Origin of the sequence: Bradyrhizobium sp. IC4059, from assembly GCF_020193615.1 — a bacterium.
GTDB lineage: Bacteria > Pseudomonadota > Alphaproteobacteria > Rhizobiales > Xanthobacteraceae > Bradyrhizobium > Bradyrhizobium yuanmingense.
Genome location: NZ_JADYVH010000016.1, coordinates 57672 through 114696, shown reverse-complemented (window position 1 = coordinate 114696; position 57025 = coordinate 57672). Strand labels below are relative to the sequence as shown.

Annotated in this window: 53 protein-coding genes and 2 pseudogenes (1 of these 55 running past the window's edge); 26 read left to right on the top strand and 29 right to left on the bottom strand. The window is 63.0% G+C overall.

Annotation, left to right across the window (positions count from 1 at the left end; genetic code table 11):
* The 3 genes in view from I6F12_RS33920 to rfaD are tightly spaced (at most 13 nt apart) and all read right to left on the bottom strand, a layout consistent with a single transcriptional unit that may run on beyond the window.
* A protein-coding gene (locus tag I6F12_RS33920; protein ID WP_225158247.1) for an O-antigen ligase family protein crosses the window boundary here: on the bottom strand, positions 1-478 show its start. Its footprint begins 809 nt before the window's first position; only the first 478 of its 1287 coding nucleotides appear in the window; it begins with the start codon at positions 476-478; its stop codon lies beyond the left edge, outside the window.
* Positions 475-1959: a D-glycero-beta-D-manno-heptose-7-phosphate kinase gene (gene rfaE1 / locus I6F12_RS33915; protein WP_225158246.1), complete on the bottom strand. Its 1485-nt coding sequence runs from the start codon at positions 1957-1959 to the stop codon at positions 475-477. Before rfaE1 ends, I6F12_RS33920 begins: the two co-directional genes overlap by 4 nt.
* Positions 1960-1972: 13 nt before the next feature.
* On the bottom strand, positions 1973-2953 hold the full coding sequence (gene rfaD, locus I6F12_RS33910) for an ADP-glyceromanno-heptose 6-epimerase (protein ID WP_225158245.1): 981 nt from the start codon (positions 2951-2953) through the stop codon (positions 1973-1975).
* A gap of 158 nt (positions 2954-3111) precedes the next feature.
* On the opposite strand from rfaD, the gene waaF reads away from it, so the two are divergent.
* A complete protein-coding gene (gene waaF / locus I6F12_RS33905) occupies positions 3112-4173 on the top strand; it encodes a lipopolysaccharide heptosyltransferase II (RefSeq protein ID WP_036029947.1) in 1062 nt (353 codons plus the stop codon).
* A gap of 185 nt (positions 4174-4358) precedes the next feature.
* Here the strand turns inward: waaF and I6F12_RS33900 are convergent, their stop codons facing one another.
* Positions 4359-5396, bottom strand: a complete 1038-nt coding sequence (locus tag I6F12_RS33900; protein ID WP_225158244.1) for a glycosyltransferase family 4 protein — start codon at positions 5394-5396, stop codon at positions 4359-4361.
* Between the two features lie 126 nt (positions 5397-5522).
* Here I6F12_RS33900 and galE point away from each other — a divergent pair, with 126 nt between their 5' ends.
* The 3 genes from galE (at position 5523) to I6F12_RS33885 (ending at position 9193) form a co-directional block, all read left to right on the top strand.
* The gene (galE, locus tag I6F12_RS33895; protein ID WP_036015779.1) at positions 5523-6536 is read left to right on the top strand and encodes a UDP-glucose 4-epimerase GalE; all 1014 of its coding nucleotides are present in this window, start codon (positions 5523-5525) and stop codon (positions 6534-6536) included.
* A gap of 119 nt (positions 6537-6655) precedes the next feature.
* Positions 6656-8458: an ABC transporter ATP-binding protein gene (locus I6F12_RS33890; protein ID WP_225111890.1), complete on the top strand. Its 1803-nt coding sequence runs from the start codon at positions 6656-6658 to the stop codon at positions 8456-8458.
* A gap of 33 nt (positions 8459-8491) precedes the next feature.
* Positions 8492-9193 carry a fumarylacetoacetate hydrolase family protein gene (locus tag I6F12_RS33885; RefSeq protein ID WP_036029941.1) on the top strand — a complete coding sequence of 234 codons (702 nt, stop codon included), beginning with the start codon at positions 8492-8494 and terminating at the stop codon, positions 9191-9193.
* Between the two features lie 72 nt (positions 9194-9265).
* Here I6F12_RS33885 and I6F12_RS33880 read toward each other — a convergent pair whose 3' ends face one another.
* Positions 9266-9724 (bottom strand): nuclear transport factor 2 family protein, encoded by a 459-nt coding sequence (locus tag I6F12_RS33880; protein WP_225158250.1) that lies wholly within the window; start codon positions 9722-9724, stop codon positions 9266-9268.
* Positions 9725-9890: 166 nt separating this feature from the next.
* On the opposite strand from I6F12_RS33880, the gene I6F12_RS33875 reads away from it, so the two are divergent.
* A complete protein-coding gene (locus I6F12_RS33875) occupies positions 9891-10439 on the top strand; it encodes a periplasmic heavy metal sensor (RefSeq protein WP_225158243.1) in 549 nt (182 codons plus the stop codon).
* 93 nt (positions 10440-10532) lie between these two features.
* Here the strand turns inward: I6F12_RS33875 and I6F12_RS33870 are convergent, their stop codons facing one another.
* The 3 genes from I6F12_RS33870 to I6F12_RS33860 all read right to left on the bottom strand — a co-directional run bounded on the left by I6F12_RS33870 (position 10533) and on the right by I6F12_RS33860 (position 12830).
* Positions 10533-11462 carry an aspartyl/asparaginyl beta-hydroxylase domain-containing protein gene (locus I6F12_RS33870; protein ID WP_036029938.1) on the bottom strand — a complete coding sequence of 310 codons (930 nt, stop codon included), beginning with the start codon at positions 11460-11462 and terminating at the stop codon, positions 10533-10535.
* Positions 11463-11604: 142 nt separating this feature from the next.
* Positions 11605-11760 (bottom strand): hypothetical protein, encoded by a 156-nt coding sequence (locus I6F12_RS33865; RefSeq protein ID WP_007612486.1) that lies wholly within the window; start codon positions 11758-11760, stop codon positions 11605-11607.
* A gap of 146 nt (positions 11761-11906) precedes the next feature.
* Entirely contained in the window at positions 11907-12830 is a 924-nt protein-coding gene (locus I6F12_RS33860; RefSeq protein ID WP_109143126.1) for a LysR family transcriptional regulator, read from the bottom strand.
* A 212-nt stretch (positions 12831-13042) separates the two neighbouring features.
* Between I6F12_RS33860 and I6F12_RS33855 the strand changes: the two genes are divergently transcribed.
* Positions 13043-13753, top strand: coding sequence for an SDR family oxidoreductase (locus I6F12_RS33855; protein WP_225158242.1), 711 nt, complete (start codon positions 13043-13045; stop codon positions 13751-13753).
* 16 nt (positions 13754-13769) lie between these two features.
* Complete coding sequence (locus I6F12_RS33850) at positions 13770-14006, top strand: 4-oxalocrotonate tautomerase family protein (protein ID WP_193375002.1); 237 nt, start codon at positions 13770-13772, stop codon at positions 14004-14006.
* 121 nt (positions 14007-14127) lie between these two features.
* On the opposite strand, the gene I6F12_RS33845 is transcribed toward I6F12_RS33850, so the two are convergent.
* The 6 genes from I6F12_RS33845 to I6F12_RS33820 form a co-directional block, all read right to left on the bottom strand.
* Positions 14128-14751, bottom strand: coding sequence for a phasin family protein (locus I6F12_RS33845; RefSeq protein ID WP_225158241.1), 624 nt, complete (start codon positions 14749-14751; stop codon positions 14128-14130).
* The gene (locus tag I6F12_RS33840) at positions 14720-15382 is read right to left on the bottom strand and encodes a ParA family protein (RefSeq protein ID WP_225158240.1); all 663 of its coding nucleotides are present in this window, start codon (positions 15380-15382) and stop codon (positions 14720-14722) included. The genes I6F12_RS33845 and I6F12_RS33840 overlap by 32 nt, the downstream gene beginning before the upstream one ends.
* A gap of 145 nt (positions 15383-15527) precedes the next feature.
* Positions 15528-16988, bottom strand: a complete 1461-nt coding sequence (locus I6F12_RS33835) for an NAD(P)/FAD-dependent oxidoreductase (protein ID WP_225135823.1) — start codon at positions 16986-16988, stop codon at positions 15528-15530.
* 159 nt (positions 16989-17147) lie between these two features.
* Positions 17148-18569, bottom strand: coding sequence for an adenosylhomocysteinase (gene ahcY, locus I6F12_RS33830; protein ID WP_036015760.1), 1422 nt, complete (start codon positions 18567-18569; stop codon positions 17148-17150).
* A gap of 123 nt (positions 18570-18692) precedes the next feature.
* Positions 18693-19889 (bottom strand): methionine adenosyltransferase, encoded by a 1197-nt coding sequence (gene metK / locus I6F12_RS33825; protein WP_036015759.1) that lies wholly within the window; start codon positions 19887-19889, stop codon positions 18693-18695.
* Positions 19890-19949: 60 nt separating this feature from the next.
* Positions 19950-21305, bottom strand: a complete 1356-nt coding sequence (locus tag I6F12_RS33820; RefSeq protein ID WP_057028724.1) for a hypothetical protein — start codon at positions 21303-21305, stop codon at positions 19950-19952.
* Between the two features lie 319 nt (positions 21306-21624).
* Here I6F12_RS33820 and I6F12_RS33815 point away from each other — a divergent pair, with 319 nt between their 5' ends.
* A complete protein-coding gene (locus I6F12_RS33815; protein ID WP_225158239.1) occupies positions 21625-21771 on the top strand; it encodes a hypothetical protein in 147 nt (48 codons plus the stop codon).
* 161 nt (positions 21772-21932) lie between these two features.
* On the opposite strand, the gene I6F12_RS33810 is transcribed toward I6F12_RS33815, so the two are convergent.
* From I6F12_RS33810 to I6F12_RS33785, 6 genes are all read right to left on the bottom strand, one after another.
* Positions 21933-23051, bottom strand: a complete 1119-nt coding sequence (locus I6F12_RS33810; RefSeq protein ID WP_036015736.1) for a cobalamin-independent methionine synthase II family protein — start codon at positions 23049-23051, stop codon at positions 21933-21935.
* Between the two features lie 19 nt (positions 23052-23070).
* A complete protein-coding gene (locus tag I6F12_RS33805) occupies positions 23071-23787 on the bottom strand; it encodes an ABC transporter ATP-binding protein (protein WP_036029900.1) in 717 nt (238 codons plus the stop codon).
* A complete protein-coding gene (locus tag I6F12_RS33800) occupies positions 23780-24535 on the bottom strand; it encodes an ABC transporter ATP-binding protein (protein ID WP_036043305.1) in 756 nt (251 codons plus the stop codon). The genes I6F12_RS33805 and I6F12_RS33800 overlap by 8 nt, the downstream gene beginning before the upstream one ends.
* The gene (locus I6F12_RS33795) at positions 24532-25560 is read right to left on the bottom strand and encodes a branched-chain amino acid ABC transporter permease (protein ID WP_225158238.1); all 1029 of its coding nucleotides are present in this window, start codon (positions 25558-25560) and stop codon (positions 24532-24534) included. Before I6F12_RS33795 ends, I6F12_RS33800 begins: the two co-directional genes overlap by 4 nt.
* Positions 25561-25568: 8 nt before the next feature.
* Positions 25569-26438, bottom strand: a complete 870-nt coding sequence (locus I6F12_RS33790; protein ID WP_036015727.1) for a branched-chain amino acid ABC transporter permease — start codon at positions 26436-26438, stop codon at positions 25569-25571.
* Between the two features lie 204 nt (positions 26439-26642).
* The gene (locus I6F12_RS33785) at positions 26643-27821 is read right to left on the bottom strand and encodes an ABC transporter substrate-binding protein (RefSeq protein ID WP_036015725.1); all 1179 of its coding nucleotides are present in this window, start codon (positions 27819-27821) and stop codon (positions 26643-26645) included.
* A 575-nt stretch (positions 27822-28396) separates the two neighbouring features.
* Between I6F12_RS33785 and I6F12_RS33780 the strand changes: the two genes are divergently transcribed.
* Entirely contained in the window at positions 28397-28678 is a 282-nt protein-coding gene (locus tag I6F12_RS33780) for a hypothetical protein (protein ID WP_036015722.1), read from the top strand.
* Between the two features lie 72 nt (positions 28679-28750).
* Here I6F12_RS33780 and purU read toward each other — a convergent pair whose 3' ends face one another.
* Positions 28751-29614 (bottom strand): formyltetrahydrofolate deformylase, encoded by an 864-nt coding sequence (gene purU / locus I6F12_RS33775; RefSeq protein ID WP_109143120.1) that lies wholly within the window; start codon positions 29612-29614, stop codon positions 28751-28753.
* Positions 29615-29755: 141 nt separating this feature from the next.
* On the opposite strand from purU, the gene I6F12_RS33770 reads away from it, so the two are divergent.
* Together I6F12_RS33770 and I6F12_RS33765 are read left to right on the top strand one after the other, a co-directional pair.
* Positions 29756-30598 (top strand): uroporphyrinogen-III synthase, encoded by an 843-nt coding sequence (locus I6F12_RS33770; RefSeq protein ID WP_036029887.1) that lies wholly within the window; start codon positions 29756-29758, stop codon positions 30596-30598.
* A 124-nt stretch (positions 30599-30722) separates the two neighbouring features.
* The gene (locus I6F12_RS33765; protein WP_109143118.1) at positions 30723-31985 is read left to right on the top strand and encodes an MFS transporter; all 1263 of its coding nucleotides are present in this window, start codon (positions 30723-30725) and stop codon (positions 31983-31985) included.
* A 19-nt stretch (positions 31986-32004) separates the two neighbouring features.
* Here the strand turns inward: I6F12_RS33765 and I6F12_RS33760 are convergent, their stop codons facing one another.
* The 4 genes from I6F12_RS33760 to I6F12_RS33745 form a co-directional block, all read right to left on the bottom strand.
* Positions 32005-32412, bottom strand: a complete 408-nt coding sequence (locus tag I6F12_RS33760; RefSeq protein WP_036015712.1) for a DoxX family protein — start codon at positions 32410-32412, stop codon at positions 32005-32007.
* A 3-nt stretch (positions 32413-32415) separates the two neighbouring features.
* Positions 32416-32634, bottom strand: a complete 219-nt coding sequence (locus I6F12_RS33755) for a DUF4287 domain-containing protein (protein WP_036015710.1) — start codon at positions 32632-32634, stop codon at positions 32416-32418.
* A 61-nt stretch (positions 32635-32695) separates the two neighbouring features.
* The gene (locus tag I6F12_RS33750; RefSeq protein ID WP_158644890.1) at positions 32696-33310 is read right to left on the bottom strand and encodes a helix-turn-helix domain-containing protein; all 615 of its coding nucleotides are present in this window, start codon (positions 33308-33310) and stop codon (positions 32696-32698) included.
* A 115-nt stretch (positions 33311-33425) separates the two neighbouring features.
* Entirely contained in the window at positions 33426-34106 is a 681-nt protein-coding gene (locus I6F12_RS33745; protein ID WP_225135812.1) for a Crp/Fnr family transcriptional regulator, read from the bottom strand.
* 333 nt (positions 34107-34439) lie between these two features.
* On the opposite strand from I6F12_RS33745, the gene I6F12_RS33740 reads away from it, so the two are divergent.
* The 6 genes from I6F12_RS33740 to I6F12_RS33715 all read left to right on the top strand — a co-directional run bounded on the left by I6F12_RS33740 (position 34440) and on the right by I6F12_RS33715 (position 41564).
* A complete protein-coding gene (locus I6F12_RS33740; RefSeq protein ID WP_225142522.1) occupies positions 34440-35261 on the top strand; it encodes an ABC transporter ATP-binding protein in 822 nt (273 codons plus the stop codon).
* On the top strand, positions 35258-37189 hold the full coding sequence (locus I6F12_RS33735) for a long-chain fatty acid--CoA ligase (RefSeq protein WP_225111904.1): 1932 nt from the start codon (positions 35258-35260) through the stop codon (positions 37187-37189). Before I6F12_RS33740 ends, I6F12_RS33735 begins: the two co-directional genes overlap by 4 nt.
* Before the next feature lie 118 nt (positions 37190-37307).
* Positions 37308-38201 (top strand): branched-chain amino acid ABC transporter permease, encoded by an 894-nt coding sequence (locus I6F12_RS33730; protein WP_036029874.1) that lies wholly within the window; start codon positions 37308-37310, stop codon positions 38199-38201.
* Between the two features lie 3 nt (positions 38202-38204).
* A complete protein-coding gene (locus I6F12_RS33725; RefSeq protein ID WP_036015700.1) occupies positions 38205-39278 on the top strand; it encodes a branched-chain amino acid ABC transporter permease in 1074 nt (357 codons plus the stop codon).
* A gap of 42 nt (positions 39279-39320) precedes the next feature.
* The gene (locus I6F12_RS33720) at positions 39321-40604 is read left to right on the top strand and encodes an ABC transporter substrate-binding protein (RefSeq protein ID WP_225158237.1); all 1284 of its coding nucleotides are present in this window, start codon (positions 39321-39323) and stop codon (positions 40602-40604) included.
* A gap of 120 nt (positions 40605-40724) precedes the next feature.
* Positions 40725-41564, top strand: a complete 840-nt coding sequence (locus tag I6F12_RS33715; RefSeq protein WP_225144388.1) for an ABC transporter ATP-binding protein — start codon at positions 40725-40727, stop codon at positions 41562-41564.
* A gap of 12 nt (positions 41565-41576) precedes the next feature.
* Here the strand turns inward: I6F12_RS33715 and I6F12_RS33710 are convergent, their stop codons facing one another.
* Positions 41577-42728, bottom strand: a complete 1152-nt coding sequence (locus I6F12_RS33710; RefSeq protein ID WP_225158236.1) for an AGE family epimerase/isomerase — start codon at positions 42726-42728, stop codon at positions 41577-41579.
* Positions 42729-42814: 86 nt separating this feature from the next.
* Here I6F12_RS33710 and I6F12_RS33705 point away from each other — a divergent pair, with 86 nt between their 5' ends.
* From I6F12_RS33705 to I6F12_RS33675, 7 genes and pseudogenes are all read left to right on the top strand, one after another.
* Positions 42815-44038 (top strand): AMP-binding protein, encoded by a 1224-nt coding sequence (locus tag I6F12_RS33705; RefSeq protein ID WP_225158235.1) that lies wholly within the window; start codon positions 42815-42817, stop codon positions 44036-44038.
* 453 nt (positions 44039-44491) lie between these two features.
* Positions 44492-45322, top strand: a complete 831-nt coding sequence (locus I6F12_RS33700) for a site-specific DNA-methyltransferase (RefSeq protein ID WP_225158234.1) — start codon at positions 44492-44494, stop codon at positions 45320-45322.
* Complete coding sequence (locus tag I6F12_RS33695; protein ID WP_225158233.1) at positions 45315-45638, top strand: DUF5681 domain-containing protein; 324 nt, start codon at positions 45315-45317, stop codon at positions 45636-45638. Before I6F12_RS33700 ends, I6F12_RS33695 begins: the two co-directional genes overlap by 8 nt.
* Positions 45639-45693: 55 nt before the next feature.
* The gene (locus I6F12_RS33690) at positions 45694-45981 is read left to right on the top strand and encodes a hypothetical protein (protein WP_225158232.1); all 288 of its coding nucleotides are present in this window, start codon (positions 45694-45696) and stop codon (positions 45979-45981) included.
* 128 nt (positions 45982-46109) lie between these two features.
* A complete protein-coding gene (gene terL, locus I6F12_RS33685; RefSeq protein ID WP_225158231.1) occupies positions 46110-47159 on the top strand; it encodes a phage terminase large subunit in 1050 nt (349 codons plus the stop codon).
* Between the two features lie 595 nt (positions 47160-47754).
* Positions 47755-47989, top strand: a pseudogene (locus I6F12_RS33680) (hypothetical protein); the annotation flags it as partial.
* Positions 47979-48158: pseudogene (locus tag I6F12_RS33675) on the top strand (heme-binding protein); the annotation flags it as partial. The pseudogenes I6F12_RS33680 and I6F12_RS33675, both read left to right, overlap by 11 nt.
* Here I6F12_RS33675 and I6F12_RS33670 read toward each other — a convergent pair.
* Together I6F12_RS33670 and I6F12_RS33665 are read right to left on the bottom strand one after the other, a co-directional pair.
* Positions 48154-48477, bottom strand: a complete 324-nt coding sequence (locus I6F12_RS33670) for a hypothetical protein (protein ID WP_225158230.1) — start codon at positions 48475-48477, stop codon at positions 48154-48156. The pseudogene I6F12_RS33675 and the gene I6F12_RS33670 sit on opposite strands and share 5 nt — an antisense overlap.
* Before the next feature lie 111 nt (positions 48478-48588).
* Positions 48589-48768, bottom strand: coding sequence for a hypothetical protein (locus I6F12_RS33665; protein ID WP_225144394.1), 180 nt, complete (start codon positions 48766-48768; stop codon positions 48589-48591).
* Between the two features lie 1205 nt (positions 48769-49973).
* Here I6F12_RS33665 and I6F12_RS33660 point away from each other — a divergent pair.
* Both I6F12_RS33660 and I6F12_RS33650 read left to right on the top strand, forming a co-directional pair.
* On the top strand, positions 49974-50750 hold the full coding sequence (locus I6F12_RS33660) for an outer membrane beta-barrel protein (protein ID WP_109143108.1): 777 nt from the start codon (positions 49974-49976) through the stop codon (positions 50748-50750).
* A 2118-nt stretch (positions 50751-52868) separates the two neighbouring features.
* Positions 52869-53060 carry a hypothetical protein gene (locus I6F12_RS33650; RefSeq protein WP_225158229.1) on the top strand — a complete coding sequence of 64 codons (192 nt, stop codon included), beginning with the start codon at positions 52869-52871 and terminating at the stop codon, positions 53058-53060.
* 1023 nt (positions 53061-54083) lie between these two features.
* Here the strand turns inward: I6F12_RS33650 and I6F12_RS33645 are convergent.
* Positions 54084-54449, bottom strand: a complete 366-nt coding sequence (locus I6F12_RS33645) for a hypothetical protein (protein ID WP_225158228.1) — start codon at positions 54447-54449, stop codon at positions 54084-54086.
* Positions 54450-57025 lie beyond the last annotated feature (2576 nt).

Sequence of the window (57025 nt, the reverse complement as noted above, 5' to 3'; positions counted from 1 at the left end):
GCTCGGGCGGATCGGTCTTGAGCGCGAGGTTCGGGTAGAAGGCGACCAGCCAGGACATCACCGACAGCAAGGCGCAGGACACCAGGAAGGCGATGAATATCCAGTGGCCACGCGGCGAGCGCTCGAAATGATAGAGCAGGACCGGCAGCACAAGCAGCTTGACGGTCGGATTGACCGCATAGAAGCGCGCGCCCCACGGGGCATCCGACCACAGCGTCCCCAGCAGCGCGAGAACGACCAGCGCGACCGGCGCAATGCAGATCGGACGCTTCAAGGACTGCAGGAAGTCGCGTAGATCGAGGAACGGCACCATGCAGATCAGCATCAGCGCGTTGAATATCCCCGCAAGCGATGTCGACCAGGGCAGCGAGGCCGCGGTCAGGATCGCAAACAGATCGACGGTCTCGCGCCAGGCAGCGGGGCTGCGCAGACGGCGATGCAACATCTCGCTGGTCGTTTCGCGGGCGAGCGCCGTCACTTGCTCCCTCCCCTGGCGCGATGCACCAGCGCCGTCGTGCTGAAGCCCTGGAGGATGTCGACCAGCACGACCGCCCCGCCCGCGGCCTCGACCACCTCGTGCCCGACGACCTGTTCGCGTGTGTAGTCGCCGCCCTTCACCAGCACACCGGGCTTGATCCTGGTGATCAGGTCGATCGGCGTGTCCTCCGTGAAGATGACGACGAGATCGACGGCCTCCAGTGCGGCGAGCACCTCGGCACGCGCGCGCTCGTCCTGGACCGGACGATCGGCACCTTTCAGCCGCCGCACCGAGGCGTCGCTGTTGAGCCCCACGATCAGGCGGTCGCAGGCGGCGCGCGCCGCGGTCAGCACCTTGACGTGGCCGGGATGAAGGATGTCGAAACAGCCGTTGGTGAAGCCGACGCGCAGGCCCTGCCTTTTCCATTCGGCGAGCTGCGCGTCGAGTCCGGCCGGGTCGAGCACGATCTTCTCTTCGGCCGCGAGCGTGGCATGCGGCAGGATCTTGCGTCGCAGCTCGGCCGCGCTGACGCTGGCGGTGCCCTGCTTGCCGACCGCGACGGCGGCGGCGGCGTTGGCCATGCGCAGTGCCGTGTCCCAGTCCGCGCCGGCCGCGAGCGACACCGCAACCGCAGCGGCGACGGTGTCACCGGCGCCCGAGACGTCGCGCACCTTCACCGGGACGGCCGGCACGTGGACGGCGCCGCCATTCCGCGGCACCAAGGTCATGCCGTGCTCGCCCTGGGTGACCAGGATCGCCTCGCAATCGGCGAGCCGCATCACGTCCTCGCTGGCCTCGACGATGCTCTGCACCGTGTCGGCGCGGCTGCGGGTCGCTTCCGAGAATTCCTTGCGGTTGGGCGTGAGCAGCGTCGCGCCGCGATAGATCGCCCAGTTCAGGCTCTTGGGATCGACGATGACGGGCTTGCCGAGTTTGCGCGCGGCATCGATGGTGTGGCGGATCACGCGCGCCGTCAGCACGCCCTTGGCATAATCGGACAGCAGCACGATATCGGCGCGCGCGATCTGCGGCAGGATCGCGTCGATCAACTTCGTTTCGATCTCGTCGGACGCAGCCAGCGCCTGCTCCCAATCAGCGCGCAGCATGTGCGTGGAAAAATGTTCGGAGACGAAGCGGACCTTTCGCGTGGTCGGCCGCGAGGCGTCGCGCACCAGCACGCTCTCGATGCCGGCTTGATCATTGAGCGCGGCCTCGAGCCGCGCACCGGCGTCGTCCTCGCCGACGAGGCCGACGAAGATGCAGCGCGCGCCCAGCGAAGCGACGTTGCGCGCGACGTTGCCGGCGCCGCCGACGTGGATCTCGCTGCGCTGGGCGGCGATGACGGGCGCCGGCGCTTCCGGCGAGATCCGCGACACCTCGCCGTAGACGAACTCGTCCAGCATGATGTCGCCGATGCACAGCACCGTACGGCCTGAGATGGCTTGCGCGAGGGCATCGAAATCGAGAATGGGCGTCGGCATGGTCGAAAGGGCCTCAGCGAAAGCGGTCGGGCCGGTCGAGATAATCCCCGACATAGGCCTTCACCGCGTCCTCGAGCGTCGTGAAGCCGCCGTTATAGCCGGCGCGGAGCAGACGATCGACCTCGCTCTGGGTGAAATACTGGTAGCTGTCCCGGATCTGCTCGGGCATGTCGATGTATTCGATGTTGGCCCTGGTGCCGAGCGCGGCATAGGCAGCCAGCATGAGGTCCTTGAAGCTGCGCGCCTTGCCGGTGCCGACGTTGAACAGGCCGGACGCCGACGGCGTCGCGAGCAGCCAAAGGACCACGCGCACGACATCGTCGACATAGATGAAATCGCGACGCTGATCGCCGTCCTCGATGCCCTCGCGATGCGACTTGAACAGCTGCACGACGCGGCCTGCCCTGACGTCGTCGAAGCGCCGCGCCAGCACGCTCATCATCGAGCCTTTGTGATATTCGTTCGGCCCGAACACGTTGAAGAATTTCAGGCCGGCCCATTGCGGCGGGAGCCGATCGCCGCGCGCCACACGTTCGGCGACAGCGAGATCGAACAGGTGCTTGCTCCAGCCGTAGAGATTCATAGGCCGCAACTTCTTCAGCGCCGGCAGCGAGGAATCGTCGTCGAAGCCTTCCGTGCCGTCGCCATAGGTCGCCGCCGAGGACGCGTAGATGAACGGCACGGCATTCATCGTGCACCAGTCCAGCAGGCGCATCGACAGGCGGAAATTGGTCTCGACGACGAGATCACCGTCGGTCGCCGTGGTCGCGGAAATCGCCCCGAGATGGATCATGGCCTCCAGCTTGCGGCCCTTCAGCCAGTCCATCAGCTCGGTCGGGGGAACGATATCCACAAGCTGCCGCTTGGCGAGATTGCGCCATTTGCCTTCGGTTCCGAGGAGATCGCAGATCACGACGTCGCTGCGACCGGCCTCGTTCAGCGCGGCCACGACATTCGATCCGATAAAACCGGCCCCGCCGGTCACCAGCAACATTCCACCTACCTGCCCGATTTTAGGTGCCCGATCCTGCCCTAGCGCATGATCCGCCAAAGTGTAAGCTGTTTTGGGATTGCTCTTCTGCCGCCTTTACCTGCCGGCCCGGAGCGGCTAACCGAGCCGCCATATCGGCACGTGTTCGGCCCTCATAACGAATGAATATTGATTCGCAACTTGGTAGTGATGCAGATCGGAGCGACACACGCCCGATCCTGATCGTCCCCTACATGTGGATCGGCGATTTCGTGCGGAATCACACCGTCGTGCGGGTCCTGAAGGAGCGCTGGCCGAACCGGCCGGTCGATCTCCTCACCACCTCCCTGTGCGCCCCGCTGGTGGACTACATGCCCGGGGTGCGCGCCGGCATCGTCTGGGATATGCCGCGCAGCCGGCTGGCCGTCGCACGCCAGTTCGGCTTGGCAGGGCTGCTGCGGAAACAGAATTACGGCACTGCCCTGGTGCTGCCCCGGACCTGGAAAGCGGCCATCGCGCCGGCACTCGCCGGTATTCCTGAACGGATCGGCTTCGTCGGCGAGTTCCGGTTCGGCCTGCTCAACCGCTGGCGCTGGGGTGAGAAGAAGCTGCCCCGCTTCATCGACAAGAACGCCGCCCTCGCCCAGCCCGACGGCGCGCCCCTGCCCGCGGAATGGCCGGTACCGCAACTGCGCGTCCCGGCCGAGGAGATCGCCCGGTGGCGCGAGGCCAATGGCCTCGGTGCCGGCGCCGCGGTGGCACTCGCCCCGGGCTCGGTCGGCGTCTCCAAGCGCTGGACCTCTTATCCCGAAGCCGCCCGCCTGCTGGTCGAGCGCGGCCTCGAGGTCTGGGTGGTCGGCGGTCCCGCCGAAAAGGAGCTCGCCCAGGAGATCGTCGCCGCCGGCGGCCCGGGCGTCCGCGATCTCACCGGCTCGGACTTGCGCAACGGCATCCTCGCCATGGCCGCCGCCGGCGTTGCCATCTCCAACGATTCCGGCCTGATGCACATCGCAGCCGCCCTGGGCACGCCGACCATGGGCATCTTCGGTCCCACCAGCCCCTATCTCTGGGCCCCGCTGAACGGCCTCGCCGCGACACTGGTGCAGGACAAGGAAAAGCTGTCCTGCCAGCCCTGCCAGAGCACGGTCTGCAAGGTGAACGACCACCGCTGCATGCGGAATATTGCGGCAAGCGAGGTGGTGGGGATTGCGGAGAGGGTGCTGGGGGAAGCGGGAAGCGGGTGACGAACTGAGGCGATCGTGGCTCGGGCCGATGATGACATCCTGCCACTGTTTTGCCCGACGAGTCAAAATTCGTTCGAAAAATCCGCAATCTCTCGAACTCTCCGCCAACTCCTTGATTTTGCTGACCCCGGCTACTGTGCATGGGGTTGTTTTCGCGGCTTTGTTTGCGACAGGCGAAAACGGCCTCAGAGCAGCGGCCGATAGACCGCGCCGATCCGCGCCGCCTCGGCATCGAGGCTGAACTTCTCGAGCACCCGCGCCCGCCCGCGCTCGCCCATCGCGGTCGCCGCAGCGACATCACGCATCAGCGGCTCGAGCGCCGCAGCGAGCGCGTCGGCATCCCCCGTCGGGATCAGCACGCCGGTGACACCATCCTCGACGACGAGCTCCGCCGCGCCGGCGCGCGCGGCCACGAGCGCGCTGCCCGCCGCCATCGCCTCGATCAGCGTCAGCCCAAAGCCTTCGTTGCGCGAGGTGAAGGCGTAGATGGTCAGGCGCTGATACCAGCGCTGCACTGCTTCGATCGGCAGCTCGCCGGTGATGACGACGCGCGATTGCAGGTTTGCTGCTTCGATGCGCTTCTTCAGGTCGTTGGCAAAGGGCGTCTGCTCGGCCGTGACCTGCCCGACGATGACAGCAGTGAAATCCGGATAACGCGGCAGCAGACGGCACATCGCATCGACGAACAGATCGGTGCCCTTCTGCGCACGGACGCGACCGAAGCAGCCGATGGCGTAACGGCCGGGCAGCGCGGCTTCCGCGAAAGCCGCAGCGCGATCGGCGGGCGGCGCGTAGACGTCGGTGTCGACGCCGTGCGGGATCACCGTCGCCTTCACCTTCAGGAACGAGGCCGAGAGATCTGACGTTGCGATGATCGCGTCCATGCGCCGGATCAGCCAGCGCGTGATCCAGCTGTGATGCCGCTGCGCCGCTGAGGTGAACACGAGCTTGAGCGGCCAGCCGAGCGCGCGCAAGCCGACGCCCGCGATCATCTCGTTGTTGCGGCGCGCATGCCAGATCACAGGCCGCTTGCGGCGCCAGAGCTTGAGGAGATCTCCCATGCTCAGCCGCGCGATCCCCGCCGGCGCGTCGGAGCCGAACCAGGCCGCGCGATACAGTTTCGCCAGCCGCGGCGCCACCATCCGGTTGGTCGCGGTGACCCCGGAATAGCGCCTGTGCAGATTTGGCACGATCAATTCGAGATCGCCGGGGGAATTCGCCACGTCACACTCCGTTTCGCAAAGTCCCTATACGCAACATTAAGCATAGTGACCAGTTCAGCGCCGCCGATACCCCCTCTTCACCACGCAAGCGCTAGCCTTGCGCGTTGATCGAAGACGGGTGAGATCATGACTGTGCTAGTCACCGGCGGCGCCGGCTATATCGGAAGTCACACGGTTCTGGCGCTGGCGGAAGCCGGCGAGGACGTCGTCGTGATCGACGATCTCTCCACCGGTTTCTCGGCCTACCTGCCCGAAGGCGTGCCGCTGTTCATCGGCGATGCCGGCGACGAGAACCTGCTCGAAGGCGTGATCGCCCAGCACGACATCGAGAGCATCATCCATTTCGCAGGCTCGGTCGTCGTGCCGGATTCGATGCGCGATCCGCTCGGCTATTACCGCAACAACTTCACCACCGCGCGCAACCTGCTCAACGTGGCGGTCAAGCGCGGCATTGGCCGCTTCATCTTTTCCTCGACCGCTGCGGTCTACGGCAATCCGGATCAGGTGCCGGTGCCCGAGCACGCGCCGACGCGGCCGCTATCGCCCTACGGCTCCTCGAAGCTGATGACCGAGATCATGCTGCACGACGTCGCTGCCGCCTACGGCATGCAATACGTGACCTTGCGTTACTTCAACGTCGCCGGCGCCGATCCGCAGGCGCGCATTGGGCTAGCCACCGTCGGCGCCACGCACCTGCTCAAGATCGCGGTGGAAGCCGCCACCGGCCAGCGCGCCAAGATCGACGTGTTCGGCACCGACTATCCGACCCCGGACGGCAGCTGCATCCGCGACTTCATCCACGTCACGGACCTGTCGCAGGCCCATCGCTCGGCACTCGCTTATCTGCGCAATGGCGGCGCCTCGTCCACGCTCAATTGCGGCTATGGCCGCGGCTATTCGGTGCTGGAGACCATCGACGCGGTGCGCCGGGTTTCGGGCCGCAGCTTCGCCGTGCAATACGCCCCGCGCCGGCCCGGCGACATCATGACCATGGTCGCCGACACCAGCCGCATCCGCAGCCTGCTCGACTGGCGGCCGCAATACGACGACCTCGAGACCATCGCAGCCCATGCGCTGGCCTGGGAGGACAAGTTGTTCCGCGAGCGCCACGGCGAGCTCCGCCACGCCGCCTCCGCCTAGAATCATCCCAAGCGCAAGCCCTTAATTGGGCTTGAAAAACCCGGCTTGAGCGGGCACAGAGGCCCATCGATCCCTGACGCGCGGGCAGGCTTTTGTCCTGCGCCGTCAATGGACACCGGATGGCCCAGTTTCCAAAGAAAATCACCGACGATCCCTACGCGGCAGCGGTCCTGATTCGCCGCCTGATCACGGAACAGGGCATCGTCTATTGGCGGCGCTATCTCGTCGCCTTCGCGCTGATGGCGCTCGCCGCCGGCGCGACCGCAGGCGCGACCTACGTGCTCGGCCAGGTCATCAACCAGGCCTATGTCGACAAGAACATCCCGGGCATCGCGATGTTTTCGGGGATCACGGTCGTTCTGCTCTTCATCAAAGGCGTGGCGACCTACGGCCACATGGTGATCCTGACCAAGATCAGCAACGCCATCCTCGCCACCAACCAGCGCCAGCTGTTCGCCAAGCTGATGCGCGAGAGCGTCGGCTTCTTTTCCGAGCGGCACTCCTCCGAATTCCTGGCGCGGCTGACCGCCGGCGCCAAGTCGATCACCGACGTCCTCAACATGCTGGTCAACGCCGTCGGGCGCGACCTCCTGATGCTGCTCGCCATGATCGGCGTGATGGTGTGGCAGGATCCGCTGATGTCGTTCATCGGCCTCGTCGCAGTGCCCCCGGCGATGCTGGTGCTGCGCAAGCTGGTCAAGCGCATCAAGGGCCTCGCCTTCAACCAGTTCACCGGCACCGCCGACATCATGGAGACGATGCAGGAATCGCTTCAGGGCATCCGCACCGTCAAGGCGTTCACGCTCGAAGAGACCATGCAGAGGCGCATCGACGAGAACATCGCGGTCGTCGAACGCAACGCCAACAAGATGGCCCGCGTCGCCAACCGCTCCAACCCGCTGATGGAGATGCTGGGCGGCTTCGCCGTCGCGGGCTGCCTGATGTATGGCGGCTATGCCGTGGTCGCGCTCAACGCCACGCCCGGCGCGTTCTTCTCCTTCATGACCGCATTCCTGATGGCGACCGAGCCGGCCAAGCGGCTGGCCCGGCTCAACATCGATCTCAACAGCCAGCTCGTCGGCGCCCGTATGCTGCTCGAGGTCGTCGACAGCCCCGCGAGCGAGCAGTCCGACGATGACAAGCCGGCGCTGAAGCTGACAGATGCCCGTATCGAGCTGCGCGATGTCAGTTTCTCCTATCGCTCGGGCGAGACGGTGCTCAACCGGATGAGCTTCGTCGCGGAGCCCGGCAAGGTGACTGCGCTGGTCGGCCCCTCCGGCGGCGGCAAGTCGACCGTGCTGGGCCTGCTCCTGCGCTTCTACGAGGTGACGCAGGGCGACATCGTGATCGACGGCCAGCCGATCTCGTCGGTCTCGCGCAAATCGCTGCGCGCCCAGACCGCCTATGTCGGCCAGGACGTCTATCTGTTCCGCGACACCATCCGCAACAACATCGCCTTCGGCAAGCCGGACGCCAGCGAGGACGAGATCGTCGAGGCGGCGAAGGCGGCCTGCGCGCACGACTTCATCACGGGCTTTCCGCTCGGCTACGACACGCCCGTCGGCGAGCACGGCACCCAGCTCTCGGGCGGACAGCGCCAGCGCATTGCGGTCGCGCGCGCGTTGCTCAAGAACGCGCCGATCATCCTCCTGGACGAAGCCACTGCCGCGCTCGATTCCGAATCCGAGCGGCAGGTGCAGGAGGCGATCGAGCATCTCTGCCAGAACCGCACCACCATCGTGATCGCACACCGCCTGCACACCATCATGCACGCAGACAGCATCCTGGTGGTCGAAGGCGGCGAGATCGTCGAGCAGGGCCGCCATGACGAGCTGCTCCGTCGCGGCGGCCGCTATGCCTCGTTCTTCCGCCTGCAGCATCACGACGCCGGCGCTCTGGCGCCGATCAGCGCAACCGCATAGAGTTCGTTCCACCTCAAGAGCAGCGAGACCCGCATGAACGCCGCCTCCTACGTCATCCCGCTTCCGCCCCAGGCTTCGCTTCCCGTCGTCGGCGAGAGCGGCCGTTATCCGGTACGCCGCATCTGGTGCGTCGGCCGCAACTATCTCGAGCACATCCGCGAGATGGGCAATGACGAGCGCGCCCCGCCGTTCTTCTTCGCCAAGCATGCCGACATGCTGGTGCCCGACGGCGCCACCATTCCCTATCCGCCTCTGACCAAGGATCTGCATCACGAGGTCGAGCTGGTCGTCGCGATGAAGAGCGGTGGACTGAACATTCCCGCCGACAAGGCTCTGGACCACGTCTACGGCTACGCCGTCGGCATCGACCTCACCCGGCGCGATCTCCAGATCGCCTCGCGCAAGAAGGAGCGCCCGTGGGAGATCGGCAAGTCGTTCGACTATTCGGCGCCCTGCTCCGCGCTGCAGCCGGCCTCGAAGATCGGCCATCCCTCCAAGGGCAAGATCTGGCTGACGGTCAACGGCAAGGAAGCGCAGAAGGGCGACCTCACCGAGTTGATCTGGAACGTGCCCGAGATCATCTGGCAGCTCTCCCAGCAGGTGAAGCTCGCCGCCGGCGACATCATCATGACCGGCACGCCCGCCGGCGTGTCGCAGCTCCAGCCTGGCGACAAGCTCGAATGCGGCGTCGACGGCATCGGCACGCTGAAGGTCAGCATCGGCCAGCCGGAATAAGGCTCGCTGCAGCTCGAACTCAAAAGGCCCCGGAATGGGGCCTTTTGCATGTCGATCGTGCACGCGGTCGAGCTACCAGGCCTTTACCGGCCGATTGGCGTGGCTCGCCTGCGGCACACCGCGATTGAGCGACATGTGCGAATGCACGCACAGCCAGCCATCGCCGTTCCTCGAAAACACCATCGTCGCGCGGCCTGGGCGCGCGAACGGGCTGCCATCGGGATGATAGCCCGTGCTCGTCCACGGCGCGACGACGGTTGCCATCATACCGTCCGGTGATGCCAGAACGGAGGTCTGATCGAGGACGAAACGGAAGTCGGTCGTCTTCGGCCAGACATTGTCCCATTGGGTTTTGACCCATTGATCGAGGCCGGGGATGACGTCGCTATGGGTGCCGAAGGCGAGCACGTCCGGATCGAAGAGCGGCCGCGCCGAGGCGTAATCGACCTCTCGGACATAACCCGCGAAGGTGTCCAGCCATTCGCGGAAGAACTGCGTGATCTCAGCATTCGCGGTCGGCAAAGAGGCCATCACCTGCTCCACATTCGGCAACCCAATCACGGCGATCTTTGTTGCCATGGGCCGGACGATCCAGCAAGATTTGTGCTCCCGGATCACTCGATCGCGACAGGTGTCACGTCACAGCCGGGTTCGATGCTTCGACATCGGCCGGCTCCATTTGGTGGGAGCCAGATTCATGAACCGCGTCCTTCTGCTTGCAGCCTCCCTCCTCCTCGCCGGCAGCACAGCCGGCGCGCAGTCCAGTCAACCCTATGCCGGCCTTGAGAAGTGCCCCATCAAGGCGCTGTCACAGCAACAGATCGACGATCTCCGCGCCGGACGCGGTATGGGCCTGGCTCTCGCTGCGGAGCTCAATGGATATCCCGGTCCCAGCCACGTCCTCGAGCTCAGTGATCGTCTCGGCCTGACCGCCGATCAGCGCGCCGAGGTTCAACGGCTGTTCGATGCCATGAAACAGGAAGCCGTTCCGCTGGGTAACAAGCTCGTCGAGCAAGAGAGAGCGCTGGAAGACCTCTTCTCTTCCCGCAGGGTCACATCGGAAGCGCTCAAGACCAGCATTGGTGCCATTGCCGAAACTCAGGGGCAGCTCCGCGAGAGCCACCTCAAATACCACCTATCAACCGCTGCCGTGCTCGATAAGAGCCAGATGCAGCGATATGCAGAGTTACGAGGCTATCAGCGTCCCGACGGCTCCGCAGGGCACAAGCACAAGCACCATCACTAGACAATGCCGACCGAGATCAGACGATCGCGCTAGGGCGGATCGAGATGAGGCAACGGCCGACCAAGCTTCGCTGATCCGCCCCGCGCATTTGCCTCAGTTCAGTGCCGAATACACGATGAGGCCGAGGATCAGCGCCGCTAGCGCGTATTTCAGCGTGTAGTAGACGTTGCGGTTCCACTCCTTCACCTTGCGGCTGGCAAGGTGGATCTCGTAGAGCTTGCCGAACACCTTGTTGAGCACGCCGACGTGCTCACCGTCGACATTCTGGGTCGCCGACGCCTTGACGATGTGATGGCTGACCCAGCGGTTGATCGCGGTCATGAAGCCGTACTTCATCGGGCGCTCGACATCGCAGAACAGGATGATGCGGTTGACGTCGGTCGCATTCTCGGCGCTGTGGATGAAGGTCTCGTCGAACATGAAGGCCTCGCCATCACGCCAGACGCATTCGACGCCATCGACGAGGATCCGGCACTTGTTCGAGTTCGGCGTGACCAGGCCGAGGTGATAGCGCAGAGAGCCGGCGAAGGGATCACGGTGAGCGCCGAGCTTGCCGCCGGGCGGCAGCATCGCGAACATCGCGCCATGCACGCTCGGGATCGATTTGAGTAGCTCCACCGTCGTCGGGCACAGCGTGTTCGCCGACGGCAGGAAGTCGTCGTACCATTTCAGGTAGAACCGCTTCCAGCCGCTCTTGAAGAACGAGTAGAAGCCCCAATCGTTGTTCTTCGCCGCCGCGCGGATAAAACCTTCATCGAACAGGCGCACGGCTTCGTCGCGGATGGTCTCCCAGTTCTCGCGGAGGGGCTTCAGCTCCGGAAACTGATCGACCGAGATCACCGGCTTGTTCGGCACCGCCGAGCCCGCATACATCAGCACATTGTAAGGTGCGAGATAGGTCGAGTGATCGCCGAGCTGGCGCGCGAAGCGCAGCCGCTGCTTGCCGCGGAAGTGGACGTAAATCGTCGAAGCCGCAAGCACGTACAAAATGACGAGCTGCGGCGCAAAAAGCTGTTTCAACATTTCCCCAATCCCCAAGTGACCCAGCCGGGGTGTCGTGTAGCCCGACCCGGCCGGAGCGGCAAGATATTCACCGCTGGGTTGCAATCACGCCGGGGAGAGCAAGGGGATGGACTGAGGTCCAAACCGGCCGAAACGAGCCGAATCAAGCCCGCGACAGCGCCTGCAGGCCCTTGAATGTCAGGCGCTTGGGGTCGGTGACGCCGGCGAGATAGAGGCGGCGGATGAAGGCGATGACGGCGTCGCGGTCGCAATCGGTCAGCGCGACGACGGCGTCGACCGCTATTCTCTGGGCTTCCATTGGGCTCACCTCGGCCTTGCGAGTAACCCCGGCCGAGACAGGGTAGGACTCATCCGTTAAATCGGCGTTAACCGTTCAGGAACCATCGCCGATTCAGCCGCCCCGCCGTTTACGCGAAAACGCGCATTGCGGGGGCATGAAGCGGCTCAACGCGCCTTGGTGCTCTGCTTCAGCAGCGCAAACTGCTTCTTCAGCCGGGGCACGGCGAAGTCGGTGAAGGCGCGCACCTTGGGCACCGAAAGCCGGCCCTGCGGGCAGATCAGATGCGCCGGCATCTCCGGATCCTCGTCGTCCGCCAGCACGATCTCGAGCTCGCGGCGCGAGACCTGCTCGGCCACTTGGTACGAATACATCCGCGCCACGCCGCGCCCGGCCACAGTGGAGGCCACTGCCGCATAGGTGCTGTTGACGACGAGCCGCGGGGTGAACTGCACGGTGCGCGGCGCCGATGAGCCCGGCTGCGGCGCAAAGGTCCAGGAATTGGGCAGATGCGCCATCGCGACGATCTGGTGTTTGGCGAGATCGCCCGGCTCGGTGATGCGCGGATGTTGTTTCAGGTAGCGGGGAGCTGCCACCACGACGCGGCTGATCCCGCCGACCCGCATCGCCACCATCGCCGAATCCGCCAGCGGACCGATGCGAAGCGCGATATCGACGCCTTCCTCGATCAGATTGACCGCACGGTCGAACAGCAGGAGTTTTGCCGATACGGTCGGGTAGGCGTCGAGAAACGCGTCGAGGATCGGCCGCAGTACCATCTCGCCGGAGACCACCGGAGCGGTGATCGTGAGCAGACCACGCGGAGCCGTGCGCGGTCCGGCCGCGATGTCCTCGGCCTCCTCCAGATCGGTGAGCACGCGGCGGCAGATCGCGACATAACGCTCGCCTTCCTCGCTCAGCTTGATCGAGCGTGTCGTCCGGTGCAGCAGCTCGGCGCCGACCCGCTGCTCCAGAAAGGCGATGGCGCGGCTCACCGCAGCCGGCGATCGGCCGAGCTTGCGTCCTGCGGCAGCCAAGCTGCCCTCGTCCACCGCAAGGACAAACACCTTCATCGCGTCCAGACGATCCATGCGCTCGCCGCAGCCCCCTGAGATTTCGGCTGAAAGCTAGGCGTTTGCGCCGGCTGCGACAACCTCCGCAAGGATCGATCCGGCATTCGTTCGCGTCGCGAAAGAGTGTCTGCCGGGCAGCGGATATTCGCAAGCAAGCCGCCGCAGCGTACCTCAACGCCCAAGCCAGCCGCCGCTGGCGCAGGTTTTCAAGCCAACAACAGGAGCCCGTCATGGGTATCGAGCAGAAGGTCGCCATCATCACCGGTGCATCGCAGGGTATCGGCGCCGCCCTGGTCCAGGGTTTTCGCGATCGCAACTATCGCGTCGTCGCAACGGCGCGCTCCATCAAGCCGTCGGGTGACGACGACGTCCTCGCCGTTGCAGGCGACATCGCCGAGCGGTCCACCGCAGAGCGCGTGGTGTCGCAAGCGATCGCCCGCTTCGGCCGAGTCGACACGCTGGTCAACAACGCGGGCATCTTCGTCGCAAAACCGTTCACCCAGTACACGGCCGAGGACTATGCCGCAGTTATGGGCACCAATGTCGCGGGCTTCTTCAACATCACGCAGCTTGCCATCGCCGAAATGGAGAAGCAGGGGTCTGGCCACGTCGTCCAAATCACGACGACGCTGGTCGATCAGGCCAATTCGAATGTGCCCTCGGTGCTGGCCTCGCTGAGCAAGGGTGGGCTGAACGCCGCGACCAAGTCGCTCGCGATCGAATACGCCAGGCGCGGCATCCGCGTGAATGCGGTGTCGCCCGGCATCATCAAGTCGCCGATGCACCCGGTCGCGACGCATGCCCACCTCGACGCACTGCACCCGGTCGGCCATATGGGGGAGATGTCTGACATCGTCGATGCCGTGCTCTATCTCGAGGGCGCCTCCTTTGTCACCGGCGAAATTCTGCATGTCGACGGCGGCCAGAGCGCCGGCCACTGAGAGGAGGAGAACCACGATGCCCATCGTCACCATTAAAGTGACCCGCGAGGGAACGGCGCCGGGTGCGGCGTCGCTCACGGCGGAGGAGAAGGCCGCACTGATCAAGGGGTCGAGCGAGCTGCTGCGCGACGTGCTCGGCAAGCCGCTCGAGTCCACCTTCGTCGTGATCGAGGAAGTCGACACCGACAATTGGGGCTGGGGCGGCGTGCCCGTGCAGGAATTCCGCCGCCGCCGCGCCACGCAGACAGGATGATCTGCACGCCGTCGCGCGCAAGAGGATGACATGACCTCGGCACGATCGTCGGCCCGCTCGTCGCCGACCATCTCGGCGACCGCTCGGGTTTTGGTCCCGCCCTTCGCGCAGGCGAGCTGCATCACCTGGCACTGGGCTTTGTCATGCTTTGAGCAAGCGACCTCAGCAACTCGGTTTGCTTCAGGACCAACTCACATTGCTTTCGCGCATGCGTGCCCGACAGCTCAACCAACTCTGCCAGAGTCTTTGCACGCCCTAGCTCCCGCGCATACTCCAAGGTCGCGCCTGCATTGACCTTCATCAGTTCGAGCACGACGGTGCGACACTCGGCTGCCGTCCCAATCGCGTCGATGAGATCGCTTTCCACGACGACGGTTTCATTGGCCTCTGATGTCACACTGGCCAGCCGTGATTTTGCGAGGTCGTTGGCGAAGTTGAGCGTAGCGCTCATGCCGTCCAAAGCGCAGGCTTGATATCCCTTAGCCATGTCCACGATGAGATCAGTGCTGCTCGAAGGTTCAGGTCTTGCAACGATGACGCTGGCCGCTTCTTGTACCGGAACAGTCATCGGAGCAGGCGCTTCTTGCGCAATCTGCGGCGCATCTTGGGGGAAGACGGCGACTGAGCCCGGCGGCATGGCCAAGCCCTCGTCGACCGCACGGCTCACTTCCGCCGCCAGTTCCAGCAGCGAGCGACGCCCGGTGCGTGCAACGTCAGCAGGCAGCTTTGAGCGCGCCTTTCCCATAATCATCCGACTCCTCGGCCAAGTGCGCCGCGATCCAACCCCACAAACTTACAATTTCGTCCGAAGCTTTGCCCGCCAGTGCGAACTCCGTCACGCCCAACCCTGCTCCGAGTGCATCCTGGTGATCGTTACGCTGCGCAATAAACGGGAGTGCAAGCACGCCGAGCGAGCTTAGCGATGTGGCAGCTTCGCTCAGCCGGCACCCTCGCGTCGGTGTCTGATTGAGGATAAAGGCAAATCGGCGGTTGAGCCTGCGAGTAGCGATCAGTGTAGGAATTGCTGCTTCGATATCGGCCGGGCTCGGGCGCGCCGGGATGAGACAGAGATCGGCGCAGGCGATGACGCGCATCGCCAGGCTGTTGGTCGTGGCAGCTGTGTCGATGATGGCAAGCGAGACGCCTTCGGCCTTCAGGCGCGCGATCAACGGTTCGATCTCGGCTGGATCGGCAACGCGCTCGACGCGGGGATAGGGATGATCGCGGCGCTCTTTCCATTTCGAGATCGTACCTTGCGCGTCCGCCTCAATGAGAGCGACTCGCTCAGCGCGCTGCATTGCTGCCACCGCCAGTCCAACGGACAGCGTACTCTTGCCGCTTCCGCCTTTTTGCGTGACCAGGGCAAGGACGTGCATGTCCCGCGCTCCCCTTAGATGGCAACAACGCGGAACTCAGACGTTGCCGGAAATAAACTTCTTGCAGCGCAAAGAAAAATACTACCGCAAGTCGCGATTCGTCTCAAGCGAACGCGAGGCTATCCCGGCATCCTACGTAGCAAGATCAGGAATACTGCATCACGCCATCGTCGATCCGACCGAAGCGCAACGAGACGATGTCGAGCGCGTAGTTCTGGTGGAGCCGCCAGGGCCGCTTCGAGCCCTGCTTCGGCATCTTGGCAATCGAGCGCTGCACGTAGCCCGAGGTGAAATCGAGCGAAGGCTGCGCGGTGATGGTGGGATCATCGTTGTGCGGCATGCACTGGCGGAAATTGTGCCGGTCCATGTAATTGATGAGGCGGCAGACATATTCGCAGGTGAGGTCGCATTTCAGCGTCCAGGACGCGTTGGTGTAGCCGAAGGCCGAGGCCATGTTCGGCACGTCGGCATACATCATGCCCTTGTAGGTCAGCGTGTTGGCGAAATCGACGGAGCGGCCGTCGACGCTGACCTCGAGGCCACCGGCGACCTGGAGCACCAGCCCGGTCGCCGTCACGATGATGTCGGCCGCCAGCTCGCGGCCGTCCTTCAGGCGGATGCCGTCATGCGTGAAGGTGTCGATCTCGCTGGTGACGACGCTGGCGCGCTGCTCGCGGATCGCTTTGAAGAGGTCGCCGTCGGGCACGAGGCACAGCCGCTGGTCCCAGGGATTGTAGCGCGGCGTGAAGTGGGTCGCGACGTCGTAGTCCGGGCCGAGCGCGATCCTCACGCCCTTGAGGATGAGATCCTTCACCTTCGCCGGCCTGCGCCGGCTGAGCTGGAAGAAGAACATCCCCCACATCACGTTGCGCCAGCGGATCAGGTGATAGGCGAACTTCGCCGGCAGGTTGCGGCGCAGCTTGTTGGCGACGGGATCCTGCGCCGGCCGCGACACCACATAGGTCGGCGAGCGCTGCAGCATGGTGACCTGCTCCGCCTGCTTGGCGAGCTCCGGCACCAGCGTTACCGCTGTCGCACCCGAGCCGATCACGACGACACGCTTGCCCGCGTAGTCGATGTCCTCGGTCCATTTCTGCGGATGCACGATGCGGCCGGCGAAATCAGCGGCGCCCTTGAACTCCGGCGTATAGCCCGCTTCGTATTTGTAATAGCCTGAGCACATGAATAGAAAGTTGCAGGTGAAGCGCACCAGCTCGGTCGCGCCCTCGCCCGTGATGCGCTCGGCCTCGACGGTCCAGCGCGCATCCGGCGTCGACCACGCCGCGCGCTTGACGCGGTGGTGGAAGCGGATGTGCTTGTCGATGCCGTTCTCGCTAGCAGTCTCGCGCACGTAGTTCAGGATCTGCGGCCCGTCGGCGATCGCCTTCGGATCAGTCCACGGCTTGAACGAATAGCCGAGGGTGAACATGTCGCTGTCGGAGCGGATGCCGGGATAGCGGAAGAGGTCCCAGGTGCCGCCGATGCAATCGCGTCCCTCGAGGATGACGTAGCTCTTGGCCGGACACTTGGTCTGCAGATGATAGCCGGCGCCGATGCCTGATAGCCCGGCGCCGACGATCAGCACGTCGAAATGTTCTTGTTGCATGGTTTCCTCCGCCGGGGCGGATTGTCCGCCTGCCGCTGCTGGCCGTCAATCGGCAATCAACGTGCCGCAACTGCAAAGCGAGTTGAATTCCATGCCCCGAAACAACAAAGCCCCGGATCGCTCCGGGGCTTTGCGTCGATGGTTGGTCGAACCGGTGGCTCAGTAGCGGTAGTGGTCCGATTTGTACGGGCCTTCCTGCTTCACGCCGATATAGTCGGCCTGGTCCTTGCGGAGCTCGGTGAGCTTGACGCCGATCTTGGAGAGGTGCAGGCGGGCGACCTTCTCGTCGAGCGTCTTGGGCAGCACGTAGACCTTCTTCTCGTACTTGCCGTCCTTGTTGTTGGCGAACAGCTCGATCTGCGCCAGCGTCTGGTTGGTGAAGGACGCCGACATCACGAAGGACGGATGGCCCATCGCATTGCCGAGGTTCACGAGGCGGCCCTCCGACAGCAGGATGATGCGGTGCTTGTCGGGGAACTCGATCTCGTCGACCTGCGGCTTGATGTTGGTCCACTTCAGATTGCGCAGAGACGCGATCTGAATTTCGTTGTCGAAGTGGCCGATGTTGCAGACGATGGCGCGATCCTTCATCGCGCGCATGTGTTCGATGGTGATGATGTCCTTGTTGCCGGTGGCGGTGACGAAGATGTCGGCCCGCGGCGCGGCGTCTTCCATGGTCACGACCTCGTAGCCTTCCATCGCCGCCTGCAGCGCGCAGATCGGATCAACCTCGGAGACCATGACGCGGCAGCCGGCCTGGCGCAGCGAGGCGGCCGAGCCCTTGCCGACGTCGCCGAAGCCGGCGACCATCGCTACCTTGCCCGACAGCATCACGTCGGTGCCGCGGCGGATGCCGTCGACCAGCGATTCACGGCAGCCATAGAGGTTGTCGAACTTCGACTTGGTGACGCTGTCGTTGACGTTGATGGCCGGCCACAGCAGCGTGCCCGCTTTCTGCATGTCATAGAGACGATGCACGCCGGTGGTGGTCTCTTCGGAGACGCCCTTGATGCTGTTGGCGATCCCCGCGAAGTAGCCCTTCGGCTTTTCCTTGAGCTGCTTCTTCAGAAGCGCGAAGAATACTTCCTCTTCCTCGGAGCCGGGCTTGTCGAGGAAGGCGGTGTCGCCGTTCTCCGCGCGCAGACCGAGATGGACATACATGGTGGCGTCACCGCCGTCATCGAGGATCATGTTCGGGTGACCGCCGCCGTGCCAGTCGAACAGCTTGGCGGTGTAGTCCCAGTACTCGGTCAGCGTCTCGCCCTTGACGGCGAAGACGGGAATGCCGGCGGCGGCGATCGCAGCGGCAGCGTGATCCTGCGTCGAATAGATGTTGCAGGAGACCCAGCGGATGTCGGCGCCGAGCGCGGCGAGCGTCTCGATCAACACGCCGGTCTGGATCGTCATGTGCAGCGAGCCGGCGATGCGCGCGCCCTTCAGCGGCTGCTTCGGGCCGTACTCCTCGCGGGTGGCCATCAGGCCAGGCATCTCGGTCTCGGCCAGCGAGAGCTCCTTGCGGCCGAAATCGGCGAGCGAAATGTCCTTGACGATGTAATCGGTGAAGCCGGGCTTCGCGTTCATGGCGAGTGTCCTGTTGTTGAACTCGTCATTCCGGGGCACTTCCAAGAGGCGAACCCGGAATCTCGACGTGATAGATGAGGATCCCGGGTTCGCTCGCGTACGCGCCCCGGGATGTCGCGTTTATTAGAGCGCGCGCTTGAGCTGCTCGACGAGGTCGGTCTTCTCCCAGGAGAAGCCGCCCTCGTTGTCGGGCGTGCGGCCGAAATGGCCGTAGGCCGAGGTGCGCGCGTAGATCGGCCGGTTGAGGTCGAGATGAGTGCGGATGCCGCGCGGGGTGAGGTCCATCGCTTTGGCGGCGGCCTTCTCGAGCTGGTCTTCCGAAACCTTACCGGTGCCGTGGGTGTCAATGTAGATCGACAGCGGGCGCGCCACGCCGATGGCGTAGGCGAGCTGCAGCGTGCAGCGGTCGGCAAGACCGGCGGCGACGATGTTCTTGGCGACGTAGCGCGCAGCATAGGCCGCGGAGCGGTCGACCTTGGTCGGATCCTTGCCGGAGAACGCGCCGCCGCCGTGCGGGGCCGCACCGCCATAGGTGTCGACGATGATCTTGCGGCCGGTCAGGCCGGAATCGCCGTCGGGACCGCCGATGTAGAACTTGCCGGTGGGGTTGATGTGCCAGATCGTCTTCGCGGTGATCCAGTCCTTCGGCAGCGCCTCGCGCACATAGGGCTCGACGATCTCGCGAACCTGGTTCGAGCTGAGGTCGGGAACCAGATGCTGGTGCGACACGACGATCTCGCGCACGCCGACCGGCTTGCCGTTCTCGTACTGCACGGTGACCTGGCTCTTGGAGTCCGGACCCAGCACCTTCTCCTTGCCGGAGTGGCGGGCTTCCGAGATCAGGCGCAGGATCTTGTGGGCGTAGAAGATCGGCGCCGGCATCAGATCGGGCGTCTCGTTGGTGGCGTAGCCGAACATGATGCCCTGGTCGCCCGCGCCTTCTTCCTTGACCTCGCCCGGCTGCAGCGCATCGACGCCCTGGGCGATGTCGGCCGATTGCGGATGCAGGAGGATCTCGATGTCGCAGGTCTTCCAGTGGAAGCCTTCCTGCTCGTAGCCGATGTCCTTGATCGCGCCGCGGACGACGCCCTCGATCTGCTCGTTGGTCACCGACTTAGGGCCGCGGGTCTCGCCGGCGATCACCACCTTGTTGGTGGTCGCGAGCGTCTCGCAAGCGGCGCGGATTTGCCAGGGGTCGATGCCCGCCTTAGGCCCTTCACGGTAGAACAGGTCGACGATCTCATCGGAGATCCGGTCACAGACCTTGTCCGGATGGCCCTCGGACACGGACTCGCTGGTGAAGAGATAGGACGCGCGCATCAGTAACCCCTTGTTCCGCCGCTAGCCGGCGGGCGTTTGCGATGTTTACTTTTGATGATGTCAATCACGCCGGCGCGAGATGACGTAGGATTCGTCGAGAAACCAGAGCCCGTTGTACTTCCGCAGCACATCCCTGGCGGCATCCAGAGTGCGGCCGTTTTGAGTCATTTCTGTCAATCGGTCGTCCTCAATCTGAGCCACATACACCGCCGCATTCCACGCTGCAAAGGCCGTCGAGGTTCCGATGGTGCCGGTGACCTCGTTGGGCAGAGCTTCCATATCATACCTGAAGATCGAACGATTGTCCGCGTATGCATTAAAATTTAAGTCGCGGCCCACCGATCCAAGTTCATACTTAACGGCACGCAGTAGCTCATGACGGCTGACTGAGAAAGGATTTTCTCCCGGCCAGATCGCCTGGATCATTTCCATGCCCGGATCCTGCCCATGGGAGTGGATACCGATCAGCCTGCCGCCCGGCCGCAGCGCCCGCGCCAGAGGTGCAATGATCCGCTTGGCCCGGAAATTGACCGATGACAGGGCCCGGTAGGGCTGGGATGCGATGACGAGGTCGAAATTGGCCTCAGTCTGGCCCGGCCGCGGAATGGTCGAATCCAGCAGGAACCTGTGGTCCTCGCGATAGAGCACGAGGACGACCGGCCGCTCGTAGAGCGGCATGGCCGTGCGTGGGCTGATCGCAGCGCGCCAGTTCTGCTCCAGAAAGGGCCTCAGCTCCGCGATCTGCTGCTCGAACTCGCCCGACGAAGCGCCGCGGAGCGGCACCTCGTGCCAGACGGTGGCGGCCGCCGCGGCGGGCGACGCTGGCGTCAGCCAGGGCGCCTCCGCGTAGAACATGTTGGTGAACACGAACACCGATGCCGGGTGCTCGAAAATGCGGTCCGGCACCTTCTCCAGCGTCAGGCGCAAATCCTCCAGGCTGAGCTCCTTGCCCGCGACGTAGAACGGCATGTGCGGAAAGCGCTGGTGCGTGGCGCGCAGCACCCGCGCCAGCACCGTTCCGTCGCCGACGCCGGCGTCGAACAGGCGCAGCGCCGGCGGGCGCGGATGGATGGAGGCAAGCTCCAGCGCGACGCGGTCGGCGATCACCCGCTTTTCGCTGCAGGTGTGGACGAACAGCAGGTATTTCTGGCGGTTCTCGAAGAAGCGGAAATTGCCGCGCGGATCGCGCTTCTCGGGGGGCACCTGAAGTCCCCGCGGCGGCGGCACGCCGCCGGCCATCGACGCCGCCATATAGGCCTGGATCCGCTCCAGCGTGTCGATGGTGATGCGCTTTCCCTCGCGCAGGCGGTGCACCAGCTTCCCATCGTTCACCGCGCGCCGGCCGAACGTCGATTCCGCCATGTCCGCCTTGCGGCAGAAGTCGGTGATCTGGCTCAGGATTTCGTCGTTCTTCATGAGTGGGAAATCGGTGGGCAGACGGATTGGGACCAATCTCCTAGCAAAATCTGCCCACTGAGGGAATAGCGGATCCAAGCGCCTCCTTCACAGTTTGCTCCGGCCGCGAGCCGCGCCCCACTCTGGCCCCGCCGAGCAACAACTGGCGCTTCTCCTCTGATCGCCTCCTTACCGTGCGCGCCTGCCCAGTCGCCCTGCTCGCCGCGATCCTGTGGTCCGCCCGCGGTCGCGCAGGCACGCGCAATCAGCTCGAGCCGAGCTGCACGGCGGACACGACGCCGGCAGACAAGATGATCAATGCCTGCGAAGGAATCATCGCGTGGGAGGTGCAGGGGCACGGCCCGCCGAGCGGCACGAGCTCAATCGCGGCAAAGCCAGGCGCGGCAAGGTGATCTCGATCCCGAAGAACAAGCACGTGCCCATGGTCGAACTCCTCTCTGTGGGGGTCTATCTGGCGGAGAAGTGACTCGTGCCCGGACGCAGCGCAGCGCTTCTCAGCGGTGCGCTGCAGAGCTGAGGCCTATAGCTCCGCGCAGCAAAGTCGAGCAGCATGGGCCCCGGCTCTGCGCAGCAACACTGGAGCGTTGCTGCGCGTCCGGGACACGGGTGAGCCTTAACGGCGGAGCCTTACTGCCCCCACACTTCCTTCGCGATCTCGACCGCGAGGCTGAGCTTGGCCCACTGCTCCTCCTCGGAGAGGATGTTGCCCTCTTCCGTCGAGGCAAAGCCACATTGCGGCGACAGCGCGAGCTGCTCCAAGGGCGCGAACTTGGCGGCTTCTTCCAGGCGTCGCTTGATGTCGTCCTTCTTCTCGAGCTCGCCGAACTTCGAGGTGATGACGCCGACCACGACGACCTTGTTGCCCTTGGGCAGGAAGCGCAGCGGCTCGAAGCCGCCGGCGCGGTCGCTGTCGTACTCCAGGAAATAGCCGTCGTAATTGGTGCCGGCGAGCATGGTCTCGGCCACCGGCTCGTAGCCACCCGAAGAAATCCAGGTCGAGCGGAAATTACCGCGGCAGACGTGGGTCGTCACCACCATGTCGGCCGGCTTCTCCGCCAGCGCGTAGTTGATGATGCGCGCATAGATCTGTTGCAGCCCATCCGGATTATCGCCGCGCTCGCGTGCCTTCTGCAATTCGTCCTGCGAGCAGAGATAGGCCCAGACGGTGTCGTCGAACTGGAGATAGCGGCAGCCGGCGTCGTAGAACGCCTTCACGGCCTTGCGGTAGGTCTTGCCGAGATCTTCGTAGAAGGCGTCGAGATCGGGATAGACGTCCTTGGAGATCGACTTGCGTCCGCCGCGGAAGTGGAGCACTGCCGGCGAAGGGATCGTCATCTTGGCGGTGACGTGAGCCTGGTCGGCGACCTTCTTCAGGAAGCGGAAGTGGTCCAGCATCGGGTGGCTGTCTGGAAAGTCGAGCTTGCCGATGACGCGGACCGCATCGTGACGGGTCTGCACGCCCGTGAACTGGATGCCGGTGTCGGGGTGAAACAGCTCGCAGCCGGTGAGCTTGGCCAGGAAGTCGAAATGCCACCAGGAGCGGCGGAATTCGCCGTCGGTCGCGAGCTTCAGCCCGATCGAGGCCTGCTTGTGCACGACCTTCTCGATCTCCATGTCCTCGATCTTGCGCAGATCGTCGGCCGAGATCTCGCCCTTCTCCAGCCGGCTACGGGCTTCCTTGATCTTGAGCGGACGCAGGAGGCTGCCGACCTCGTCGGCGCGGAAGGGGGCTGTGGTTCGCTGCATGTGTTACTCCCTGGACATCTTAGTGGGCCGCCGCCCCGGCGACGCCGAGATGGCGCTCCAGGACAGAGGGGTCGGTCTTCAGCGCGGCGCTCGGAGCGTCGTGGACGATCGTTCCGCGCTCCAATATCACAACGCGATCGGCGAGCCCCAGAATCTTTTGGGCATTCTGCTCTACGATGATCGAGCAGATACCTCCGGACCGGGTGATGGTCCCGATCGCCTTCAAGAGTTCCTCGACGATGATGGGCGCAAGGCCCTCCATCGGCTCGTCCAGCAGCAGGACTTTCGGATTGAGGGTAAGTGCGCGACCGATCGCCAGCATCTGCTGCTCGCCGCCGGAGAGCTGGTTGCCGAAATTGCTCCGCCGCTCCTTCAGCCGCGGGAACATCTCGTACACCTTCTCGACCGTCCAGGGACCGGGCTGCGCTACGGCGGTCATGTTCTCTTCCACCGTCAGCGAGCGGAAGATGTTGCGCTCCTGCGGCACCCAGCCGATGCCGGCGCGCGCCCGCTGGTCGGGCCGCATCGCCGTCACATCGGTGCCGGCCAGCGCAATGGAGCCTGCGAAGCGGCGCGTGACGCCGACGATGGAGTTGATCAGCGTGGTCTTGCCGGTGCCGTTGCGCCCGAGCAGCGCCAGCACCTGTCCTTCGGCGAGGCGGAGCGTCATCTTCGGCAGCACCACCGCCTCGCCGTAGCCGGCGCGAAGCGAATCGATCGCGAGCAGGTCAGACATCGACCGCCTCCTCGCCGAGATAGACCGCCTTCACCTGCGGATCGCGCGCGACCTCTTCGGGCGGGCCTTCGGTCAGCAGCGCGCCCGAGACCAGCACCGAGATGCGATCAGCAAAGGAGAACACGAGGTCCATGTCGTGCTCGATCAGGAGCACGGTGACGTCCCGCGGCAGGCTGCCCACGACGGCGAGAATGTCGTGGCGCTCGCTCTCGGGCACGCCGGCGGCGGGCTCGTCGAGCAGCAGCACGCGCGGCTTGGCCGCAATGGCCACCGCGATCTCGAGCAGGCGCTGCTTACCGTAGGGCAGCGTCACGGTCTCTTCGTTCATGACGTCGAGCAGATGGAAGCGGGAGAGCAGATCGGCGGTCTCGCCATTGACGTCACTGCGCGTGCCCATCCGTCGCCACCAGTCGCCGCCATGGCCGAGGCGCTCGGAGACCGCGAGCCCGATGGTCTCCAGGGGAGTCAGGTCCGGGTAGAGCTGGTTGATCTGGAACGTGCGCGACAACCCGCGCAGCACGCGCTTGTGCACCGGCAGATCGGTGATGTCCTGACCTTCGAGCAGGATGCGGCCTGCGTTCGGCTTCAGCACGCCGGTGAGCTGGTTGATGACCGTGGTCTTGCCGGCACCGTTCGGACCGATCAGCGCGTGGCGGGCGCCCTGCTCGACCTTCAGGGACAGATCGCGGGTGACGCGCAGGCCGCCGAACTGCTTTTCGAGATTTTGGGTTTCGAGCGCGATGGTCATGAATCGCTCTCCGGCACGGCGACGACCGCCTTGCGGCCCGCAATCTGCCTGATGATCAGGTTCGGCACATACAGCACCCAGCGATGCAGGCGCTGGCGGCCGACCAGCACGATCACGACCAGCACGAGGCCGATCCAGAACTGCCAGTATTGCGGCGTGATGGTCGAGAACAATTCCTGGAGCAGGCGGAAGATCACCGCGCCGACCAGCCCGCCGTAGAGATAGCCGGTACCGCCGATCACCAGCACCAGCATCAGGTCCGCGGAGCGCTCGAAGGCGAACACGTCGAGCGAGGCGATCGCGGTCGTCTGGGTGAACAGCGCGCCCGCAATGCCGGAATAGAACGCAGCCAGCGTATAGATCGCGATCAGGCGGCGGTTGACCGGAATGCCAATGGCGGCGGCGCGGAGGGGATTGTTCTTGATGGCGCGCAGCGACAGGCCGAACGGGGAATGCACGACGCGGCGGGCGAACAGGAACAGCAGGAACAACACGGCCAGCGAATAGAAGAAGCCGGCCTTGCCGAACATGTCGAACGGGATCTCGCCGAAGATCGGCTGCATCTCGATGCCCTGCAGGCCGTCGGTCCCACCGGTGATATTGGAGAAGCGCTCGGCGAGCGCTTCCAGCAGCAACGCAATGCCGAGCGTCACCATCAGGCGCGTCAGGTCGACGCCGCGGATCACCAGAAAGCTGGTGGCAAAGCCGAGCACCATGGCGGCAAGGCCGGCGACGATCAGCGCCAGCACGGGCTCCTTGACGATGCCGTGCAGCGCCAGCAGCCCCGCGGCATAGGCGCCGACGCCGAAGAAGGCGGCATGGCCCAGCGAAACGATGCCGGCATAGCCGAGGATGAGATCGAGCGACATCGCGAACAGCGCGAGGCGCAGGATGTCGGTCATGATCAGATAGCGCGACGGAAATGCGAAGCCGCAGGCCAGCACGATCAGCCAGAAGGCGATTTCGCCGTAGTGCCAGCGCGCCTGGCGCTGGGCATGGTAGCCGACGTCGGAAGCAGCGCTCATCGGTGAACTCAACGCGCGGCCGTGCGGCCGAACAGGCCGTTCGGACGCCAGATCAGGATCACGATCATGATGGTGTAGATCACGAAGGGGCCCATCTTCGGCACGTAATATTTGCCGGCGACGTCGCCGATGCCGAGCAGCAGCGAGGCGAGGAACGGGCCCGTTATCGAGGAGGAGCCGCCGACGGTGACCACGATCAGGAAGTAGATCATGAACTTCAGCGGGAAATACGGATCGAGGCCGAGGATCTCGGCGCTGAGCGCGCCGCCGAGGCCGGCGAGCCCGCAACCGAAGGCAAAAGTGAAGGCGAATACCTGCGGCACGTTGATGCCGAGACCGCTCGCGGCGCGGGGGTCATCGACCGCCGCCCGCAGGCGGCTGCCGAAACGCGTCTTCGCCAGCACCATTTGAAGCGCGATGGTCAGCAGGCCGCAGATCACGATGATCATCAGCCGGTAGCGGCCGATGCCGACGCCGAACAGATCGAACTGGCCTTGGAGCGCGGCGGGCAAATTGATGAAGACCCGCGAGGATCCCTGGATGTAATCGACGGCTGCCACCGACATGAAGGTCAGGCCGATCGTGAACAGCACCTGGTCGAGATGGCTGCGGGCGTAGAGATGACGGTACAGCGTCCGTTCGAGCGCGATGCCGATTGCAGCCGAGGAGACGAAAGCGAGCGGCAAAGCGGCGAAGAACGGCCAACCCATCCGGTTGACCAGCACCATGCAGATATAGCCCCCCGCCATCGCGAAGGCGCCGTGGGCGAGATTGACGAAGTTCATCAGGCCCAGCGTGACCGCGAGCCCGCAGGCGAGCACGAACAGCAGCATGCCGTAAGCGACGCCATCGAACAGGTTGGTGAGGATTGCGGTCATCAGCAGTCGAGGGTCATCTCAAGTGTGGCCAAGGGCCGTGCTGCACTCCCTCTCCCGCTTGCGGGAGAGGGTTGGGGAGAGGGTCTTTCCACTTGGAGGATTCCCGACGACGAGAGAACCCTCACCCGGCCGCTCCGCGTCGACCTCTCCCGCAGGGCAGGCGGGAGAGGTGAGGAGAGCCCCGGGATGACGCGCTTTCGCGCGTCACTTCTTGGTCTTGCCGAGATCTTTGACAGCCTCGAAGGTCGCGAACTCGACATTGTAGAGTTCGCCATCCACTTTCTCGACCTTGCGGATGTAGATGTTCTGCACGATGTCGCGGGTCTCGGGGTCGATCGAGATCGGACCGCGCGGGCTCTCCCACTTCTGGCCCTTCATGGCCTCGATCAGCTTGTCGCCGTTGGTGTCGCCACCTGTCTTCTTCAGCGCCTCGTAGATCAGGTGGATGCCGTCATAGCCGCCCACGGCCATGAAGCCCGGACGGTTGCCGAAGGCCTTCTTGTAGGCCGCGACGAAATCCTTGTTCATCTGCGAGGGGTGCGCCGCGGAATAGAGATGCGCGGTGACCGTGCCGAGCACGGCGTCGCCCATGTTGTTGAGCAGATCGTCGTCGGTGACGTCGCCCGGCCCGATCACCTTGATGCCGGCCTTGTCGAGGCCACGCTCGGCATATTGCTTCATGAAGTTGCCGCCCTGGCCCGCCGGCACGAACACGAAGATCGCGTCCGGCTTTGCGTCCTTCATGCGCTGCAGGAACGGAGCGAAGTCGGGGTTCTGCAGCGGCACCTTGACTTCTTCGACCACCTCACCGCCGCCGGCCGTGAAATGCTGCTTGAAGAAGTTGAGGGCGTCATTGCCCGGCGCGTAGTCCGAGGTCAGCGTCGCGACCTTCTTGATGCCGTTCTTCACCGCCCAATCGCCGATGATGGTCGAGGACTGCGCCAGCGTGAAGCTGGTGCGCACGATATAAGGCGAACGTTCGGTGATAATGGAGGTGCCGGCCGCCATCACGACTTCAGGAATCTTGGCCTGGGTAGCCAGCGGCGCGGCGGCGAGCGCGGCCGGCGTCACGCCGAAGCCGGCGATGAAGTTGACCTTGTCGTTGACGATCAGCTCCTGCGCGGCAGTCTTGGTCTTATCTGGGATCGCCGCGTCGTCCTTGACGATGATTTCGATCTTCTTGCCGGCGACGGTGTCGCCCTTCTGCTGCATGTAGAGCTTGATCGCGTTCTCGATCTGCTTGCCGGTCGAGGCCTGGCCGCCGGTCATCGGCAGGATCAGCCCGATCTTGACCGTGTCTTGCGCCTTGGCAGGCGCGACGGCCGCGAGGCCCGCGATCGCAACGACCGCTGCGGTGCGTAAAAAAATCCTGCGTTCGAACATCAGATGTCCCTCCCCTTCATTCCTCACCTCTTGTGCGGCGGACCGAGTACCCGGTCCTTGCCGCGCTTCACTCACGGACAAGCCATGCCGTGCGGCCACATGGCGTCCTCTGTAACCCCGTTGTCAATCGAACGTTGGGCGACCATTCGGCGCAAGCCGCGCAATCTGCCTCAACAACGGCGGAGAGCTATTTGTACGATTGTACAAATGAAATGGTCCTGTCAACGAAAAAGCCCTGTGACACTGGGCCGGAGGGCGATGGCTTTGCCACCCTACGAGGGCCGCACCACACCGGGATGGAGGATTCAGTCTCTCATTTGCAGAATCCGGACATCTTAAGTGCGTCCGTGGCATGCCCCGTCCTACGATCCGTCCAATGACAAATACCCGGTGTATACCGTACCAACAGCGGTGACCTCATCAAGTACAAAATATGCCTATTGTAATACCTTCTCTGTATACAGCTTTGCCCTCCCTCGAATAGGCCAATTTTACCTATTGAGAGATATGGTTGCCGCCAACGCCTATGGCGCTCCACCATCCGCGCCCCGTCGGGGGCACGACCAGAGATATTCATGCGTTCTCGCTCGCTTTCGATCGCCGCCGCACTCGCCCTGCTCAATCTCGCAGGCTGCGGGACGGTCAACGAGAAGCTCTCCGCCGGGATGGGCGACTACGTCCCGCAATGGGCCGGCGGCCTGCCCGCTGATGCGCCGCCGCGGCCCGGCACGCCGCAATACGATGCCTACATGAAGGAGCGCGAGCGCAAGCGGCTGATGCCGGCGACCGATCGCGAGAAGGAAGAACAGGCCCAGAAGGGCGCGACGGGGACGACGTCGGCCGGCGCGGGGCGCTGAGGAAGCGAATGGCGAACAGGGAGTAGCGTATAGGGCGCGCTCCCCCTCCACTCACCATTCGTCCCCCATTCGCTAATCCACGAACACAACGGTCTTGCGGCCGTTGAGGATGACGCGGTCGTCGAGATGGTAGCGGATGGCCCGGGCCAACACGCGGCGCTCGATGTCACGGCCTTTGCGGACCAGATCTTCCGGCGTGTCGCGATGGCTGATGCGCTCGACGTCCTGGTCGATGATCGGGCCCTCGTCGAGGTCGCGCGTGACGTAATGCGCGGTGGCGCCGATCAGTTTGACGCCGCGCTCATGGGCCTGGTGATAGGGCTTGGCACCCTTGAAGCCCGGCAGGAACGAGTGGTGGATGTTGATGCAGCGCCCCGACAGCTTTGCCGAGAGATCGTCGGACAGGATCTGCATGTAACGGGCGAGCACCACCAGATCGGTCTTCGTCTTGCCGACGAGGTGCATAATCTGTGTCTCCTGCTCGCGCTTGGTCTCCTTGGTGACGGGCAAATGGTGGAACGGGATGCCGCCGAAATCGAGCCCGGCATAGACCTCGCGCGGGTGATTGGAGACGATCGCGGTCGGAATCATCGGCAATTCGCCGGTTCGCCAGCGATAGAGGATGTCGACCAGGCAGTGATCGGACTTCGAGACCAGCAGCATCACCTTGCGATGCGCAGCGCGGTCGCGCATCTGCCATTCCATGCCGAAACGCTCGGCGATCGCGGCGAAGCCGGTCTGCAGTGCCGCGAGTTCCACGGCAAGATCGGCCGCTGTGAACACCACCCGCATGAAGAACTTCTTGGTCTCGACGTCGTCGAACTGCTGGGCGTCGAGGATGTTCTGTCCGTTATGAGCGAGAAACGTCGAGACCGCCGAGACGATGCCTGGGCGATCCGGACAGGACAGGGTCAGGACGTATTGATGGTCGGGCAAGGCTCGGCTCTTGATGAAGGTTTGTGCAGCGGAACGATCCAGCGGATTGCGCCCTGCTCTAGCACCGACCCGCCCTTGCGCCAATCCCAACCGCGGAGTCAGGATGAACGGACAATTGCGAATTCTCAACGGAGCATACCCATGGCCGACCGCTTGAACGGCTACCGCATCCTGATCCTGGAAACGCGCGAGGAGGCGCAGTTTTCCAAGCTTCTGGCCGAGCAAGGCGCCGAGGTCGTGCAATGCCCGATGTTCACCATCCATGATGCGCCGGATCCGGCTCCAGTCGAGGCCTGGATTCGCCGTGCCATCGACAAGCCCTTTGACGATCTCGTGCTGATGACCGGCGAAGGCCTGCGCCGCATCATGAAGCTCGCCCGCGCCCGCGGGCTCGACGCTGCCCTTGTCGCGGCGCTCGCCCAGGCGCGCAAGTTCACCCGAGGCCCGAAGCCGGGCAAGGCGTTGCGCGAGATCGGCCTCGAGACGCAGCAGACCACGGAGAAGCCGACCACCGAAGGCGTGATCGAGATGCTGGCCAGACTCGACCTGAAGGGGCGGCGCCTCGGTCTGCAGCTCTATCCCGACAAGGATCATAGCGCGCTGACCGGCGCGCTGGCCGCGCAAGGCGCCGACGTCGATACGGTGCTGCCCTACGTCTACGATTCCAAGGCTGCCGATGCCAACATCGTCGCCGCCATTGACGACATGGCAGAGGGACGCATCGACTCGATCGCCCTGACCAATCTCGGCCAGGTCCGCCGGCTGATCGAGGTTGCCAAGGCGCGCGGCAGCGAGACGAAGCTGCGCGCAGGTCTCGAACGCACGCTGATCGCATCGGTCGGCCCGGCCGTTTCCGGCGAGCTCGCAGCGCATGGCTTGCGCACGGACGTCTCGCCCGCCGACGAAGCCTATTTCATGCGTCCTCTGATCTCGGCCATGGCAAGTGCGTTAGCCGACAGGAAAGCGGCCAGCGCCGCGAGGTAAGAGCCGAGCGCGGGGGCGGCCTGCGGCGACTGCGATTGACACCGGCATCGCCAGCGTTAGGTTGCGCCACAGCAAGAAGAAACAACAAGGTTAAGGAAATCGCCGTGACACGCGTCATCGCGTCGTGAGCGCCACTGCACGACCTTCGGCGCTCGCGCCATTCCGCATCCGCAACTACCGCTTCCAGTGGCCGTCCGATCTGCTCACCTCCTGGGCCTTCGAGGTCGAGACGCTGGTGCTCGGCTGGTACGTCATCGTCGAGACCGGCTCGGTGCTGCTGCTCACGCTGCTGGCTTCACTCCAGTTCGTCGGAACATTGGTCGCGCCCGTGTTCGGCATGATCGGCGACCGGATCGGCCATCGCGATCTCCTGGTTGTCATGCGCCTTGCCTATGCGGCGCTGTCGTCGACCATCATGGTCCTCGCGCTGAGCGGTCATCTGTCGCCGCTGAGCGTCATGATCATCGTCACGATCATGGGCTTGATCCGCCCCTCCGATCTCGGCGTTCGCGGCGCGCTGCTCGCCGATATCATGCCGGCCGAGCAGCTGGTGGGCGCCATCAGTGTTGCGCGCACGACCCAGGACAGCGCGCGCATTGCCGGAGCGTTGACGGGGGCCGGGCTGTTCGCCGTGCTCGGTATCGGCCTCGTTTATGTGGCGATCGCCTGCCTTTACTTCACGGCAGCGCTTCTCATGCTCTGCCTGACCCAGCCGAAAAGGACCGTCACCACGAGCGATCTTCCCGCAAGCAGCCACACCGTTTCGCGGCTGCTTGGCGACCTCAAAGAGGGGATCGTCTATGCCTGGAACGGGCCGGCAATGCGCGCGGCGCTGTGCGTCGCTTTTCTGGCGAATCTCACCGCATTTCCTTTCACGGGCGGATTGTTGCCCTACATCGCGCGGGAGATCTTTCACACTGATCAGACCGGCCTCGGATATCTTTCGGCGAGCTTCGCCGTCGGCTCGCTAATCGGCTCCATCACGCTCAGCCTGGTCAGTGGCGTACGCATTGCCCGGCTCCTGATCGGCGCAACGCTGGCCTGGTACGCAATGCTGCTGGTGTTCGTCGAGGTCAGGACGATGCCGGTGGCGATGGCCTGCCTCGTCCTCGCCGGTATCGCCCAGAGCATGTCGATGATCTCGGCTGCCGTCATCCTGATGCGCACCGCGAGCGCACATCTGCGCGGCCGTGTCATGGGCGTGCGCATGATGGTGATCTATGGCTTGCCGATCGGACTGCTCGCGGCCGGCAGCCTGATCGACGTCATCGGCTATTCCGCGACGGGCTCGCTTTATGCCGGCGCAGGATTCGTCGCGATGGTGGCAATCGCGATCCGCTGGCGCGCCGATCTGTGGCCGGCGCACGCGCCGGCCAATGCGCGATGACGGCGTCCCCGTAACGACGTCAGACCTCCACCGGCGGCGATCTCAGAGGAAGCAACGCCGCCACCCGCGAATCGCGCAAATAGAGACCGCCCCAGGCAAGACCAGCAAGATAGACGCCGAACAGCATATGGCTGAAGAGCGGGTTGCCGACCCGCAAGTGAACAGCCACCGTGCCGCCCATATAGGCGGTCAGCAGGATCGCACCGAGCACGGCCGTTCGCGGGAGGCCGTAGAGCGCGGTGCAGGCCAGCGCCACCACGCCCAGCGCGCGGGCCAGATCGGCCGACGGGGGATAGCCGAGCTCGGCGGTCGCGTTGATCACGACGTCCAGCGGGACGAGCTTCATCCCGGCATCAAACAGCATGAAGGCAATCACGAGCCCGCTCATGACGGAGCCGGCCACATGTCTCGACTTGGACATCGTCATCACCTACGACGCCTTCCCCTTGAGAAGCGCGACGATGGCCATCGCATGGCCATGGCCAAGGCCGAACTCGTCCTTGAGCGCGGCCACGATGGCACCCGCTTTCACGCCGGCGGCCAATCCCGCCCCGGTCGAAAAACCCCGGTCCTTGCCCCATTTGCGAAACTGGTCCGGGCTCTTGCCGGTCTTGGCCTGGATATTGTCGAGATAGGCCTTAAAACTCACCGCAGCGCTCCTCCGATGTTTGCTCCACCAGCGCGGCCGGAGCGATCCAGGCATATTGCGATCAGGACGTAGTCGTCTTGTATGAAAACGACAATTGCGGCCGCTCGCGCGAGAGGCGCGCAGGCGTCATGCCGATCAGTTGCCTGACCGAGCGGGTAAGATGGGCCTGATCGAAATAGCCAGCGCCCGATGTCGCGTCCAGAACGGAGCTGCCGCTCACCAGCAAGGCCGCGGCGCGACGCGCCCGCTCGATCTGCTGATGGCTGCTGAACGTCATGCCCGTAACGCGGCGAAAGTGGCGCTGAACCGAACGCCGGCTCATCCAGTCGACGTCGCCGTCGATCGCCGCATCGGTCGCGTGGCTGCGTGCGATGACACCCGCGCGCGCCATGCGAGCGACGAGACTTTCCGCATCGTCATAGCCTGGAATGTCCCAGCTCAGACCCGAAAACAGAAAACGGCCGTTGGGCAGCACCGGCAACTGCATGTTTTGATGGTCGATCAGTGCGCTCGTCGGTATCTCCGGCAGGTAGGTTCCCAGCCGAAACCGGATCGCCAGCCATTCGCCGCTCGCGGGACATTCGACGAGTGTCCCGCGGGTGACCGGCCCTCGGAGCGTCACCGCCAGAAGCTCCGGGAGCCTGGTGACCACAAGCTCGATATTTCCCTCGGCCATCGACAGGAACGAGCCGCCACGCCGGCTCCGGCTGCGCCATACCCGCTCGACGTAAGGCGAGTCCGACGCGCGATGGTCGAACTCTATGAGCACTGAAGCACCGGGAATGCGCAGATCATCGTTCCTCCCCGTAGCTCCCGAGCCGCGCGATATCGAGGATCGTGACCCCGCCATATTCCAGCCGCAGCAGCCCCTCCTTCTCCAGCCGGTTCAGCGCGCGGTTGGCGTTCTGGCGGGACATGCCGGAGAGCGCGCCGATCTCCTCCTGGGTGATCTCCAGATGCGCAGTCGATTCCGGATAGAGGATCGGGTTGAACAGCGAGGCGATGCTGCGGGCGAGGCGCGCGGTGGCATCGAGCGTGCGGTTGACCTCGAGCATGCCGATGAACTGGCCCAGCCGCTCGTTGAGTTGGCGCACCAGGAAGCGGTTGAAGCCGACGCTGTTCTCGAACAGCCACATGAAGGCGCTGCGTTCCATCAGCGCGATGCGGCTGTCGCGCAGCGCGACCACGTCGTAGCGGCGCGGCTCGTTCTTGAGCACGCTGCCCTCGCCGAACCAGGCCCCTGCCGTCAGCCCGGCAAGGCTGGTCTCCTTGCCGTCGCGCGAGACCCCACCCATGCGGGCAAGGCCGCGCACCATGCCGGCCCAATAGGCAAAGATATCACCGCGCATGAACACGCTCTCGCCGGTGCCGTAGGACCGTTCCGTAATTCCGGCGCGCGCGACCTCGATCTCGGCTGGTGTGAGCTCACGCGACCAGGCGGCAATGCGCTTCAGATGATCCTCTGAAATCATGATCTCGAAGCCAGCCGCACCGTTCAGTCACCCCATGCTCCTGTTGCACTGCAACAGAATCGCTTCGGCCATCCATCCGACGAAAGATGAAGACCCGCTCGGCCCGACAACTTTGTCGCAGAATTGTCAGGCCGGAGACATTTCAAAATAGCGCTTTCCCCTATTGAGGACCACCTCGGGCGATGCGGCTTTTGATCCCTCACGGGAACGAAGGTGGCGCCGGTCCGGTCGAGACCAATAGCTGCATGGTCTGGCCGGCACGACCGTACTAGGATCGCCTGACAGGAACGGAAGAGCGCCAATCAAGCGCCATCACCGGGAGGGATTCGTTTGGTGGCTACCAGTCTCGAAGTGCGCGGCGTGTCCTTACGATTCGGCGGCGTCCGCGCGCTGACCGACGTCAGCTTCGCCATCAGGGAAGGCGAGCTGTTCTCGATCATCGGCCCCAACGGCGCCGGCAAGACCTCGATCGTGAACTGTATTTCCGGTCGCTATAAGCCGACCGAAGGCCAGCTGTTCTATCAGGACCGCGACATCACCGGCTTGACGCCGAATGCCCGCGCCTCACTCGGCGTCGGCCGCACCTTCCAGAATCTCGCGCTATTCCACCACATGAGCGTGCTCGACAACATCATGGTCGGCCGCCATCACCTCTTGAAGAACAATTTCCTCACGGGCTCGCTGTACTGGCTCACCGGCGCGCGCAAGGAGGAGCTCGAGCACCGTCGCAAGGTGGAAGAGATCATCGACTTCCTCGATCTGCAGCCGGTGCGCAAGGCCACCGCCGGCACCCTCCCCTACGGCCTGCGCAAGCGCGTGGAGCTCGCCCGCGCTATGGCGCTGGAGCCGCGCCTGATCCTCCTCGACGAACCGATGGCCGGCATGAATTTCGAGGAGAAGGAAGACATGGCCCGCTACATCGTCGATCTCAACGAGGAGTTCGGGATGACGGTGGTGATGATCGAGCACGACATGGGCGTGGTGATGGATATCTCGCATCGCGTCATGGTGCTGGATTTCGGCAAGAAGATCGCCGAGGGCGATCCGGCGACAGTGCTCGCCGATCCGCACGTCAGGCGTGCCTATCTCGGCGAAGAGGACGAGGTGCTTGTCGATCCCGATGATGCCTCTCCGGCGCAGGAGAGCGCGGCATGATGGATTATGCGGGCCGCGTCGCGCAGGCCGACACCTATCCGAAGATGCTCCGGCTCAATGCCAGGGAGCACGGCAACGAGATCGCAATGCGCGAGAAGGATCTCGGGCTCTGGCGCATCTTCACCTGGAACGACTATCAGGCCCGCGTGCGCGATTTCGCGCTCGGCCTCATCGAGCTCGGCCTGGGCCGCGGTGATGTCATCGCCATCATCGGCGACAACCGGCCCGACTGGGTCGCGGCAGAAGTTGCGACGCATGCCATTGGCGGCCTCAGCCTCGGGCTCTATCGCGACGTCCTGGACGAGGAAGCTTCCTATCTCCTCAACTACGGCGAGGCGCAGCTGGTCTTTGCCGAGGACGAGGAGCAGGTCGACAAGCTGCTCATCCTTGCAGAGCGCGTGCCGAAGCTGAAGCACATCATCTATTCCGATCCGCGTGGGATGCGGAAATACGACGACCCGCGCCTGATGCCGGCGGAGAAGTTCGCCGAGCTCGGCCGCGCGCGGGCAGCACGCGAGCCGGAACTCTACGACAGATTGGTCGATGCCACCGAGGGCGAGGACGTCGCGATTCTCTGCACGACGTCGGGCACCACCTCGCATCCGAAGCTCGCGATGCTCGCCGCCGGACGCGTGCTCGGCCATTGCGCCACCTATCTCGCCTTCGACCCCAAGGGTCCCGATGACGAATACGTGTCGGTGCTGCCGCTGCCCTGGATCATGGAACAGGTCTACGTGCTCGGCAAAGGTCTGCTCTGCCGGATGAAGATCAACTTCGTCGAAGAGCCGGACACGATGATGAACGATCTGCGCGAGATCGCACCGACCTTCGTTCTGTTCGCGCCCCGCGTCTGGGAATCGATTGCCGCCGACGTCCGTGCCAAGGTGATGGACGCAACGCCCTTCAAGCAGCGCCTGTTCGACATCGGCATGAAGTCGGGCCTTGCCGCGCTCGAACAGGGCAAGCGCTCGGGCTTTGCCGACACGATCCTGTTCCGCGCACTGCGCGATCGCCTCGGCTTCACCCGGTTGCGCTCGGCCGCGACCGGCGGTGCGGCGCTCGGGCCTGACACCTTCAAGTTCTTCCAGGCCATGGGCGTGCCGCTGCGCACGCTCTACGGTCAGACCGAGCTGCTCGGGGCCTACACGCTGCATCCCGAGGGCAAGGTCGATCCTGATACCACCGGCGTACCGATGGCCGACAATGTCGAGATCCGTATCGACAATGCCGACGTCCACGGCGTCGGCGAGATCGTCGTGCGGCACCCCAACATGTTCCTCGGCTACTACAAGAACCCCGAGGCCAGCGTCGCCGACATCAAGGACGGCTGGATGTGCTCGGGCGACGCCGGCTATTTCAACGCCAACCACCAGCTCGTCGTGATCGACCGCATCAAGGATCTCGCCGAGACCTCCCGCGGCGAGCGCTTCTCGCCGCAATTCATCGAGAATAAGCTGAAATTCTCGCCCTATATCGCCGAAGCTGTGGTGCTTGGGGCCGGCCGCGACGCGCTCGCGGCAATGATCTGCATTCGCTACTCCATCATCTCGAAATGGGCGGAAAAGAACCGCCTCTCCTTCACGACCTACAGCGACCTCGCCTCACGGCCGGAGGTCTACGCGCTGCTGCAGAAGGAGGTCGAGACCGTCAACGCCACGCTGCCGCCGGCCCAGCGCATCTCGCGCTTCCTGCTGCTCTACAAGGAGCTCGACGCCGACGACGGCGAGCTCACCCGGACGCGAAAGGTGCGCCGCGGCGTCATCAACGAGAAATACGCCGGCATCATCGACGCCATCTACCGCGGCGATTCCGACATCCCCGTCGACACCGTGATCCGCTTCCAGGACGGCACCACGCAGCGGGTGCGAACGACGCTGCGGGTGGTGGACCTCGGCGGGCACGGGCACATGGCGGAGGCTGCGGAGTGATACAGATCCTCGTCATGCGCGGGCTTGACCCGCACATCCATCCTCTTCCGAACAGTCTTCCTTCCTCATCGATGGATTGCCGGGTCAAGCCCGGCAATGACGGGCTGAGTCACTCAACATGAACACCGCCTTCCTCATCCAGCTCCTGGTCAACGGCCTCGTGGTCGGTACGCTCTATGGCGTAGTCGCGATGTCGTTCGTGCTGATCTACAAGGCGACGCAGGTCGTCAACTTCGCGCAAGGTGAATTGCTGCTGGTCGGCGCCTGGGTGTGCTGGGCCTTGCTGGCGAAATACCAGGTGCCGTTCTGGATCGGCATGCCGATCACGCTGGTGTTCATGTTCGTGTTCGGCATCGCGGTGCAGGTGCTGATCCTGCGGCCGATGATCGGCGAGCCCATCATCTCGGTGATCATGGTGACGATCGGCCTCTCCACCGTGCTGCAGGCGACGCTGAAATGGATGTTCGGCGTCAATCCGCAGCCGTTCCCGCGCGTGTTCGAGAGCCAGTCGGTCGACCTGTTCGGACTGCAGATCCAGACCGTGTACGTCATGAGCCTCGTGGTGTCGGTCGCGATGATGATCGGCATGGCCTGGTTCTTCCGCGCGTCGAAGTACGGCCTTGCGATGCGCGCCACCGCGTTCAACCAGCAGGTGGCGCAGTCGCTCGGCATTTCCGTCAAGAGCGTGTTCGCGATGGCCTGGGCGATCTCGGCGACCGTCTCGGCGGTCGCCGGCGTCGTCGTCGCCGTCGTCAATGGCGTGTCCTCGGGCCTTGCTGCCTACGGCATCAAGGTGTTTCCGGCGGCGATCCTCGGCGGGCTCGATTCCGTCGGCGGCGCGGTGCTCGGCGGCATCATCATCGGGCTTTTGGAGAACGTCGCCCAATATGTCGACAGCGAGTATCTGCACTGGGGCAATCTCTACGAGATCGCGCCGTTCTACGTTCTCATCATCGTGCTGATGATCAAGCCCTACGGCCTGTTCGGCACCCACGACATCGAGCGGATCTGATCCATGGCCGGCCCTGCCCTCATTCCCGCTGGTGATTTCCGCACCACTTACGCCGCGGACACCACGATCTTCCCGACCACCACCAGCCGCAACTTCGCGATTCTGGGCGTCGCGCTGCTCTGCCTCGCGCCGCAACTCTTCAGCGGCTACTGGCTCAGCATTTTGATCCAGATCGGCATCTTCTCGATCGCGGCGCTCGGCCTCAATATCCTGGTCGGCTTCACCGGCCAGATCTCGATCGGACACGCGGCCTTCTTCCTGCTCGGCGCCTTCACCTCGGCCTACATCTCCAATAATGCGCCGATCCCGGTGTTCTTCGCGATCCCGCTCGCGGGACTCGTGACGGCGCTGGTGGGGTTGATCTTCGGCATCCCCGCGGCGCGGCTGAAGGGACTCTACCTCGTCATTGCAACGCTGGCCGCGCAATACATCCTGCTCGACTTCTTCTCGCGCGCCGAGTGGTTCTCCGGCGGCTCGGTGCCGGCGAGCGCCGAGCCGTTCTCGATCTTCGGCTACACGCTGCGGGGCGACCGGCAATATTTCTACGTCGTGCTGGCCTATGTGCTCTTGAGCTACATCCTCGTCACCAACCTGATGCGCACGCGCGATGGCCGCGCGCTGGTGGCGATCCGCGACCATTATCTCTCCGCCGAGATCATGGGCATCAACCTCACCAGGTACCGCACGCTGTCGTTCGGTCTCGCCGCCTTCTTCGCCGGCATCGCGGGCGCGCTCTACGCGCACTATCAGCTCGTGGTCTCCCAGGAAGGCTTCGGCATCGAGCGCTCAATACTGTTCCTGGCCATGATCATCATCGGCGGCACCGGCTCGATCATGGGCACGCTGATGGGCACCGCCTTCGTGGTGCTGCTGCCCGAGGCGATGGAGTTCATCAGCCATCATTTGAAGGGCGGCGCGATCGACAAGGCGCTCTCGCTTAACACCAACATCACCTTTCTGCGCGAGATCGCGATCGGGGTGATCATCATCGCATTCCTGATGTTCGAGCCCGATGGGCTCGCGCATCGCTGGCGACAGATCAAGGCGTATTGGAAACTCTACCCGTTCTCGCATTGAGCACGGCTACTTCACTTAAACGATAACAGGAGGAACCAACCCATGAAGACCAAATCGCTTTTAAGCACCGCGTCGCTCGCGTTTGCGATCGCTGGTTTTGCGGCCAGTGCGCAGGCCCAGATCGCCGTCGGCCATCTCGCCGACTACTCCGGTGCGACGTCGGACGTTGGCACGCCCTACGGCCAGGCCGTCGCCGACACCTTTGCCTGGATCAACAAGAACGGCGGTATCGGCGGCAAGCAGGTCAACCTCGATACCAACGACTACGGCTATCAGGTGCCGCGCGCGATCGCGCTCTACAAGAAGTGGTCGGCGCCGGATGGCAAGGTTGCAACGATCATGGGCTGGGGTACCGCAGATACCGAAGCGCTGACCGGCTTTGTTGCGCAGGACAAGATTCCCTATATCTCCGCCTCCTACGCGGCGGCGCTGACCGATCCGGAAGGCGTGAGCGGCAAGGCCAAACCCGCGCCCTACAACTTCTTCTACGGCCCGAGCTATTCGGACGCGATGCGGGCATTGGTGACCTGGGCGGCGGAAGACTGGAAGGCCAAGGGCAAGAGCGGTAAGCCGAAATTCGTCCATATGGGCGGCAATCATCCGTACCCGAACGCGCCGAAGGCCGCCGGCGAGGCGATCGCCAATGAGCTCGGCTTCGAAGTGCTGCCGCCGATCGTGTTCGCGCTGACGCCCGGCGATTACTCCGCGCAATGCCTCAGCCTGAAGAGCTCCGGCGCCAACTACGCCTATCTCGGCAACACCGCAGCCTCGAACATCTCCGTGCTCAAGGCCTGCAAGACCGCCGGCGTGGACGTGCAGTTCCTCGGCAATGTCTGGGGCATGGACGAGAACGCCGCCAAGACCGCGGCTGACGCCGCCGACGGCGTCGTCTTCCCGCTACGCACGGCCGTAACCTGGGGCGGCAACGCGCCAGGCATGAAGACGGTGATGGAAATCTCGAAAATATCGGATGCAAGCGGCAAGGCCTATCGTCCGGTGCACTATATCGCAGGCGTCTGCAGCGCGCTCTACGCCAGGGAAGCGCTCGACTGGGCCGCCAAGAACGGAGGTGCCACCGGTGAGAACGTCGCCAAGGGCTTCTACCAGAAAAAGGACTGGGTGCCATCAGGCATGGACGGCGTCTGCAATCCCTCGACCTGGACCAACAAGGATCATCGCGGCACCCTCAAGGTCGATCTCTATCGCACCAAGGTGTCCGGTTCGACCAATGGCGACCTGAACGACCTGATGGCCAACGGCACGATCAAGCTCGAGAAGGTCAAGACCGTCGAGCTGCCGCGCAAGCCGGAATGGCTCGGGTGGTGATTGAAATCTCCGACGTTATGGCCGGGCTTCTCCCGGCCATCCACGTCTGACCACGCGGTACGAAGAACGTGGATGCCGGGAAAAGCCCGGGCATGACGACAGTTACGGATTGGCGGCATAATGACCGAAATCAGCGAAGCAACCCGTTCCTCCCCAAGCATCGTCCCCGCACCACCCCTCCTCGCCGTGCGCAACATCGAGGTCGTCTATGACGACGTGATCCTGGTGCTGCGCGGCCTCAGCCTCGACGTGCCCAAGGGCGCGATCGTGGCGCTGCTCGGGGCCAACGGCGCCGGCAAGTCGACGACGCTCAAAGCGATCTCGGGGCTGCTCAAGACCGAGGACGGCGAGGTGACGCGGGGCGAGATCCTGTTCGAGGGCGAGCGGATCAACGGCATCGATCCCGACAAGATCGTCCGCCGCGGCATCTTCCAGGTGATGGAGGGCCGGCGCATCGTCGCCGACATGACCTCGCTCGAGAATCTCAAGCTCGGCGCCTTCACGCGCCGGGACCGCGAGGTCGACGCCGACCTCGACATGGTCTTCAGCTACTTCCCGCGCCTGAAAGAGCGCACCGGTCTCGCCGGTTATCTCTCCGGCGGAGAGCAGCAGATGCTCGCGATCGGCCGCGCGCTGATGGCGCGCCCGAAAATGATCCTGATGGACGAGCCTTCGATGGGCCTGTCGCCGCTGCTGGTGAAAGAGGTGTTCTCGATCATTCAGAAGATCAACCGCGATCTCGGCGTCACCATCCTCCTGGTCGAGCAGAACGCGCGCGCTGCGCTCTCCGTGGCGAGCCACGGCTACATCATGGAGCAGGGCAAGGTCGTGCTCGACGGCAGCGCCGACGCATTGCGCGACAACGAGGACGTCAAGGAATTCTACCTCGGCGGCGCCGGCGACCAGCGCAAGAGCTTCAAGAACCTCAAGAGCTTCAAGCGGCGCAAGCGCTGGCTGTGATCCACAAGGAGCCTAGCCGAGCACCTGGTCGGCTTCCGTGACCGCGCAGAGAACATGATAGAACGACGACGCAGGAATGGTGTCGATCAGCGATTTGCCGTCGCGATCGAACTGGTCGTACCAGCCGCCCTTAACGGGATGGCTGAGATAATGCCGTTCGAGCCGCACCAGCGCCGCGCGCGCCTCGTCCGCCGCGCCCGCCTCGCCGGATTCGGCCTGCGCGATCCACGCCTTCGCGATCTCGGTTTGCGGCCACAGCCGGCGCGTACTGCGGCGGATGTTGCCGCTTGCGTCGCCCTCGTCGACGAGGCAACCCGTCGCCTCGTCACGATAGCGCAGCGAGGTCGCCAGCAGTTCCGCACGACGCTGGCCGGTCGGGCATCCCGTGATGCGTTCAAAATTCTTCAGCAGCCAGACCCATTCCGCCTGGTGACCCGGCTCGACGCTGACCGGTTCGATCTTCGACCAGTCTTCCTCGAAATATTCCGACAATACGTGCCTCTGCTTGTCGTAGAGGTTGGCGAGGAACAATGCGAAGAATTCTCCGGCACGGTTCTGGAACGACAGATCGTGGGTCGCCTCGAAGCACGCGATCATCGCCTCGAACAGATGCATATGCGGGTTCTGCCGGCGCGGCAGCGAGACCGGAAGGCCTTCGTGAACGCCGCCATGCGGCGAGCGCAGGTGTCCGTCGAGGAAGGCGAGCAGCGCATCGATCTCGGCGCGGACCTGCGTATCCTGGTCGAGCGCATAGACGCTGGCGAGCGCAAACAGGATGAAGGCGTGGTCATAAGCATCACGCCGGGCATCCAGCACCGATCCGTCCGGCGTCAGCCGGTGCACATAGCCAGGCCGGCCATCGGGCGCCTTCGCTTTGGCCAGCAGGTGCTCCAGCCCCTTCAGCGCAATCGCGCGCCCCTCGGGATACCAGCCCATCTGTGCCGCCTTGGCGTAGCACCAGATCTGGCGGGCCTGCACGAACACGCGCCGGGGCGCGGCGGCATCCGCCGCACCGTCGCGGTGCAGCCGGTCGATGAAGCCGCCTGCGGCGTGATCCCAGCCGACCGTCGACCACAGCGGCAGCGCCTCGTCGATCATACGGCGCTTCAGGCGCGCAACGACGTTCGACGCCTCGTCCGCCGCAATGATTCCTTCGTCCGCCATCGGGTCCCTTTCAAGCCTCGCCACTGGCGGTCTGATAGCCATGCCGGTGGCGGCGCGCAACGGATGCCAACACGGAAAGAACAGCCATGACCGCCCATTACGACGCCCGCGAGAGGCGTGAGCAAGCCGCGCGCGAGGCCGACCTGTTCGCCCGCCTGCCGGAGGTGCTGCGAGCCGCGATGGCCGCCCCGGCCTATGCCGAGCGGCTGAAAGGCTTCGATCCCGCCGCCGTGACCTCCAGGGCGGCTCTGGCGGATTTGCCGGTGTTGCGCAAGTCGGAACTGCCCGCCCTGCACAAGGCCTCCGCGCCCTTCGGAGGCTTCGTGGCGGCGGCGCCTGGCTCGTTCGCCCGCCTGTTCACCTCCCCCGGTCCGATCTTCGAGCCGGAAGGGCGACAAGCCGATCCCTGGCGCGGCGCAAGGGCGCTGTTCGCAGCCGGGTTCCGCCCCGACGACATCGTCCTCAATACCTTCAGCTACCATCTCACCCCCGGGGGATTCATCTTCGATGCGTCGGCGCGGGCGCTAGGGTGCGCGGTGATCCCCGCCGGCCCCGGCAACACAGAGCAGCAGTTCGAGCTGATCGAGGCCTACCGGCCGGTCGGCTACAGCGGCACGCCGGACTTCTTGAAGATCCTGCTCGATGCCGCCGCAAGCTCGGGGCGTGACGTTTCCTCGATCAAGCGCGCGCTGGTCTCGGGCGCTTCGTTTCCGCCCTCGCTCCAGGCCGAGATCAAGGGGCGCGGCATCGATGCCTACCAGGCCTTCGGCACCGCCGATCTCGGCCTCGTCGCCTTCGAGACCGAGGCCCGCGAAGGCATGGTCGTGAACGAGGACCTGATCCTGGAGATCGTCAAGCCCGGCACTGGCGATCCGGTCGCACCAGGTGACGTCGGCGAGATTGTCGTGACTTCGCTCGACCCGCACCATCCCTGGATCCGGCTCGCGCTCGGCGACCTCACCGCGGCCCTGCCCGGCACGAGCCCGTGCGGGCGCACCAACATGCGCATCAAGGGCTGGATGGGCCGCGCCGACCAGACCACCAAGATCAAGGGCATGTTCGTCCGTCCCGAGCAGATCGCCGAGATCGGCAAGCGCCACGCGGGGCTCGGAAGACTTCGCCTCATCGTCACGCGCCAAGGCGAGACCGACGCCATGACGTTGAGAGCGGAAGCCGCGGCCGCTAACGACTCGCTCCGTGACGAGATCGCGGCCAGCTTGCGCGCCGTGACAAAGCTCGGCGGAGCCGTCGAGCTGGTCGGTCCAGGCACGCTGCCGAATGACGGCAAGGTCATCGCGGACGAGCGCTGAAACTCCAAGATTCCATTCCCTGCTAACAGGGAATTCTGCAGGGAAAGTCATTCCAGCGTGCCGGACCGCGACGCATGAACACGTGGGAAGTGCCTTGAAATCTTGGGCATCTCGGCCGCGGAGCGACAAAACTGGAACAGGGAAATGTCCGGTGTAGAACAGGCAATGCACCCGTCCGAAACAGGGACGCGCCAAGGCGCTCAAAGGCAGGCTGACAGGTTCATCACTTCGCCGATTTCAAAATCGGAGCGGCGAAGCGATCTAGGTCGATCGTCAGTCATCTCCCCCGGCTGGTTCCGGTTGGTCTTCGCGGGTGTGGGGCGACCGGAACTTCAGCGGCGAGCATGGCGTGCAAGCCTGAAATTCCCGAGCCGGCCCAACCCAATTCCGCTTTAGGCCAGGCGAGACGACGTCTGGCGGCTTGGCAGCAACCGGCTGATCTGCGGCGATGCCTTGGACGAGCAAGCCTGCAAGACCCTCCTGCACGATCAGCGGGCACGCGCGGTGATCGCCGATCCGCTCTACAACGTTGCCGTCGACGGCCATGTCGGCGGCCGCGGCAGCATCAAGCACCGCGAGTTCGCCATGGCCTCCGGCGAAATGACGCCGCAACAGTTTACCGAATTTTTGACCACGGCCTGCGCGCTCTCCGCCAGATACAGCGTTGATGGCTCGCTGCATTACCTATGCATGGATTGGCGACATACGCTCGAGCTGTTGACCGCGGCACGACGTATTTACACCGAGCATAAGAATACCTGTGTCTGGGCCAAGACCAATGCCGGCATGGGCTCGTTCTATCGCTCCCAGCACGAACTCGTTCATGTCTTCAAGAACGGCACCGCGCCGCACATCAACAACATTGAGCTCGGCGTCCACGGCCGCAATCGAACCAACCTGTGGACCTACCAGGGCTCAACAGCCTTGGCCGGCAACGCGACGAGCTGCTGGCTTTTGCATCCCACGGTGAAGCCCGTCGCCCTGATTAGCGACGTGATCAAGGACTGCACACGGCGCGGCGACCTCGTCTTGGATCCTTTCGCAGGATCCGGCACCACCGTGATCGCCGCAGAGAAGACCGGCCGCCGCGCCGCTCTGTTTGAGATCGACCCGCTATATTGCGACGTCATCGTACGCCGTTGGCAAAATCACACCGGCCAGGCCGCAATCTGCGTCAGGACTGGCCGTAGCTTTGCCGACCGAGAAGCGGCGGCCGCCGCCCTGACTTACGCGCGGCCGCTTCTGCTGCCTGGCCCCTCTCGGAAGGGAGGCGCTCGTGACTGACGATCAAGGGGCGGGATATCACCGCCCGCCTATTTCAGGACGCTTTAAGAAGGGACAGTCAGGTAATCCCAAGGGCCGGCCAAAGGGATCGCGCAATCTCAGGACGGACCTGAGCAGCATGATGAAAAGGCGCGTCCAGATTCGCGAGGATGGCGAACCGCGCTTGGTGAGCCGGCAGGAGCTCGTGCTCCTCAGACTGTTCGAGCGGGCCGCAAAGGGCGATACCAAGGCCTGCACACAGCTCTTCAACATGATCATGAAGTTCGAGCCCAGGGGAGCAATCCAACAGCGAGACCACAATCGTCACCGAGCATGACCAAGAGATTATCGCAGATTTTCTTCGCCGCCATTCCAAACATGAGGATTGATCAATGCCGATCTCCACCCCAGCCCAACGCGATGCGATCTACCGCAGCGACTTTCTTGCCTTCGCCAGGAAGGCCTTTTACGTCTTTTCCAGCGACACGTATTCGCAGGAATGGTTTCATGAATCGATCGCCCAAAGACTAAATGGCAGCATTGGACGCGCAACAAGACAGATCATCAACGCGCCGCCCCGTGCGCTTAAGTCCTATCTCGTCTCGGTGGCGTGGACCGCATTCAGACTGGGCCAAGATCCCACTCACAATTCATATGCGTCAGTTATTCCCAAGACTTAGCAAACAAGCATTCGGCCGATTGCCGACGAATTATGGAATCGCCCTGGTACCGCGCGCTATTTTCAACACGCCTCGACAAGAGCACTGAGAATCAGCTCGCGACAACGAATGGGGGCTGTCGGTTAGCAATGTCCGTCGGCGGCACTTTAACCGGCTTTGGCGCCGACACTATCATCGTTGATGACCCACTCAACGCAGCCGGGGCGACTTCCGATGTGACGCGCAAGCACTGCAACGAGTGGTTTGATCGTTCGCTCATGTCGCGCCTCAATGACAAGTCCAAAGGCAGCATCATCGTTCTGATGCAACGACTGCATCAGCAAGACCTAGCGGGCCATCTCATCGAAAGACGAGGCTGGGATCATCTGGTGCTCCCGGCTATTGCGGCGCAGGACACGAAGATCCGGCTGCAGAATCGATCTTTTGTTTGGAAACAAGGAGAGCCTCTACAAGCGAGAGAGCCCCTCGAAGTCTTGGACGACCTCAAGAGCCAAGTTGGATCGCTGGTGTTTCAAACACAATATCTTCAAGATCCCGCTCCGGATGAGGGGAATGACCTCAAGCGGGAATGGCTCCAGTCGTATGATGTCGTTCCGATCCGCCAGTCGGGGGACGAAGTCGTACTCTCCTGCGATATGACGAAAACTAGCGAGAACAGCAACTACTCGACTTGTTTGGCCTTTCTTGTCCGCAATCGGAACCAGTATCATCTTATTGACGCTTGGCGAGGAAAGGTTGCCTTCCACGAGCTTTGCCAACTCATGCAGGCGCAAGTAGCCAAACACGCGCCTAATGCCGTGCTCATCGAAGATACAGCTATGGGGTCTCCGCTGACCGGTGAGCTCATGCGGGTTGGGCTGCAAGGCATTGTTGCGATCAAACCGACCAAAGACAAGCGGACGCGTATGAGTGGCGAGACCGCAAAGCTGCAGGCCGGCTCGCTCGTCTTGCCGCGAACGGCACCCTGGCTCGACGATTTTATGTTGGAGTACGTCTCGTTTCCGTTCGGCAAGACCGATGACATGATGGATGCGTTGTCCCAGTTTCTAACCTGGCGCACCGAAGCCGAGCGACGGGTCACCTTCAAGGCAGACTGGGGCGCGTCGAATGGATTGAGCGGATCTGTGGCAAGGCTTGGGGCTCCTTCGGCAAGCGAAATGCTCCATCTTTTGAGATAACGCACATCCTCTCGTCGAAATCACCGGCGCGCAAGGCATACTCGCCAGCGCTGTCCTGGAGGTTGTCAAGATGCGGCCCAGGACCTGGGCCAACTTTCCTACTCGGCATCAACAAATTCTGTCTGAAGTCATCGGCTCTTTTTCGTGCATCAGATGGATCGTTTTCGATCGCTGGCCAGCCGCCGAGCCAACGCAAGCTGATGATTCTCGCGGATCGCCCCCAAGAACGCTGCCGTCTCGGACCATCTACGCCGATGCTGTGGCACTATTGAATGAGCAACCTCGACGTTCTGGCCTAAATTGAAGAAACCCGAGGTCCAGGACGCAGATCAGCACACTGGCGTATCCCGGTTGAAATTGTCGAGCCCGCACAATCCGAGCTTCCGGGCGGTCTTGAGCTTTGCAGACCATCGTGCGGCAAAACGCAGATTTCCAGAACGAAGCTGAGTGGCCGTTGCTCAACTATCCTCTGGTTTGGGAACGCGATGCGCCCGCCTCTGCTCACCAGAGCGGCCCGCTCATGGCGCTCAAGCCCGTTGAGCCGCCGCACTTTTGCCGGCGCAAAACACTCCAACAAATCGGCCAACATCGCCTGGCCTACCGGCATGAATGTGCTGTTGATGTCGACGTGGCCAAGATGAAGATCGAGGTGCTGGCCGCGCGCGCCGCCTCGCACAGCCTGACGCTGCGCGACCGCTGGTCGGATATCTGCCGCGCTATGCCGGCCTTGCGCCGCGTTTCGCGCCGCTGGCAATTTGCGCAACGGCAGCCCGCTGTTGCGGAAGCTGTTCGAGTACTTTGCCTTCATCAGCGCACGCCGGGCGCTCCCCCGGCGCGCTTGCCATGGGCATGGGCTCGCGCGCTTTGTTCCAGCGTGCGCAGGAGCAGGCCCATTTAATCCATGCCGTTAACACGATTGCCAAGGGCGCGCTGGTGCCTGTCCCCGGCGGCGTGCTGATCATGGACGGCGCGACCTTGCTCGGCGCGGTCGGCGTCAGTTGAGCTGCAACCGAGCCTGCGCGCCGTCTTTCGCCTTGAGCATCCGCATTGCCATCGGCAGCGTCACCAGGGCGTCAATCTCAACTAGGTTGCCAGCGAGCGCGCGGAACTGGCCGGCAGCTTTCCCCTTGAGCGGCGCCAACATCGCGGCGGCCACTCCCGAGCTCACTTGGCACTGAACGAGGGCGCCCCCCTCTTCAATGATCAGGATGACGTTGGTTTTCGTGCGCGCGAGAGCGCGGCCGATTTCAGTTTCAGAAGAAATGACGTTTGTACGGAGGGCGAGAGATGAGCACATAACGTTTTGCCTTTCGAGCAAGAGCTAAAGCCCAGGGGCGAAATGACCGACGTTAGACGGCCCCGCGCACCTTTGGGCGTGCGCCTTGGACATACGCGCGCGGCCCCTGGACATGATTTATGTGTTTGCCGCTCATCCTCGTGTTGTGGTATTCTGTCGCGAGACGATCGCTTCCACGCAGTAAAGCGGGTCGCTCCCCCTGCGCCCGACCGGCGAGACGATGCCGATATTCAGAAGCTCCTCGAGCTCGGAGGCCCTGAGCTTCAAGCGTTTCAGTACCTGATGTTCGTAATAGAGCGGCGGTTCGACCATGGTGGCTCCCTCCGAGAGGGGAAGCCGGCCACGTCCGAGGTTTGTCTGTCAAATTGTGGGAGTTGTGAGTCCTCGCGACTTGAAAAATGAAGCGATCGCAATGATGTCCTCGTGATGTTGGTTTTGTCTGGAGTTTGCCTTGATTCACTCGGGATCGATTCGTTGCTCGACAATGCCATCGAGAACGCCGACGGACCGCTAAATCTCAGACACTTCGTGCACTGTCGAAAAAGCCAACAAACTCTCGCGATTGACCGAGCTCAGTTTTCGGTGGGTCCCAAGCGCTTGCTGGGGCTCACGGAGAGCAAGCCATGTGCGACGAAACGGAAGGCCTGGACACCGCAACTCTGTTCGCCGACGACCATCAACTCCCGCCGCATGCGTCGGCCGCCGCCGACCACCAGCCTTAGCATCCGCCGGCGCGGCCGGATGTACCTCACGAACCACTCCTGAGATCAAGAAGACGATGCTCGCCGCGGCCTATCCCGAACAAATGATCGAGCGTTTAGCGGCTCTTCCGCGCAAGCTCGCCGCGCTCAAGTCACCTTCAACGCCAGCTAGCTTGCCAGCCTCCGCTAACACTACTCATTGAGAGGTCTTAGGCTGTGAAAGCAACCTGCCCTGCAAGGGAGCTAAGACCGGAACTCCAGATTGAAGAGGAAAGCGGAAGCGGATCACCTGCGAGATTCACAGTGCGATTTGCTCAAGCGCCGCCGACGTTCCCGCCTACATGCAATCCTGTCCAGGTTTGATGCCTAGCAGCCCTGGGCGCCTTGGTGAAAAGCGGTACACTTTGGTCAGCGGCTTCGACAGCCGACGTCATACTCGCCAGAAAGCCTCGCGCAGGTAGCACTCTTCTCACCCGACGCCCTTTCCCGCGATCCTGCAGCGGTTCCAACTTCTAAATCACGAGCCGCGATGTGATGGGAAAGCAACACCCGTTGTCCAAGCCGGCGCCGCTAGTGAACTCCAGCCCGAGATACGTTTTTCTCGTTCCGCCCTTAAGAGCTGCGGGTATCAAACCTGCCGTTGTGTGCACGCTAGAGTGCATTTAGTTCCCTAAGTACCTGTAGAATTAGGCTTCTTTAAGAGCACGGGTGTTGCGCCGGAGCTACAGCAATTCTGCCTGAGGTGAGTACGCTCAGTTTGGCAGGTGGGCGAACGCACTGATTCATTGAACTCGTTATTATTGGGGAGACACTCGAATGAGAAAACTTTTCGCGGCTGCGGCCGGTGCTCTGGCACTTGGTCTAGCGGCTCCCGCCAGTGCGGCGGACTTGGCCGCTCGTCCGATGACCAAGGCTCCGCCAATGGTGGCCACTATATACGACTGGAGCGGCTTCTACATCGGCGTCAACGGCGGTTGGGGCTCTTCGCGTACTTGCGCCGATATCGTGGCGGTTGGCGTTGTTCCGGTCGTGCCGGCTGTGGCCGATGGTTGCCATGACGCCAGCGGCGGAACGGTTGGTGGCCAGATCGGATACCGCTGGCAATCAGCCAACTGGGTCTTCGGCGTTGAAGGCCAGGGCAACTGGGCGGACTTCAGCGGCAGCAACATTGGCCTTGCCACGGGTTTCGACAATCACACCCGGATCGATGCGTTTGGGTTGATTACCGGCCAAGTGGGCTACGCCTGGAACAATGTCCTGCTCTACGTCAAGGGCGGTGCAGCGGTGGTTGGCAATCGCTACGACACCTATATTCCGCCTGGCTTCATTGGTGCCGGTACGCTCCTGGCGTCAGCACGCGACACGCGCTGGGGTGCCACCGTGGGCGCTGGCGTCGAATTTGGCTTCGCTCCGAACTGGTCGGTCGGTTTCGAGTATAACCATATCTTCCTGGACGACCATGACACGGTTTTCACCACGCCAGCTGGGGCTACTTTCGGCACCGCTCGTATCGGACAGGATGTAGATCTGGCTCTGGTTCGGGTGAACTACCGTTTTGGTGGTTTTGGCGCTCCGGTCGCTGCCAGGTACTGATTATCTCCACTAAAGAAACAAAGGCCGGCTTTTTGAGCCGGCCTTCTGCTTTGAGGCTTAGGCGAAGTACAAGTCCCCACGTCGAAGCTCGCAGATGAGCTAAGCTTTCGTGTTCCCAGAACCTCATACAATCTGCTGGGCGATCGGGCAGCCCCTCAAAATTTCAACGTTTCAGAGATCTCGAAAAGACCGGGCTGCCGCGCACAAAGCATTTATCGAGCGTTCGGCAACGAGAGGTACGATAGCCGTTTACTTCCAACATACATCCAATCTCCAATATGAAGCAGGCCCGCTCCTCCTGGACCAGACAAGAAGACGAGATGCTGCGTGAGTGCTTGTTCATCTCGGCGCGCCCGTCGAGTTCATTTCCGAAACGCTGAACCGAACCGAGCAAGAGCTTCGCCTGCGCGGTTACCACATTGGATTGCCAATGAAGTGGTTCAAGCCCCGTAGCGCCGCATAGGTACCGATCCTTCTAGTGGCGCTTTCGCTCCGTCCGACCGTCCATATACTTCACGGCGGCGAATGTGACGCCCAGAGCCAACACGGCAACGCCGCCAGCAATCAAAAAGCCTGCCACCATAGCCCGACCATTAATTCCTGCGGGCATCAAGACAGCAATTCACGATATACTACGGGTGTGAAACAAAGGACCGGGCGGCGCGCTTCCGCAGAAGTTGTCACATTTCCGCTACAGCATTCGCCAACCGTCGTTGCTAGGCTTCTACGCTCAGTGGAGGCCCTAGCCATGTCAACGGAAGTCGCTCAGAGCACTGACGGGGGCGAACAACGCACGAAGGTTGCTCCAGTCCACGCTCAAACGATAAGACCAGAAGTTAGTGTTGACCTCTCGGTGTCCGCGGCGTCTGCGGATGGTCCTCTTGATCTCTACTTGCCTAGAAAGTGGAGTTGGGGGCCGGGAAAATCCTCCGTTGGTTGGTAGGTGGCCGTTCAGACGTAGCGCGGCCTGGCCCCTTTGAAATACGACTCGGTAACTTGCCAGTGGCAGCGGTGCTGCTTTGATTTCTGTGTGCCCCGCCAGACGCCACACACCCACAAATGCTGACGGCCGACCTCTCAAGATCACTTTCGGCCAGATGCGCGTGATGGCCGTGCGAAGCGTCGCGGTCTATTGCGCCGATTACCGATGCAGCCATAGCGTTAACAGGCATGCCTGAGGGGGATTGCATTTGTGGCCGGCACGGCTGATGTCCCGTCGCCGCCCGGATTTCAACAATTGCTCAAGGGCCATGTGAGATCTGACGCAAGCGCTTGAGGATACGCCAGACTTGCGTGGCGGACCATCTGCCTTGCCCGGCTGGCGTAGGAACGCAGGTCTCATTGAGTTTCTTTGCAAGCGCCCCCAAGGACGTGGCACCGGACTTCTGGAGAGCTTCGATAAGAGGGGCTAGTTCGGCTGCCCGCGCGTTCGCGCGAGCCTCCTGAACCGTTCTGGGCGCCGGTTGCTTCAAAGGCTACTCAGTCCTGTCGCTTGGCATGTGATGTCTGCTGGCCATTGGTACGACAATCGTCTCGAAACCTGCGGACCACTCTGGCAGTCGCGGGAAAGTACCGCAATAGAGAGCCGCCAGCCTAAACCGGCCGGACCACGGCAGGTCGTTTTCCACGCCCACGACGCGCGGTAGATCGCGCGACGGATGAGCTCCAAGGGATCGATAATTTGCGAGGTACTTACATTGCCGCTTTGAGGGGGGCATTCCTCGCCCTGCACGCCACCACACTCCTACGCACGCCGGCCGGCCGCTCAAGATCACCTTCGGCCAGATGCGCAGATGGGCCTTCGCGGCGTCCTGGTCTACTGCCATTGCGGCCACCACATCGCTCTGAGCGCAGATCGCTGGCGCGACGATGTTCGCCTGTCTGATATCGAGCCGCGCTTCGTCTGCGGCGAATGCGGCAGTCGGGGATCTGATGTTAGGCGGGATTTCGAGAGCGGCAAGCCACCGCAATTTATGAGTCCGAAGCGCCTCTGAGCATTCGTCGCTCTATCAGCGCGGCGCCGTGAGAGCTCTGACCGGGCAGCGGCGCCATCAGCTTTGTCCGCAGAAATTTGCCCCTATATGAGGTCCTCGGGGGCATTTTCTTAAGGAGTAAAGCGTGAAGGGTTATATGTTTAAGGCTGGCGCTCAAACGGCCATTACAAAAGAACCTGACGGAAGCAACCTGCCGCCGCCCAAGGTCGGCTCTTGGGAGCGGATCAAGGAGGTGAAGGATGTCACGGTGCCAGGCTTGATCGGCTTCGATCCCGAGACCTTCAATAAGCAGGGCTATCAAATCTGGCCTGCCTAAGCTTCGGGCCCCGCCGGTTTCACCCTGGCGGGGCCGTGCCGCTCATACGTGCCTATGCAGGCCCCAAAAGGCCGTAAGGAGAAGGGCCACGGCTCCGATCACCAGCAGGATGAGAATGGCTTCCAGCATGAAGAAGCAAGCTCCGCCCGAGCCAGAGGCTGCATGAACCTGCGAAGGCACCCCTCCCCGCAGTCAAGCAGGTGCAACACTCCTGCGTCTACCAGGACGACGATTGCGAGCACGGTTTGAAAGCAGGCAAAGAGCAATTTCATGTCAGCGCTCCTTAGCCGTTGCCCGGCAAGGTGAGCGCTTATGGTTAATGTTTGCTTAATGGAGCAGGCCCGCCAGCGTGAACCGGCGGGCCCGAGCACTCACTTCTTCAAACAAAGCCCGACTGTCGGCGACGTCCCGCATTTCGCTCCGTCGACTGAGCCCCCGCTTGGACAGAACACCGACACTAGCGTTTCGCTGTTGTCGCAATTGACGGCGCCATCAGCTTGCACTGAGCGGATATTGACCGTCCCCGGATCGCCCTTGTCTCCCTTCTCACCTTTCGGCCCCTGCGGCCCTTGTGGTCCTTGCGCACCCGCTGGGCCCTGTGGTCCCGGTACCCCCTGAATCCCTTGGGCACCCTGCGGGCCGGCCGGCCCCTGCGGCCCTGGATCACCTTTAGGTCCAGGCTCTCTGCCACAGGCCGCAAGGATGAGCGCGGCAGTCATAACTCCCACCGTGACCATTTTGTGCATTGCGATCCTCCCAGTTATCGAACCCATTTAAACGGGTCGTCTGGGAGAGCCGCAAGAGAGAAGCCCGCCAACGTGAGCTGGGGGGCGCGGACCAGAGCGGTACCGCCGTGCTCGATAACACGTTGGTGAACGAAACACCTTCCCCCTCCGATCGAAGCATCCCGGAAACAGACGGGGGCCAGTCTTCCATTTGGACCTTTTCATGGGGAGACTTCAGATGATTGCACTTCAAGGAATTGCGGCCGTCCTTGGTGCCGGATTGTTCTGCTGGATTTATTCACCCGAGCTCGGCACCGATGTGGTGCTTGCGATCGTTGCCTGCCTCGCCTGAATTGAGTTCGCTGGACAACTGCAGCGGGTCGAAGAGCGGATGTTGGGAGTCGGCCCAGCCTGTCATATGATTGTGGCATGGCCGTTGCTTGATAAACGCCAACGGGATTTCAGTGCTCAGTTTGAAAACAGGCGCTGCCGAGACGCGTATTCGAGCTCGGCACCGCTGTTTTTCTGGTTTCTCTTGATTTGGAGGCTCGGCTACGATGCCGCCACCATGCAAATGCATTGCGACGTTTCTTGATGAGGTTCTTTCGAGCCCGCCATTCGCGCTCCAGCAGAAGCGGTCGGCAGTAGAGGTCGCTGAGCGCATTCTCAAGCTCGCTTCCCAGGGCGAGCGTCGGCCGGAAAAATATTAAGCAACACTTGAGCAACGAGCTTTTCAAACGTCGGATCTGACCGACAACCAAGCACTATCCCTGGATCGAGGAAGCGGCCTGCTGCGGCCTTTGCTGACGGGGCTCCGTCCCCAGCTAGCTTTGTATCCCGCCGCAAGTTTTGGTTTTGTCTCGACAGTTTTGCAGTGTCCAAATTGCTATTGGAGGCCCTATTTATGCCCGAAAGAGAATTACCTGATTGTTCGTGCAGCCGGGAAACAGCTCGACTTGCTACGAGGCGAAGCTTCCCGCATCGCGAAAGCTGCTAACGTCAGTTGGTGGACCGATCGAGCTGAGATCGGCACTAGGTTTTGCTTTGAAGATTCCAAGTCGAAAGATTCATTCGCCCTCACTTGCGACAGACTCGGCATTAGCTGCCAGGACGGCTAACCCAATAAAAAAACGCCGACGTGGGAGCCGGCGGGTCTCTTTTCCCATGCATACCGCGGTACTCGTCACCAATCCGCGATGACCGATCGTAAAGCGGTGCCGGTTGATGCCTGGTTGCGGATTTCAGCCTTCGGCGGTGCGTCATAGGTCCCTGCCAGTCGCGCTTTCTGTGTGTCCTGCGCCGGCGCTTCATTTATCCTTCCCGTACTGGTGATCTTCGTCAGGGACATCCTCACGGTGTGAAGCAGGTCTAGCGCCAGTGATCGGCCGACCACCTCCTGCGGAAGACTGGTGAAGTTCTTCAGTAGAGCAGAGGGTCCACGAGAGAGCCTTCGGATCAGCTGGTGTCGTGCTGACCATTGCATGGCCAGCCCACAACAGTCACGATAGGCCCCCGCAGTGGCGTCGCGAGCTGCGCCACCGGCAGGTTCTGATCCTGGACGGCTATCTCCCAAGCAACGGCCTCGGCGCGCTAAAAATCCACCCCCTTTCATGGGATGGCACACTCCTTGCGAATTGCACGTCCCCAGCGCAGAGGCGTGCACCGATGGGACAGCGAGTCCGGATTTCAAAGCAATCGAAGCCCCGTTTGACACATACTGCCCGTGAGCTGGTGCGTTTGCTGGAGGCGATCGAGGAGCTCGAGGAGCTGAGAGAAAGGGGCCGGCTCGCGGAGGCCGGCCGCGTGTTGCACTAGTAGGCGCAGGCTGGTCTCAGGTCTGGCCGCTGAACGCTTGGCCGATTGGGGAAATCCGCGCGCATTGCCGGCGCATTCGACCGTGATATGATTCGCGAACTGATCCGGCGTGCCAATCCCAACCAGGTCGGTCTTGTGGCGCGGAAAGGTATGGCCCTAGGGCCATGTTGAAGCGAGCGTGATTGGGGTTTCAACCGGCCTCCTTTTCAACCAAGCCGGAGCGCTCACATGCCGTCAATGAAACGAAAGCGCTCTGCGAGCTCGATCTCACCGGGCGGGGTACACTATCTGAAAATCCCGGAGCCGATCGGTTTACGCGGACGATTTCGGCGAATACATGCTCGTCGATTCCGGTCAGAATTTCTGTGTGCTCGGCGAGCGCTATAACGCTTCGCTGGAGCAGATCGCGAAATATCTCGACTAAGACGAAAGCTGTCGGTAATCCCCAGCAGCTTTCTCTTGCGCCCGCTCTCCGGTTCCGGGAGCATCTGTCCATCGATGCTCTTCCGGGCAAGTCATGAGAGTTCGGATTCCAGCAACAGATTGGATGTACGATCTTCCGCAAGATCGCCGTTCGCATCTGGATGCTTCACCGGACGGCGAGAGATTGCTTGATCTAATCGCTGTCGAGGCGCGCTCGCGCATCAACAAAGGAAAGCTTTGGGCGGAGGCTGCCGATGAGAAGCCTGGTTATATTCGGGTGCGGATAGCCTTCCCTTGTTCGGCCTCACTTTACGATTGGATATTCAATGGACCGTCCGGCTATCGCGCTCACTATTACGCCTCGGAGGAATCCGGTGAAATCTTCAACAGGGAATTAGTCGAGAGGGTTGCCCCTCAGATCTTACGATCTCAACTTTGGCCCTCTCGTTGCACCTCGGAGGGCGCGCACTATGGTCTATCCCTGAGCGGGCAATGGAGCAAGCTAGCTCTGACGAACCGCGACTTCCAGGTTTCTCCGGAATGCCAACTGCACGCTCGTCGATGGCTAGCAAACTGTCGAACGCGCAGCGCAATGGGACTTCGCGCCCCTCGCCCAACAAATCCGAAGCTTGAGATAACCGGGACATGGATTGATCCCATCACCCGTGGGAGATGGCTGTCACCCGACAAGGTAGATCGCCCGGCCGACATTCACCTTCGAGGTTTTGCGTAGGCGCCCCTTTTCCTTCGCCCGCGTTGCGAGGGCTATCTTGCCATACCAGCGTAGTATCTTTCGATTGGGGGGCACGCCTGAGTCGCGGCGGGTCAGAGAGCCGACCACGAATTATCTACCGGCTGTGAAAAGGCGCGATTTTGCTCCCTCCCGCTCGCACCACGTGTCATGATTTATTCCTGAATCAAGGAATGAGGCCTTAAGGCCGCAGCGTGAAGCACGTCTGCTCAAACGTGCCTCTGAGGTCCGTTTGACGGGTCCCATCCTTT

Coding starts and splice junctions, on each gene's coding strand:
- rfaE1 (WP_225158246.1), bottom strand. CDS start 1,959: ATGCCGACGCCCATTCTCGATTTCGATGCCCTCGCGCAAGCCATCTCA.
- rfaD (WP_225158245.1), bottom strand. CDS start 2,953: ATGTTGCTGGTGACCGGCGGGGCCGGTTTTATCGGATCGAATGTCGTG.
- waaF (WP_036029947.1), top strand. CDS start 3,112: ATGAATATTGATTCGCAACTTGGTAGTGATGCAGATCGGAGCGACACA.
- galE (WP_036015779.1), top strand. CDS start 5,523: ATGACTGTGCTAGTCACCGGCGGCGCCGGCTATATCGGAAGTCACACG.
- I6F12_RS33890 (WP_225111890.1), top strand. CDS start 6,656: ATGGCCCAGTTTCCAAAGAAAATCACCGACGATCCCTACGCGGCAGCG.
- I6F12_RS33885 (WP_036029941.1), top strand. CDS start 8,492: ATGAACGCCGCCTCCTACGTCATCCCGCTTCCGCCCCAGGCTTCGCTT.
- I6F12_RS33880 (WP_225158250.1), bottom strand. CDS start 9,724: ATGGCCTCTTTGCCGACCGCGAATGCTGAGATCACGCAGTTCTTCCGC.
- I6F12_RS33875 (WP_225158243.1), top strand. CDS start 9,891: ATGAACCGCGTCCTTCTGCTTGCAGCCTCCCTCCTCCTCGCCGGCAGC.
- I6F12_RS33870 (WP_036029938.1), bottom strand. CDS start 11,462: ATGTTGAAACAGCTTTTTGCGCCGCAGCTCGTCATTTTGTACGTGCTT.
- I6F12_RS33865 (WP_007612486.1), bottom strand. CDS start 11,760: ATGGAAGCCCAGAGAATAGCGGTCGACGCCGTCGTCGCGCTGACCGAT.
- I6F12_RS33860 (WP_109143126.1), bottom strand. CDS start 12,830: ATGGATCGTCTGGACGCGATGAAGGTGTTTGTCCTTGCGGTGGACGAG.
- I6F12_RS33855 (WP_225158242.1), top strand. CDS start 13,043: ATGGGTATCGAGCAGAAGGTCGCCATCATCACCGGTGCATCGCAGGGT.
- I6F12_RS33850 (WP_193375002.1), top strand. CDS start 13,770: ATGCCCATCGTCACCATTAAAGTGACCCGCGAGGGAACGGCGCCGGGT.
- I6F12_RS33845 (WP_225158241.1), bottom strand. CDS start 14,751: ATGGGAAAGGCGCGCTCAAAGCTGCCTGCTGACGTTGCACGCACCGGG.
- I6F12_RS33840 (WP_225158240.1), bottom strand. CDS start 15,382: ATGCACGTCCTTGCCCTGGTCACGCAAAAAGGCGGAAGCGGCAAGAGT.
- I6F12_RS33835 (WP_225135823.1), bottom strand. CDS start 16,988: ATGCAACAAGAACATTTCGACGTGCTGATCGTCGGCGCCGGGCTATCA.
- ahcY (WP_036015760.1), bottom strand. CDS start 18,569: ATGAACGCGAAGCCCGGCTTCACCGATTACATCGTCAAGGACATTTCG.
- metK (WP_036015759.1), bottom strand. CDS start 19,889: ATGCGCGCGTCCTATCTCTTCACCAGCGAGTCCGTGTCCGAGGGCCAT.
- I6F12_RS33820 (WP_057028724.1), bottom strand. CDS start 21,305: ATGAAGAACGACGAAATCCTGAGCCAGATCACCGACTTCTGCCGCAAG.
- I6F12_RS33810 (WP_036015736.1), bottom strand. CDS start 23,051: ATGCAGCGAACCACAGCCCCCTTCCGCGCCGACGAGGTCGGCAGCCTC.
- I6F12_RS33805 (WP_036029900.1), bottom strand. CDS start 23,787: ATGTCTGACCTGCTCGCGATCGATTCGCTTCGCGCCGGCTACGGCGAG.
- I6F12_RS33800 (WP_036043305.1), bottom strand. CDS start 24,535: ATGACCATCGCGCTCGAAACCCAAAATCTCGAAAAGCAGTTCGGCGGC.
- I6F12_RS33795 (WP_225158238.1), bottom strand. CDS start 25,560: ATGAGCGCTGCTTCCGACGTCGGCTACCATGCCCAGCGCCAGGCGCGC.
- I6F12_RS33790 (WP_036015727.1), bottom strand. CDS start 26,438: ATGACCGCAATCCTCACCAACCTGTTCGATGGCGTCGCTTACGGCATG.
- I6F12_RS33785 (WP_036015725.1), bottom strand. CDS start 27,821: ATGTTCGAACGCAGGATTTTTTTACGCACCGCAGCGGTCGTTGCGATC.
- I6F12_RS33780 (WP_036015722.1), top strand. CDS start 28,397: ATGCGTTCTCGCTCGCTTTCGATCGCCGCCGCACTCGCCCTGCTCAAT.
- I6F12_RS33770 (WP_036029887.1), top strand. CDS start 29,756: ATGGCCGACCGCTTGAACGGCTACCGCATCCTGATCCTGGAAACGCGC.
- I6F12_RS33760 (WP_036015712.1), bottom strand. CDS start 32,412: ATGACGATGTCCAAGTCGAGACATGTGGCCGGCTCCGTCATGAGCGGG.
- I6F12_RS33750 (WP_158644890.1), bottom strand. CDS start 33,310: ATGGCCGAGGGAAATATCGAGCTTGTGGTCACCAGGCTCCCGGAGCTT.
- I6F12_RS33745 (WP_225135812.1), bottom strand. CDS start 34,106: ATGATTTCAGAGGATCATCTGAAGCGCATTGCCGCCTGGTCGCGTGAG.
- I6F12_RS33735 (WP_225111904.1), top strand. CDS start 35,258: ATGATGGATTATGCGGGCCGCGTCGCGCAGGCCGACACCTATCCGAAG.
- I6F12_RS33730 (WP_036029874.1), top strand. CDS start 37,308: ATGAACACCGCCTTCCTCATCCAGCTCCTGGTCAACGGCCTCGTGGTC.
- I6F12_RS33725 (WP_036015700.1), top strand. CDS start 38,205: ATGGCCGGCCCTGCCCTCATTCCCGCTGGTGATTTCCGCACCACTTAC.
- I6F12_RS33720 (WP_225158237.1), top strand. CDS start 39,321: ATGAAGACCAAATCGCTTTTAAGCACCGCGTCGCTCGCGTTTGCGATC.
- I6F12_RS33715 (WP_225144388.1), top strand. CDS start 40,725: ATGACCGAAATCAGCGAAGCAACCCGTTCCTCCCCAAGCATCGTCCCC.
- I6F12_RS33710 (WP_225158236.1), bottom strand. CDS start 42,728: ATGGCGGACGAAGGAATCATTGCGGCGGACGAGGCGTCGAACGTCGTT.
- I6F12_RS33705 (WP_225158235.1), top strand. CDS start 42,815: ATGACCGCCCATTACGACGCCCGCGAGAGGCGTGAGCAAGCCGCGCGC.
- I6F12_RS33690 (WP_225158232.1), top strand. CDS start 45,694: ATGCCGATCTCCACCCCAGCCCAACGCGATGCGATCTACCGCAGCGAC.
- terL (WP_225158231.1), top strand. CDS start 46,110: ATGTCCGTCGGCGGCACTTTAACCGGCTTTGGCGCCGACACTATCATC.
- I6F12_RS33665 (WP_225144394.1), bottom strand. CDS start 48,768: ATGGTCGAACCGCCGCTCTATTACGAACATCAGGTACTGAAACGCTTG.
- I6F12_RS33660 (WP_109143108.1), top strand. CDS start 49,974: ATGAGAAAACTTTTCGCGGCTGCGGCCGGTGCTCTGGCACTTGGTCTA.
- I6F12_RS33645 (WP_225158228.1), bottom strand. CDS start 54,449: ATGCGCTCAGCGACCTCTACTGCCGACCGCTTCTGCTGGAGCGCGAAT.